At 40.7% G+C, this 57,671-nt stretch carries 56 protein-coding genes (2 of these 56 cut by a window edge); 26 read left to right on the top strand and 30 right to left on the bottom strand.

Features of this window, described 5'->3' with window-relative positions; all coding sequences use genetic code 11:
• Positions 1-361, top strand: the 3' portion of a protein-coding gene (dsbB, locus tag CWC16_RS04630; RefSeq protein WP_138540690.1) for a disulfide bond formation protein DsbB. 158 nt of this gene lie to the left of the window's left edge; the window shows 361 of its 519 coding nt (coding positions 159-519); the start codon falls outside the window, past its left edge; it ends in the stop codon at positions 359-361.
• Between the two features lies 1 nt (position 362).
• Positions 363-665, top strand: coding sequence for a DUF6170 family protein (locus tag CWC16_RS04625; RefSeq protein ID WP_138540689.1), 303 nt, complete (start codon positions 363-365; stop codon positions 663-665).
• 13 nt (positions 666-678) lie between these two features.
• Here CWC16_RS04625 and CWC16_RS04620 read toward each other — a convergent pair whose 3' ends face one another.
• Positions 679-975, bottom strand: a complete 297-nt coding sequence (locus CWC16_RS04620; protein WP_055014086.1) for a ComEA family DNA-binding protein — start codon at positions 973-975, stop codon at positions 679-681.
• 345 nt (positions 976-1,320) lie between these two features.
• Between CWC16_RS04620 and CWC16_RS04615 the strand changes: the two genes are divergently transcribed.
• The 3 genes from CWC16_RS04615 to CWC16_RS04605 all read left to right on the top strand — a co-directional run bounded on the left by CWC16_RS04615 (position 1,321) and on the right by CWC16_RS04605 (position 3,416).
• Positions 1,321-1,635 carry a YebG family protein gene (locus tag CWC16_RS04615; RefSeq protein ID WP_138540688.1) on the top strand — a complete coding sequence of 105 codons (315 nt, stop codon included), beginning with the start codon at positions 1,321-1,323 and terminating at the stop codon, positions 1,633-1,635.
• Positions 1,636-1,771: 136 nt separating this feature from the next.
• Positions 1,772-2,935 (top strand): M23 family metallopeptidase, encoded by a 1,164-nt coding sequence (locus tag CWC16_RS04610; RefSeq protein WP_138540687.1) that lies wholly within the window; start codon positions 1,772-1,774, stop codon positions 2,933-2,935.
• The gene (locus tag CWC16_RS04605) at positions 2,925-3,416 is read left to right on the top strand and encodes a bactofilin family protein (RefSeq protein WP_055014089.1); all 492 of its coding nucleotides are present in this window, start codon (positions 2,925-2,927) and stop codon (positions 3,414-3,416) included. Before CWC16_RS04610 ends, CWC16_RS04605 begins: the two co-directional genes overlap by 11 nt.
• Before the next feature lie 273 nt (positions 3,417-3,689).
• Here the strand turns inward: CWC16_RS04605 and CWC16_RS04600 are convergent, their stop codons facing one another.
• Positions 3,690-4,163, bottom strand: coding sequence for a hotdog fold domain-containing protein (locus CWC16_RS04600; protein WP_138540686.1), 474 nt, complete (start codon positions 4,161-4,163; stop codon positions 3,690-3,692).
• Between the two features lie 183 nt (positions 4,164-4,346).
• Here CWC16_RS04600 and CWC16_RS04595 point away from each other — a divergent pair, with 183 nt between their 5' ends.
• Genes CWC16_RS04595 through CWC16_RS04585 form a run of 3 tightly spaced genes read left to right on the top strand, consistent with a single transcriptional unit; the run spans position 4,347 to position 6,688 of the window.
• The gene (locus CWC16_RS04595; RefSeq protein ID WP_138540685.1) at positions 4,347-5,537 is read left to right on the top strand and encodes a multidrug effflux MFS transporter; all 1,191 of its coding nucleotides are present in this window, start codon (positions 4,347-4,349) and stop codon (positions 5,535-5,537) included.
• Complete coding sequence (locus CWC16_RS04590; RefSeq protein ID WP_138540684.1) at positions 5,537-6,181, top strand: LysE family translocator; 645 nt, start codon at positions 5,537-5,539, stop codon at positions 6,179-6,181. The genes CWC16_RS04595 and CWC16_RS04590 overlap by 1 nt, the downstream gene beginning before the upstream one ends.
• A gap of 42 nt (positions 6,182-6,223) precedes the next feature.
• Complete coding sequence (locus CWC16_RS04585) at positions 6,224-6,688, top strand: methylglyoxal synthase (RefSeq protein WP_055014093.1); 465 nt, start codon at positions 6,224-6,226, stop codon at positions 6,686-6,688.
• Positions 6,689-6,699: 11 nt separating this feature from the next.
• Here the strand turns inward: CWC16_RS04585 and yegD are convergent, their stop codons facing one another.
• The 6 genes from yegD to CWC16_RS04555 form a co-directional block, all read right to left on the bottom strand.
• On the bottom strand, positions 6,700-8,064 hold the full coding sequence (yegD, locus tag CWC16_RS04580; RefSeq protein WP_138540683.1) for a molecular chaperone: 1,365 nt from the start codon (positions 8,062-8,064) through the stop codon (positions 6,700-6,702).
• Between the two features lie 61 nt (positions 8,065-8,125).
• Positions 8,126-8,968 carry a DNA ligase gene (locus CWC16_RS04575; RefSeq protein WP_138540682.1) on the bottom strand — a complete coding sequence of 281 codons (843 nt, stop codon included), beginning with the start codon at positions 8,966-8,968 and terminating at the stop codon, positions 8,126-8,128.
• Between the two features lie 33 nt (positions 8,969-9,001).
• The gene (locus tag CWC16_RS04570) at positions 9,002-9,658 is read right to left on the bottom strand and encodes an HAD family hydrolase (protein WP_138540681.1); all 657 of its coding nucleotides are present in this window, start codon (positions 9,656-9,658) and stop codon (positions 9,002-9,004) included.
• A 53-nt stretch (positions 9,659-9,711) separates the two neighbouring features.
• Positions 9,712-10,011 carry a hypothetical protein gene (locus CWC16_RS04565; protein ID WP_004587389.1) on the bottom strand — a complete coding sequence of 100 codons (300 nt, stop codon included), beginning with the start codon at positions 10,009-10,011 and terminating at the stop codon, positions 9,712-9,714.
• Positions 10,012-10,115: 104 nt separating this feature from the next.
• Positions 10,116-12,380, bottom strand: coding sequence for a TonB-dependent receptor (locus CWC16_RS04560; protein ID WP_138540680.1), 2,265 nt, complete (start codon positions 12,378-12,380; stop codon positions 10,116-10,118).
• A gap of 409 nt (positions 12,381-12,789) precedes the next feature.
• Positions 12,790-13,653 carry a mechanosensitive ion channel family protein gene (locus tag CWC16_RS04555; protein ID WP_138540679.1) on the bottom strand — a complete coding sequence of 288 codons (864 nt, stop codon included), beginning with the start codon at positions 13,651-13,653 and terminating at the stop codon, positions 12,790-12,792.
• Positions 13,654-13,865: 212 nt separating this feature from the next.
• Here CWC16_RS04555 and CWC16_RS04550 point away from each other — a divergent pair, with 212 nt between their 5' ends.
• From CWC16_RS04550 to CWC16_RS04530, 5 genes are all read left to right on the top strand, one after another.
• Entirely contained in the window at positions 13,866-14,072 is a 207-nt protein-coding gene (locus CWC16_RS04550) for a hypothetical protein (RefSeq protein ID WP_004587392.1), read from the top strand.
• Positions 14,073-14,283: 211 nt separating this feature from the next.
• Positions 14,284-16,419, top strand: a complete 2,136-nt coding sequence (locus CWC16_RS04545) for a M3 family metallopeptidase (RefSeq protein ID WP_138540678.1) — start codon at positions 14,284-14,286, stop codon at positions 16,417-16,419.
• Between the two features lie 103 nt (positions 16,420-16,522).
• Positions 16,523-17,386: a carboxylate/amino acid/amine transporter gene (locus tag CWC16_RS04540; protein ID WP_138540677.1), complete on the top strand. Its 864-nt coding sequence runs from the start codon at positions 16,523-16,525 to the stop codon at positions 17,384-17,386.
• Positions 17,387-17,441: 55 nt separating this feature from the next.
• Positions 17,442-18,773, top strand: a complete 1,332-nt coding sequence (locus CWC16_RS04535; protein ID WP_138540676.1) for a glycerophosphodiester phosphodiesterase family protein — start codon at positions 17,442-17,444, stop codon at positions 18,771-18,773.
• A gap of 77 nt (positions 18,774-18,850) precedes the next feature.
• A complete protein-coding gene (locus CWC16_RS04530) occupies positions 18,851-19,585 on the top strand; it encodes a dienelactone hydrolase family protein (protein ID WP_138540675.1) in 735 nt (244 codons plus the stop codon).
• A gap of 11 nt (positions 19,586-19,596) precedes the next feature.
• Here CWC16_RS04530 and CWC16_RS04525 read toward each other — a convergent pair whose 3' ends face one another.
• A complete protein-coding gene (locus CWC16_RS04525) occupies positions 19,597-20,520 on the bottom strand; it encodes a LysR family transcriptional regulator (protein WP_138540695.1) in 924 nt (307 codons plus the stop codon).
• A 163-nt stretch (positions 20,521-20,683) separates the two neighbouring features.
• Between CWC16_RS04525 and CWC16_RS04520 the strand changes: the two genes are divergently transcribed.
• The 5 genes from CWC16_RS04520 to CWC16_RS04500 all read left to right on the top strand — a co-directional run bounded on the left by CWC16_RS04520 (position 20,684) and on the right by CWC16_RS04500 (position 26,361).
• Entirely contained in the window at positions 20,684-21,367 is a 684-nt protein-coding gene (locus CWC16_RS04520; RefSeq protein ID WP_138540674.1) for a type 1 glutamine amidotransferase domain-containing protein, read from the top strand.
• 103 nt (positions 21,368-21,470) lie between these two features.
• Positions 21,471-22,052: a rhomboid family intramembrane serine protease gene (locus CWC16_RS04515; RefSeq protein WP_138540673.1), complete on the top strand. Its 582-nt coding sequence runs from the start codon at positions 21,471-21,473 to the stop codon at positions 22,050-22,052.
• An 89-nt stretch (positions 22,053-22,141) separates the two neighbouring features.
• The gene (gene yghU, locus CWC16_RS04510) at positions 22,142-22,981 is read left to right on the top strand and encodes a glutathione-dependent disulfide-bond oxidoreductase (protein WP_138540672.1); all 840 of its coding nucleotides are present in this window, start codon (positions 22,142-22,144) and stop codon (positions 22,979-22,981) included.
• A gap of 133 nt (positions 22,982-23,114) precedes the next feature.
• Positions 23,115-25,055: a putative bifunctional diguanylate cyclase/phosphodiesterase gene (locus CWC16_RS04505; RefSeq protein WP_138540671.1), complete on the top strand. Its 1,941-nt coding sequence runs from the start codon at positions 23,115-23,117 to the stop codon at positions 25,053-25,055.
• A 4-nt stretch (positions 25,056-25,059) separates the two neighbouring features.
• Positions 25,060-26,361, top strand: coding sequence for an MFS transporter (locus CWC16_RS04500; protein ID WP_138540670.1), 1,302 nt, complete (start codon positions 25,060-25,062; stop codon positions 26,359-26,361).
• A gap of 128 nt (positions 26,362-26,489) precedes the next feature.
• On the opposite strand, the gene CWC16_RS04495 is transcribed toward CWC16_RS04500, so the two are convergent.
• Together CWC16_RS04495 and CWC16_RS04490 are read right to left on the bottom strand one after the other, a co-directional pair.
• A complete protein-coding gene (locus CWC16_RS04495; RefSeq protein WP_138540669.1) occupies positions 26,490-26,942 on the bottom strand; it encodes a hypothetical protein in 453 nt (150 codons plus the stop codon).
• Between the two features lie 11 nt (positions 26,943-26,953).
• Complete coding sequence (locus CWC16_RS04490; protein ID WP_138540668.1) at positions 26,954-27,229, bottom strand: EF-hand domain-containing protein; 276 nt, start codon at positions 27,227-27,229, stop codon at positions 26,954-26,956.
• A 253-nt stretch (positions 27,230-27,482) separates the two neighbouring features.
• Between CWC16_RS04490 and CWC16_RS04485 the strand changes: the two genes are divergently transcribed.
• A complete protein-coding gene (locus CWC16_RS04485; RefSeq protein ID WP_138540667.1) occupies positions 27,483-28,337 on the top strand; it encodes a PA4780 family RIO1-like protein kinase in 855 nt (284 codons plus the stop codon).
• Between the two features lie 18 nt (positions 28,338-28,355).
• On the opposite strand, the gene CWC16_RS04480 is transcribed toward CWC16_RS04485, so the two are convergent.
• From CWC16_RS04480 to CWC16_RS04460, 5 genes are all read right to left on the bottom strand, one after another.
• Positions 28,356-29,030 (bottom strand): response regulator, encoded by a 675-nt coding sequence (locus tag CWC16_RS04480; protein ID WP_138540666.1) that lies wholly within the window; start codon positions 29,028-29,030, stop codon positions 28,356-28,358.
• A gap of 9 nt (positions 29,031-29,039) precedes the next feature.
• Positions 29,040-30,494: an ATP-binding protein gene (locus CWC16_RS04475; protein ID WP_138540665.1), complete on the bottom strand. Its 1,455-nt coding sequence runs from the start codon at positions 30,492-30,494 to the stop codon at positions 29,040-29,042.
• Entirely contained in the window at positions 30,494-31,024 is a 531-nt protein-coding gene (locus CWC16_RS04470; RefSeq protein WP_138540664.1) for a hypothetical protein, read from the bottom strand. The genes CWC16_RS04475 and CWC16_RS04470 overlap by 1 nt, the downstream gene beginning before the upstream one ends.
• A gap of 9 nt (positions 31,025-31,033) precedes the next feature.
• On the bottom strand, positions 31,034-32,623 hold the full coding sequence (locus tag CWC16_RS04465) for a YHYH protein (protein ID WP_138540663.1): 1,590 nt from the start codon (positions 32,621-32,623) through the stop codon (positions 31,034-31,036).
• Between the two features lie 93 nt (positions 32,624-32,716).
• Positions 32,717-33,322, bottom strand: coding sequence for a flavin reductase family protein (locus CWC16_RS04460; protein WP_138540662.1), 606 nt, complete (start codon positions 33,320-33,322; stop codon positions 32,717-32,719).
• 189 nt (positions 33,323-33,511) lie between these two features.
• Between CWC16_RS04460 and CWC16_RS04455 the strand changes: the two genes are divergently transcribed.
• From CWC16_RS04455 to CWC16_RS04445, 3 genes are all read left to right on the top strand, one after another.
• Positions 33,512-35,026 carry a cryptochrome/deoxyribodipyrimidine photo-lyase family protein gene (locus tag CWC16_RS04455; protein ID WP_138540661.1) on the top strand — a complete coding sequence of 505 codons (1,515 nt, stop codon included), beginning with the start codon at positions 33,512-33,514 and terminating at the stop codon, positions 35,024-35,026.
• On the top strand, positions 35,016-35,153 hold the full coding sequence (locus tag CWC16_RS04450) for a DUF2256 domain-containing protein (RefSeq protein ID WP_138540660.1): 138 nt from the start codon (positions 35,016-35,018) through the stop codon (positions 35,151-35,153). Before CWC16_RS04455 ends, CWC16_RS04450 begins: the two co-directional genes overlap by 11 nt.
• A gap of 173 nt (positions 35,154-35,326) precedes the next feature.
• Positions 35,327-35,764 (top strand): OsmC family protein, encoded by a 438-nt coding sequence (locus tag CWC16_RS04445; protein WP_138540694.1) that lies wholly within the window; start codon positions 35,327-35,329, stop codon positions 35,762-35,764.
• A gap of 63 nt (positions 35,765-35,827) precedes the next feature.
• Here CWC16_RS04445 and CWC16_RS04440 read toward each other — a convergent pair whose 3' ends face one another.
• Entirely contained in the window at positions 35,828-36,007 is a 180-nt protein-coding gene (locus CWC16_RS04440) for a 2TM domain-containing protein (protein WP_138540659.1), read from the bottom strand.
• A gap of 237 nt (positions 36,008-36,244) precedes the next feature.
• Between CWC16_RS04440 and CWC16_RS04435 the strand changes: the two genes are divergently transcribed.
• Positions 36,245-37,030, top strand: coding sequence for a putative porin (locus CWC16_RS04435; RefSeq protein ID WP_138540658.1), 786 nt, complete (start codon positions 36,245-36,247; stop codon positions 37,028-37,030).
• Positions 37,031-37,104: 74 nt separating this feature from the next.
• On the opposite strand, the gene CWC16_RS04430 is transcribed toward CWC16_RS04435, so the two are convergent.
• Entirely contained in the window at positions 37,105-38,592 is a 1,488-nt protein-coding gene (locus CWC16_RS04430; RefSeq protein WP_138540657.1) for a dipeptidase, read from the bottom strand.
• Between the two features lie 169 nt (positions 38,593-38,761).
• Here CWC16_RS04430 and CWC16_RS04425 point away from each other — a divergent pair, with 169 nt between their 5' ends.
• Positions 38,762-38,938: a DUF2986 domain-containing protein gene (locus CWC16_RS04425; protein ID WP_138540656.1), complete on the top strand. Its 177-nt coding sequence runs from the start codon at positions 38,762-38,764 to the stop codon at positions 38,936-38,938.
• A 49-nt stretch (positions 38,939-38,987) separates the two neighbouring features.
• Here the strand turns inward: CWC16_RS04425 and CWC16_RS04420 are convergent, their stop codons facing one another.
• Positions 38,988-41,123 carry a TonB-dependent receptor gene (locus CWC16_RS04420; protein ID WP_138540655.1) on the bottom strand — a complete coding sequence of 712 codons (2,136 nt, stop codon included), beginning with the start codon at positions 41,121-41,123 and terminating at the stop codon, positions 38,988-38,990.
• Positions 41,124-41,221: 98 nt separating this feature from the next.
• Complete coding sequence (locus CWC16_RS20350) at positions 41,222-42,523, bottom strand: methyl-accepting chemotaxis protein (RefSeq protein ID WP_138540654.1); 1,302 nt, start codon at positions 42,521-42,523, stop codon at positions 41,222-41,224.
• A gap of 369 nt (positions 42,524-42,892) precedes the next feature.
• Here CWC16_RS20350 and CWC16_RS04410 point away from each other — a divergent pair, with 369 nt between their 5' ends.
• The gene (locus CWC16_RS04410; RefSeq protein ID WP_138540653.1) at positions 42,893-44,095 is read left to right on the top strand and encodes an MFS transporter; all 1,203 of its coding nucleotides are present in this window, start codon (positions 42,893-42,895) and stop codon (positions 44,093-44,095) included.
• Positions 44,096-44,164: 69 nt separating this feature from the next.
• On the opposite strand, the gene CWC16_RS04405 is transcribed toward CWC16_RS04410, so the two are convergent.
• The 8 genes from CWC16_RS04405 to CWC16_RS04370 form a co-directional block, all read right to left on the bottom strand.
• Positions 44,165-45,214: an NAD(P)-dependent alcohol dehydrogenase gene (locus CWC16_RS04405; protein WP_138540652.1), complete on the bottom strand. Its 1,050-nt coding sequence runs from the start codon at positions 45,212-45,214 to the stop codon at positions 44,165-44,167.
• 203 nt (positions 45,215-45,417) lie between these two features.
• Positions 45,418-46,131 carry a DUF1499 domain-containing protein gene (locus CWC16_RS04400; protein WP_138540651.1) on the bottom strand — a complete coding sequence of 238 codons (714 nt, stop codon included), beginning with the start codon at positions 46,129-46,131 and terminating at the stop codon, positions 45,418-45,420.
• A 158-nt stretch (positions 46,132-46,289) separates the two neighbouring features.
• Positions 46,290-47,630 (bottom strand): DUF1501 domain-containing protein, encoded by a 1,341-nt coding sequence (locus CWC16_RS04395; protein WP_138540650.1) that lies wholly within the window; start codon positions 47,628-47,630, stop codon positions 46,290-46,292.
• A 9-nt stretch (positions 47,631-47,639) separates the two neighbouring features.
• Positions 47,640-49,547 carry a DUF1800 domain-containing protein gene (locus CWC16_RS04390; protein WP_138540649.1) on the bottom strand — a complete coding sequence of 636 codons (1,908 nt, stop codon included), beginning with the start codon at positions 49,545-49,547 and terminating at the stop codon, positions 47,640-47,642.
• A 110-nt stretch (positions 49,548-49,657) separates the two neighbouring features.
• A complete protein-coding gene (locus tag CWC16_RS04385) occupies positions 49,658-50,698 on the bottom strand; it encodes a sterol desaturase family protein (protein WP_138540648.1) in 1,041 nt (346 codons plus the stop codon).
• A gap of 10 nt (positions 50,699-50,708) precedes the next feature.
• Complete coding sequence (locus CWC16_RS04380; protein WP_138540647.1) at positions 50,709-52,943, bottom strand: TonB-dependent receptor family protein; 2,235 nt, start codon at positions 52,941-52,943, stop codon at positions 50,709-50,711.
• An 8-nt stretch (positions 52,944-52,951) separates the two neighbouring features.
• Positions 52,952-54,226, bottom strand: a complete 1,275-nt coding sequence (locus CWC16_RS04375) for an imelysin family protein (protein ID WP_138540646.1) — start codon at positions 54,224-54,226, stop codon at positions 52,952-52,954.
• A gap of 85 nt (positions 54,227-54,311) precedes the next feature.
• Entirely contained in the window at positions 54,312-56,042 is a 1,731-nt protein-coding gene (locus CWC16_RS04370; protein WP_138540645.1) for a DUF4856 domain-containing protein, read from the bottom strand.
• Positions 56,043-56,602: 560 nt separating this feature from the next.
• Between CWC16_RS04370 and CWC16_RS04365 the strand changes: the two genes are divergently transcribed.
• Positions 56,603-56,818 (top strand): hypothetical protein, encoded by a 216-nt coding sequence (locus CWC16_RS04365; RefSeq protein WP_138540644.1) that lies wholly within the window; start codon positions 56,603-56,605, stop codon positions 56,816-56,818.
• Positions 56,819-56,827: 9 nt separating this feature from the next.
• Here CWC16_RS04365 and CWC16_RS04360 read toward each other — a convergent pair whose 3' ends face one another.
• Together CWC16_RS04360 and hrpB are read right to left on the bottom strand one after the other, a co-directional pair.
• A complete protein-coding gene (locus tag CWC16_RS04360) occupies positions 56,828-57,292 on the bottom strand; it encodes a nuclear transport factor 2-like protein (RefSeq protein ID WP_138540643.1) in 465 nt (154 codons plus the stop codon).
• Positions 57,293-57,380: 88 nt separating this feature from the next.
• Positions 57,381-57,671: the end of an ATP-dependent helicase HrpB gene (hrpB, locus tag CWC16_RS04355; protein WP_138540642.1), read on the bottom strand. Its footprint extends 2,136 nt past the window's final position; 291 of the gene's 2,427 nt are visible here — the last part of the coding sequence; its start codon lies beyond the right edge, outside the window; its stop codon occupies positions 57,381-57,383.

Here is a 57,671-nt window from a genome sequence, read left to right as displayed (position 1 = left end):
ATTAGGGGCGGGTATTATTGGCGCAACTAAACCGCAGAGTAAACTAGTACGTACTATTGCTTATTTAGTGTGGGGTATATCAAGCGTATGGGGCTACTTTATTGCGCGGGAACACATAGAAATGCAAACAACCACCGATCCCTTTGCATTTAGCTGTGAATTTGAGCCTAACTTCCCAGCTTTTATGCCACTGCATGAATGGATCCCTAGTTTTTTTCAAGCCACTGGGGATTGCGGAAATATTGATTGGCAATTTGCAGGATTAAGTATGCCAGCGTGGATGGAAATTCTTTTTGCGTTATTTACTATCACGCTTTTTGTACTTGTTATCACTCGCTTACTTACTAAAAAGTCTATTTAATATGTTTACATTTTTTACCAGTCAGCTGCCTGAATTAAAGCACCTTAAAGTGAGACAGCGGCAAGCCGTTGTTGCGATTGCGCTAAGTATGCTCCCCGCAACCGATAGAGTGTTATTGAGAATAGTAAAGCTGCTATTGCTCAGCCCATTATTTTTATTATTTACTGTTTTTAAAGGATGGGAACTCATCCCCTTCTTAATTTTAGGTGGACTGTGTTACCCACTTTTAACAACACCGATTGAAATAAACTTTGCTAAAAAGTATTTAACAAAAGCACTTGAGCAATATTCACAGGGCGCTTAGCGCCCTGCCTAATCTATAGAGATACTTTTCCTTCTAATTTAGCTACCAACTTTTTGCCTATTCCTTTTACGTTAGCTAAATCACTTAGCTCAGTAAACTCACCATTTTCGGCTCTGTAATCAACAATAGCCTGCGCTTTTTTCTTACCAATACCGGGAAGCGTTGATAGCATTTCTGAATCGGCACTATTAATGTTAATCACTGGGGGCTGTTGCATTTCAGCCATAGGCTTATCAACCACAGGGTTAGCGTAGGTGAGCGCGCTAAAACCTAAAAAGCTAATAATAAGTAGCGTTAAAAGATTTTTCATTTGTTATTCCTTATTTTTGTTTATGCCAAAGCGTTATGGTTAGACGGCTAATTTGGCTTTAAGCATGGGCTTAATTTTTATTAGAGGAAATAATCTAAAATAAGGATCGACTTGCATCACTTATATTATTTCCAGTGCATAATCACCCAAATCCGAAAACCTAAAATGCAGCTGGTACAACAAAGTGATTATCTAAATAAAGTAAAGTTACGCTTTTTTGTCAAATTTATGACAATCTAAAATGTCGTGAATACTTGCAATTTATTTCGCAAACATTTACTGTATATAAAAACAGTGACCTACAAGTCAGTAACCACATTACCACGCAATCAAGCAGGAGAGATCATGGCTGTTGTTGTTAAATATGTTGTAGAACGAAACGGAGTTGAGCGAATGACGTTTACTACTAAAAAAGAAGCGGATGCCTATGACAAAATGCTCGATATAGCAGAATCGCTTGAAGTAATGCTGGAAAAAGTAGATGTGCCTTTAAGCGAGCAACAAGTAGAATCGCTCGCGCTTGAAATTGCAAAGAGTAAAGATGACTTTATGGCAGTGCTAAAAGGTGCAAAAGAGCCCTCAACAAAAGGCTCAGCTAAAGCTAAAAAAGCCGACAACGTAGCATCAATAAAAAATGATGATGAGCAACAAGCTAGCTAATTTGCGACAAATTATAAAAAGGGCTGCTATTAATAGCAGCCCTTTTTTATTAATTTTTGAACAGTTACAAATTTTTTCTGGCTTTTTAAACTGAAATTGATACATTAATCCGGTTAATAGCGAGTATTTATGTGTCATGTCAGTATTTATTAAGTCTTTCTACCAAAAAATTTTTCCAGCCCGTCAGTTACTTATTCGTCAAAATGGCGAAGTTAAGCATGTTGTTTTGGCGCCTTGGTTTCAGCTTTTTACAGTACTACTTATTTTAGGCACTATTATTTGGGTGGGTATTTCTAGTTTTCGTGTTTATAGCCAAACAAATAAAATAACACACATTGAACAAAGCCAAATTGATAAGCAACAAGTTTGGCAAAAACAGGTTCGTGAACAAAAGGCGCTGCACGCTAAGCAGTTAGAGCAACTTGCCGTCCTTGAGCAAAAGCAAGCGCTTTTACAAGGTATGATTGAATCTCTCCCCGCATCTATAAGCAAAGATACTATAAAACTAGAAGAGCAACTTGAATCGCCTATAAATGAAGACAAAGGCGAGTTTCATGAGCCGCTTGTTGATGAAGAACAAAAAAACAAACACGCAAACCTATTAACGCCAATAACTTTTGCTGCACGATATGAGCGCTTAAATAAACACTATGAGCATAATTTTGCGCGTATCGATGCACAAATAAATAAGCGCCATGATGCGATTTTAGCGATGTTAAAAGGGGCTGGGTTAGAATCCGCTCTTGAACAACATTTAGCGCTGGCCTCCCAAAACAGCGCACAAGGTGGGCCGTTAGATGTATTTGATGAAACTAAAATACCAAAGCCGTTTTTAGCCATTGTTGATAAGCTATTATTACTCAACAACCTTGAAAACTTTTTAACCGAGCTGCCTAACTCTCTGCCCTTACCTGCGGCTAAATACTATATTTCGAGCAACTTTGGTCTTCGAAAAGATCCAATGAACAACCGCCGAGCTTTTCACAAAGGTGTTGATTTAGCCGGCTGGCACAAAACCGAAATTTTTGCCCCTGCCGATGCTGTTGTGCTTCGCGCTGGCAGAAACGGCGGCTATGGTAACTTTATCGAGCTAGAGCATAAAAATGGCTTGATAACCCGTTTTGGCCACTTAAATAAGATTAAAGTGAAAAAAGGCCAAACAATCGCTAAAAATGAGGTAATTGGATTAATGGGTAGCACTGGCAGAAGTACCAGCACCCACTTACACTATGAAGTGTTACTCGATGGCAAACATGTCAATCCTCTAAAAATAACAAAGGCGCTTTCTCGTGTTCGGTAAAAAAAAGCAATCAAGTAGCCAGGCTACTTTAAAAAGAGTAAATCACACCCCTTCTATTATTTCTGAAGATGTGCGCTTAACTGGCACACTTACCAGCCAAGGCGAAGTACAGTTAGATGGCCGCATTGATGGCGATATAAAAGCAGAGCACTTGGTAATTGGCTCTACCGGCATTGTTGAAGGTGTGGTTGAGGCTAAAAGCGTCGTTGTAAAGGGCAAAATTATTGGCTCTCTTAACGCCAGTGAAGTGAATATTCAAAGCAGTGCTCACGTGCATGGCGATGTTTTTCACGACACCCTCAGTATTGACGCAGGAGCCATTATTGAAGGTAGCTTAAAACAACGCTTTGAAAAAGAAGAACCGGAACTTATTAGCGAAGAGTTAAAGCCCGCAAAAGAAGTAAAAACTTTGCTTGATGGGGCTGACAGCGACTTATCGTTTGTAAATAAACAAGCCGCTGATAAAGCTAAATCTAATTAGGGCGTGTTGACCTTTGGCGTTTGAATTTGCAGCAGTATGTTTGGTTTTTAGGCAAGGCAGAGCCTATGAAGTGTGGTTATTCCCCTCAAATAGGCGATAACGCAGCATAAATGCCAAACATGCACTGCCCTTTGGGTTCTGCCTAGGGGCGATAAACTCTTTGTTGCTCGGTTTTTACTTAGCCCACTAGGTTACAAACCTCGCGCCGCGATTTGAACGCCCCTAGATTGAACAAATTTCAATCCGCAAAGAACAACACGCCCTAAGCACTCATTACTTTTTTTCGGTTATGTACATTGTAATATCGGCAGTGAACACCAGTTCATTGCGGGTATTAAAAAGCTTGACCGGCACCACTAAATCCTCTTTATCTACCCATTGGCGTGGCAAGTCAATTTCTGCAATAGCCGTTACATCGGTATCAACTTTAGCTAAATATTGCACCGTCATTCCTTTAGGGATCCAGCGATGCGTTTTATATGGCACGGTCGCATCTACCATTACACCAGCGCACAGCTCCGCTAAGTTACATTGTGCAATAGCATGAATAGTCCCAATATGGTTATGTACGCTTCGGCGATTTTTTACCACAGCACTGCAGTGCCCTTCTCTTAAATCGAGCACATACGGTTTCATTGAGCCAAAATAAGGGGCTTTAATACAAACTGCTTTACTAAACAACCAATTGCCAAAAGGTAAGCGTTTAAATTTATGCCACGTTTTTAAAAGGGCAGATTTATTACTCATTGTTATTTCCTATCTTGTGTTTATAAATTCAAACTAACACATCAGACCAGTTAAAAAAAGTGCAATTCATCGTGCTGTTAATCCTTATGTCATGAAATATTTATCACAATGAAGTGTGGCTCACTCATAAGTCCTTTCTTTTTTATAAGCGGACCCCTAAAATAGCCAGCAAAAGGAGACCTAATGCAAACACAGCCCGCTAAACCCAACTTAATTTTATTACTCATCTTAGCGTTACTCGTAATCTTTTGCCCTATGGCTATTGATATCTATCTGCCCGCTTTTCCAACTATTGCCAAGCAATTTAATGTGACTGAACAACAAGTTCAGCAAACGGTAGCTATTTTTATGCTTACTGTGGGTTTAGGGCAATTAATTGCGGGGCCACTTGCCGATAAGTTTGGCCGAAAACCAGTAGCGGTTGTTGGTGTTAGTTTATATGCAGGCTCAGCTTTACTCGCCTATATGGCGCCCTCTTTTGCTGTATTAATGTGTGCACGCGCTCTACAAGGCTTAGGTGCATGTGCTACGTTTGTTGTTGCCTTTGCTATCGTACGTGATAAATATGGCAGCGAACGTAGTGGGCAAATGATCACCTATTTAAATGGAATTGTGTGCTTTATTCCTGCGCTTGCACCTATTTTAGGTGCTTGGCTTACCGTGCAATTTGGCTGGCGTATGAACTTTATGTTTTTAACTTTATTTGCCTTAACGGGGTTGGTTATTACGCTCACTCTATTTCGAGAAACTCGCCCTGCAGATAGTCACTATCAAGGGCACATTTTAGACCTACGTCGCTTTGTACCAATAATAACCACACCCATATTTTTATTTAATAGCTTGCTGTGTATGGTTGCGATGTCCGCAATCCTTGTGTTTGTTACCTTAGCACCGGGGTGGATTATTACACACCTAGGTGGCACAGTGACCGACTTTACTTTTTGGTTTACGCTCAATGCAATTTTAAGCATCGTAGCCAGCTTTACTACCCCCATTTACATTAAGCGCAATAGTCAAAAAGCCCTGCGTGTAGGTGTTACTGTGTTAGTAGGCTCAGGTATATTAATGATTGCGCTTAGCCATATCGAGTCGGCCATTGCGCTTATGCTGCCTATTTTAATAGCCGCACTTGGTTTTGCTTTGAGCTTAGGCTCTGCAGCTGGTATGGCATTATCGCGCTTCCCCAAGCAAGCGGGTACTGCCTCAGCATTAATTGGAGCAATGCAAATGAGTGGCGCTAGCTTACTTGTATTTTTGACGCAATATTTAGGCCTTAGCACACCTTGGCTAATTGCATTTCACTTATTATTACTGACGCCACTTTGGCTAATTTTAATGAGTAAAAAAGCCCACTCACTGCACCCGGCTAATTAATGATAAACCCAGATTTTTTAGCATCATTTTTACTCGCAAGCTTTTTAATGGCGGTGGCCCCTGGGCCATCAAACGCATTTTTAATGGCACAAACCTTTGCCAATGGTAGAGCAGCCGGGATACAAAGTGCTTTTGGGTTTGCTTTAGGTGGTGTGGTACATACCTTTTTGGCCGTGATTGGTTTAAGCGCAGTGCTAAAAGCCTCGCCTACCGCTTATAGTGCAGTGCAATATGCAGGGGCCGCCTATTTATGTTACTTAGGGCTCATGATGATCAAGGGCACATTAAAGCGCCCCGACACTTCAGAGGACAGTATAAGCGAAGACAAACCGCACATTAGTACGAGTAAAAAATCAAATGTAATGTTTCAAGCCATGATGACCGAGGTGCTAAACCCTAAAGTGGCGTTGTTTTTTATTGCGTTTATTCCACAATTTGTAGATCCAACTTTATCATCAGCAACTTTTCAGCTGGCTTTTTTTGGTTTGCTCTACCCTATTTTTGCTTTTCCGATTGACTGCACGTATATTTATTTTGGCGATAAAATCGCCCAGTTTTTTAGAAGTAATCCACACAGTCAGCTGTGGATTGATAGAGTCACCGGTATAGTGTTCATTGCGCTTGCCATAAATTTATTATACTAGTTACAAATAAGTAGTATTTATTCACAAATAATAAGATGCAGCATGGAACAAAAAAAACAGTCGTTACCAGCCAATAAAAATATTGCCTTAGTTGCTCATGATGGAAAAAAAGCCGCGCTAAAACTATGGTGTGAAAAACACAAAAATACGCTTAGCAAACACACGCTTTATGGCACAGGCACTACAGGGCATTTGATTGAAAAAACAACAGGGCTTGAAGTGGTTCAATTATTAAGTGGCCCGATGGGAGGCGATCAGCAGTTAGGCGCAAAAATTGCCGAGCATGAAATTCATGTATTGGTGTTTTTCTGGGACCCGTTGGCCTCGCAGCCACATGATCCGGACGTGAAGGCACTTCTTCGTTTAGCCGCTGTTTGGAATATTCCCGTGGCCTGTAATGAAGTCAGTGCCGATATGCTTTTGAGCTCACCACTTATGGATACAGAGCTGGAACGTACTTTGCCGGATTACGAAAAGTATCTCGCAACCCGACAAATCAATCTTTAAAGTTTTTTAGGTTACTTATAAAGCATGCTGGCCCATTTTGTTAGGCCAGCTGTAACACTACCAAAGTGATCTCCGTTCACCATTTTTATATCACCTAAATGCTCACTTAACGCCGCTTTAATAAGCGGTGACTGCGCACTTCCGCCCGTTAAATAAATAACATCTGGGGTGGTGGCTGCATCGGTAATTGCTTGTTTGGCAAGCGTAACTATTTGACTAATACTGCTTTCTACTGCAACCGCTAAATCACTAACCGATAGGTTTTTATTAAGATCACTATCTAAAAAATGTAGGTTGCAATCAAATGTACTTACAGTTGAAAGTGCTATTTTAGCCGCCTCACCTTGTTGAACTAGTTGATGACCTTGCTTATTTTGCTGTAATTGTATTAAGCGTTTGTAAAGCGCAGGCGCACTTACATCGCGTAATTGTGCGGTGAGTTCTCTGTAGTGGCTTTCACTGTAAAACTGGCTTTGTAAATTTACATCGTTAATTTTACAGGCTTGCCAAAAGGGTTGGTTTGGTAAAGGTAAGCCCGATTTAAAGGTACTGCCCAAACCAAGCAAAGGCATTAAGCCATGAAAACTAAGGGCTATATCTAAGTCATTTCCGCCAACACGTTTACCGCTGTGCGCTAAAAAGTCATTATCGCGTTCACTTTTACCTTTAAAGCTTGGCCCCATTTGTACAAACGAGCAGTCGCTGGTACCACCGCCAATATCTATAACTAATACTTTTTGATCTTCAGTCAAACCACTTTCGTAATCAACTCCGGCTGCAAGCGGCTCATATAAAAACTCAACATCTTTAAAGCCTGCGCGTTTTGCAGCTCGCTCTAAAATACCAAGCGCTTGCTGGTTTGATTGCTCACCGCCAACGGCCTGAAAGTTAACAGGACGCCCAATAACTGTTTGGGTAAGTGCTTTATCAAGCGAAAGCTCGGCGCGTTGCTTTATTTTTAAAATCATTGCGGTTGCAATGTCTTCAAAAAAATTAATTTGCCCTTGCTTTAATCCTGTGGCACCAAAAAATGATTTAGGAGATTTAACAAAATAGCCTTCTTCAGGAAACTGCACATATTCACTAATAGCTTCACGGCCAATAAAAAGCGTTTCGTCTGTAGGTTGTAAATCAAGATCTGACTTTATACGCGGGAGTGTATTTAATAAAGCTTGGCGCTGCGTTAAAAAGTCATGCTCGTGTGCTGTGCCTTTTACATGCTTTGCCACAAAGTCGACAACTAATGCGCTATGGTGCGTATAAAGAGTAGAAGGTAAATAATGTTTTCCTTGCTCAAGTGGCACTAACTGTACTTCCTTTTGCTCCATAACTCCCATGGCACAATTAGAACTACCGTAATCAAAACCTACAAACATACTTCACCATACATTAGAAAAAGGCCGCGCAATTTAGCATACTTTACCAAAATTATAAACGCTAGTGACCCTCCCTCACCCTTAAAAAGCTCGCAAAACGTGGTAAGCCATGCTTTGTTAACCCATGGTACCTATACGTTACCGTGCTGCCTATAGCCGGCGGTGCTTGGCGCTGTTTGTTACTAAAGCCCGTGCCTATTTTAAATATTTGCCCGTGGGGCGTTTTTACTTTTAATGCACCTAACATACCGGTGTATTTTCCTTTACCGGGTAAATGTGCAATAACAACTGCTTCAGCATCTAGGTAGGGCTTTAATTTTAATAATGTATTACTGCGCCCGCTTTTATATTTAGCATTGGCTAAATGCAGCATCACCCCTTCAGCCCCTTGCTTAGTTAAATTTTCAAAGTACTCTGTTAGTTGGGCTGTGCTAGTAAAGCGGTGTTGCTTAACTGCAGTTATATGCTGCTTATTGATTTGTTTTACCAAGGCTTGGTAGTTTTTATAACGCGTACTAAAAGGAAGGGTTGCATCTGGCATATCAAATATTTGAAAGCGTATAGCCTGCCAATCTGAATTACTGGGGCGTTTAGTTCTTACAACCCCACTGACCAAAGAAAATTGAGCCCGTGCTATCCACAACTCTCCATCTAACCAAACATCGGGTAAAGGCGCCGTAAACCAACTCGGGGCATTAATCGCATTTCCTCTGCGGGTAATAAACTTATCACCCGTCCATATTGCTCTTACACCATCAAATTTTTCACTAACGAGATATTCGCTAATATCACCATGTTTAGATTCATCATATACTTTTGCCAATAACACCTGAGGCTGCGCCGCAAACGTAAGCGATGAACCTATTAAAATAACAATTAAAAGTAAGTACTTTAGCTGAGCCATTACTGCATCCCTGCAAATAAAATAAGGCTTTAACTATAGTTGAGATTCGACCCACTGCCAAAACTCACCTAGGTCAGCCATTTTGTACGTCGCCTTACTAAAGTCATGGTCAACTGTATGATGATTTGCAATGGCAACAACATTAACCTGTGCATTAGTTGCAGCGCAAACGCCCGTATAGGTGTCTTCTACTGCAATTGCATGCTCTGGGTCTACATGTATGTGCTCAAGCGCTAAAAGGTAAGGATCGCCTGCAGGCTTTGGATTTGTTACATCGTCTTTTGTTACTATAGTATCAAATAACTTATAAAAACCTAGCCCTTTTAAAATAGGCATTGCTTCGCTGCGAGCACTGCCGGTAACTAACGCCATTTTTAGCCCACTGTTTTTAACAGCGTGTAAGGTTTGCTCAGTAAAAGGCATAACGGGCGGTAAATTAGTTTTTACGTATTCACCAAATAATCGATATTTTTCATCTGCTAAAAACTGTGCGCTGACGTTTAAATTATGCTCATTTTTAATATCAATTGCTGCTTCTAACGTTGGACGCCCTGAAAAGCGCTGACAAAACTCCACTTCGTTATAACTTACATTGTAGGGTGCAAGCAGCTGGCTCCAACATTCAAAGTGCATACTTTCAGAATCAACTAGCGTGCCGTCCATATCAAACAATACTGCGTTTAAGCTCATCCTCATTCCTTAAATTTTAACGTTAAAAAAGGCGCCTAGGCGCCTTTATAATATTATGCTGTTAAGCCAGCAGGTGGCTCAGCAAATGCTTCCTCACCGGTTTCAACATCAACCAGTTCGTAGCCTCGGGCTTTGCGTACAACCTTAAGCACTGGTTTTTCTAGCGCCGTTTTTAAACGATCAGCATCAGCTGCTAGCTCATCTAATGTTGTACCAAAAGGCGCTGCGCCTGTTTCTGACCAATTAGTTACTTTACCATTTAAGTTATATTCTACTTCGTGTATTTGGTATTGCGCTGCTTCGTCTTTCGTTGCTTCACAAAAAATTACACGGTAGTTCCAAAATCCAGCCATTTGTTTATCTCATTCAATTTAATTAACGCTACTTTACCAGCTTTATAAAAACATAAAAGCCTGCACAAGGCAGGCTTTTAAAATTAGTCTAATTTAAGTTAGTTTTAGAAAAAGTTAACTTTAAATTCAGCACCAATGTAGCGCTCTTCATTAACAATGCCCGTATTGTTATTGAAGTCTACCGCACCAATTGCTTGCTGTTCATCAAATAAGTTACGAACAAAAGCAGACACTTGGTACTCATAGTCACCTTCAGCCCACTCGTAACCTGCACGTAAACCTACTTCTGTTAATGCTTTACCTTCAAATTCTACTGAATCGTATAGGAACATGTTAATTTCGCTGCGGTATGAAATATCACCTAGCGCAAAGAAGTTACCATCTTCAAGCTCTTTGTTATAACGAAGAGTAAAGTTAGAGATCCACTCTGGCGCATGCGGTAAGCTATTGCCATCAAGTACGGCTAAACCTGCATCGTTAATAGGGTCATTAACTGTACATTGAAAACAAGTAGCTACAGCTAGCTCATCATCTTTAATTTCAGTTTTGTTGTGGCTTAAGTTAAATGTTGCATTAAACTCATCGCTTAATACCCACTCTGTATCTAGCTCAAAACCATAACCTGTTGTTTTATCAGCGTTAACTAGGCGGTTAAAGTTAGCACCACCACCTACAGCAGTAAGCTGTTGGTCGTCCATTGTGTAGTAAAATACCGTTGCATTTACACGGCCTTGGCCGTCAAGAACGTCTGATTTAATACCAGTTTCGAATGAAGTGACGGTTTCTGATTCAGCTGTTGTTACGTCATCACCAAACAAAATACGACCTTGTAAGCTAGGCGCGCGGAACGTGTTTGCTACACGGCTGTACCAGTTCACATCGTCATTAACTTTGTAGTTTGCAGATAAATCCCAGCTTACGTGGCTGTCGCTTACACTACGTTCTACGTATAAAGCGCCACCGCCAATTGGGCTAATTGTACGGTCTGCAACAAAATCTTTTTCATCATCTGAGTAACGCAGACCCGCAGTTACTTTTAACTTATCTGAGAAGATATAATCTACAGAACCGAAAATAGCCCATGCTGTTGTGTCTTGTTGTTGCTGAACATAACCGTTTAAAGCGCCAGCAGGTGAAGAGAACGTATCGTAACTAAAGTTTTCGATTGTTAGTTCTTCATCAAAGTAAAAAAGACCAACTTGGTAGTTTAAGTCACCGCTAAAGTTACTTGCAATGCGTAGCTCTTGCGTTAACTGATCTTGCTCAGGAATACCGTCTGCACTTTCTGAAGAAAATGGAATTAAACCTGGGCCCATGTAATCAGGGATGTATTCAGCACCGTAGCCACCATCAATGTCGGCACGTGAGTATATTTCTGCACTTTCCCAACCTGAAATAGAAGTTAGCGTGTATTCATCGCTAATATCCCACTCAAGCTTTAAGCTTGCGCCTTCAGATTCAACTTGCTGGGTGTTGCGTACAGCAGCATCTTGATAAACAACATCATGCTCGTAGTTGTCTACTAAATCGTTTGAGCCAGCTTCAATAACGTTTGCACGAAACGCAATAGGTGAGCCGTCTAAGTCACGCGTGTGGTAGTTTAGTAAAGCAGTAAAATCATCGCCTTCGTATAAAAACTGAATACGCGCTGCTTTTTCTGTGTAGCCGCCCTGCTCGTCTTTCGCTTCAAAGCCAGGCGCTTGGTTATCAATGTAATCGTCTTTATCTTGCCATAGTAATGAAACACGTGCAGATAAACGATCTGTTAGTGCACCACCTACAGCGCCCTCAGTGTCTACAGCGCCACGGCTACCGTAAGAAACAGCACCGTAACCTTCAAATTCTTGGCTTGGTTTAACAGTATCAAATTTAACTAGGCCAGCCGGCGTATTACGGCCAAACAGTGTACCTTGCGGGCCACGTAGTACTTCTACACGCTCAACATCAAATACAGGAAAGCCTTTTAAAATAGCATTTTCTTGAACTACTTCATCAACAACTAATGAAACAGGTTGTGAAGCATTAAGATCGAAATCGGTATTACCCAGACCACGAACATAAAAACGAGGGAAAGAACGTCCAAACGATGATTCGATTGAAAGGCTTGGGATTTTCGCACTCATAAAGCGAATATCCATACCAGCAGAACTATAAGCATCAAGGTTATCACCTTGTAATGCAGATACAGCAACAGGCACTTCTTGTGCATTTTCTACACGTTTACGAGCAGTAACTTGAATAACTTCTAATTGGTTATTTTTTTTTGCAGTTTCTTCTTCAGCAGCAAGAGTAGAAACAGAGGTACCAGCTGCAGATAATAAAGCAGCATTGATTATGGTCGCTATTGCAGTTTTTTTGATTGCTTTCATGTCGGGTATAAACCTTTTGTATGCACTCTTGTTCAACGGTTTTTTGTGTTGCGCAATGTATTCATTGCGGGCTCGTACAATTTTTCGCGTCTAGCTTTATGGCGCGCGGACCTCATCACCGAGAGTACAAAAACGGAGTAATGAGGCTGAACGAACGATGAAGATTATACCATTGTATTACAAATTTACTGCATAAATATGTACAAAAAAGTAAACTTTTTTGCAACATTTAACCACATTTCCTTGCTTTTTTACCCTTTTTTAGATGCAAAAGGCTAACAATACGGACATATGTCCTTACCATCAAAACCCACTTTAAAGTAGCGAAAATATGTAACCTGACAAATAAACCCAATACAGAAACACGCAATTAAAACCTACCAATGCTACTAAATTTTAAAAGCTAAATTTATTGAGTACGCTTTAGCGCTATTTCTCCATCAATGTGAATATCGCGCTGTGGGAATGCAATCACCACATCGTGTTTTTCAAAAACGGCATAAATACTAAAGCGAATATCACTGCGTACTTTCCTAAGCATGGTTTCCGACTCGGCGCACACCCAAAAAATCGCATTGAATACAAGAGAGCTATCAGCAAAGTCATCAAATAAAACAGAAGCTGTTGGATTTGCTAATATAGCATCATGCTCATCAAGCACTTGTTGAATTAACTTTTTAACAAGCACAACATCTGAACCATAGGCTACGCCCACGCTTACCGACGAACGTGCATTACCATCTATTAGCGTCCAGTTCGTCACGGTGTTTTCTAAAAGCTGGGAATTAGGTATCAGCATATGTACACCATCGTTTCGGCGGATACGGGTAGAGCGTGTATTAATAGTTTCAACAACGCCTTTTGCGTTACCCACCTCTAAAAAATCCCCAATGCGGATTGGGCGCTCCCACATTAATATCCAACCGCTGATAAAGTTATTAATAATATTTTGCGCGCCAAAACCTACCCCTATGGCTATGGCTCCTGATACAAAAGCAAAGGCAGTAAGTGGAATATTTAAGACCTCTAACGAGGTGAAAATAAGTATCGCAATACTCAAAATAAAGTAAATGCGCGTAAACAGATGGACCGCATCTTGGCTTATTTTTTTAGCCAGCAGTGTTTTTTTAATAAGTTTGCCAATCCGCGTTACTACAAACCACATAGCAAATAAAATTAAAGGGACCTGTATAACCTTAGCTACGGTGATGTGTACGTCGTTATAGGTAAAAATGACAAAGCTAAGATAATGTTGAATGTGTTCGAGCGTCATGTATTTTCCAAAGTCTTATTTGTTGTTTGTTGTTTGTTGTTTGTTGTTTGTTCAATAAAAATTTAGTGTGGTTCAGTCTTCGCTAAGCTTAGCACGGCATAATAGGGTTAAGTCGCTAAGTTAATAGGTTTAACGTTTTTGTTTAAACAATTTATTAACTCTTTATTGCACCGAGTGCTATATAAATAGTGTACACGCACTGGAGATTACATATGTCACAACTTACTTTAAATCAAAGACTCGCCACTTTGCAGCCGCAGGTAGACTTAAATTTGTTTGAAAGCAGCCTAGATTATCGCAATAAAATCTTGTGTCTTCTTGCTGAACAAGAACAAACACTGGCGACTATTAATAAAGAATTTGGCCAGCAATCAAATAGCTTTGGATCTGAAAAACGCTTTGTGCTTGGCTATAACTAACCTTTTAAAACACACACAATACAATATTTAAGTAGCTTTACGCTTATTTTTAAGGCTACTTTTACCTCCAAAACGCATTTTTAGTAGCTAATTTGCGTTTAAATCCCGCTTAATACCGATAAACTTTATTGTATAAACGCCAAAATTTGATAAGTTAACTGGGTTTTCGACTCGAAAAGCCTATTTCGGCTCATCTTTTTATGGAGTTATTATGCGTAAAACACTGATCGCCACTACTATTGCTAGTGCCCTAATCCTATCTGCTTGTTCATCTAACGAAACTCAGAACACAGCTAAAGAGAGCGCAGCACAAGTGCAAGATATGAACGCAAACAATGTATTATTCAAACCAAGCCCATTACAATACATGGCGCCGGAGTTTGATAAGTTTGGCACAAAAGACTACGAAGCAGGCTTTGATGCAGGTATTGCTCAGCACACTGCACAAGTTCAAGCAATTGCAAACAACCCAGAACCAGCAACATTTGAAAATACACTTGTAGAGATGGAAAAGTCTGGCGAGTTGTTAAACCGCGTATCTGCTGCTTTTTATAATCTATCGGGTTTAATTTCAGATGACGAATACCAACGTATAAGTAAAAAAATGGCGCCGGTATTATCTGCTCACTCTGATGACATTTACCTAAATGGTGCGTTATTTAAGCGTGTACAAACTATTTACGACAATAAAGATGCACTTAACGCTGAAGATCAACGCTTAGTTGATTACTACTACAAGCAGTTTGTAAAAGCCGGTGCTAAGTTAAGCGATGCTGAAAAAGCTAAAATGCGTGAAATAAACGCTCAGCTTGCAGAGCTATCTACTGCGTTCTCTCAAAACATTTTAAAATCGTTTAAAGAAGACGTAATTGTAGTTACTGACAAATCTAAACTTGCCGGCCTATCTGAAGGTGAAATTGCAGGCCTTGCAGCCGCTGCTAAAAAAGCAGGTAAAGAGGGCTACATGATAACCTTGGTTAATACTACTCAGCAGCCAATTTTATCAAGCCTTGAAAACCGTGAGCTACGCGAGCAAATTTTTAAAGCCTCTACAAACCGTGCTGCTAAAACTAACGGTCCTATCATCATTGAAGAAACAAACCTGCGTGCACAAAAAGCAGAGCTGTTAGGCTTTAAAAATTGGGCATCGTATGTAATGACATCGCGCATGGCACAAACAACCGATAACGTGTACGGCATTTTAGATGACCTAGCACCAAAAGCAGTTGAAAAAGCCAAAGCAGAAGCGGCCGCTATCCAAAAAGTAATTAACGATTCAGGCGAGAGCTTTGAGCTTAAGCCATGGGACTGGGCGTTTTACGCAGAAAAAGTACGTGCCGAAAAGTACGACCTAGATCCTGCGCTAGTTAAGCCATACTTTGAAATGAACTCTGTGATCCATGATGGTTTATTCTTCGCAATGAACAAGTTGTACGGAATCACTTTTAAAGAGCGTAAAGACCTACCTGTTTACCATGAAGATGTAACTGCATACGAAGTATTTAACGCCGATGGCAGCGCTATTGGTTTATTTTACATGGACCCATACGCACGTGAAGGTAAGCGTGGCGGTGCATGGATGAGTGCATACGTAAGCCAAAGCGGCTTAAAAGGCACTAAACCGGTTATTTATAACGCACAAAACATTCCAAAACCAGCTGAGGGCGAGCCTACGTTAATGACCTTCGACGAAGTATCGACTATGTTCCATGAATTTGGTCATGCTGCGCACGGTTTATTCTCAAATGTTAAATACCCAAGCCTAGCAGGTACTGCTACAGCACGTGACTTTGTTGAGTTTCCATCACAAGCACACGAAGACTGGATGATTGAACCTACGGTACTTGCTAACTACGCTAAGCATTACAAAACGGGTGAGCCAATTCCACAAGCATTACTTGATAAAGTACTAGCATCGCAAAAATTCAACCAAGGCTTTGGTACCACTGAATACTTAGCAGCTGCTTTACTTGATATGGAATGGCACTCATTTGGTTCTGATAAAAAAATCAGTGATGTTCAAAAGTTTGAAAGCGATGCGCTAAAAGCACACGGTATTGATTACTACCCAGTGCCACCGCGTTATAAATCAAACTACTTTAGCCATACGTTTGCCGGTGGTTACTCAGCAGGTTACTACGCCTACCTATGGACAGAAGTATTTGCTGCAGATGCCTTTGCACATATGGAAAATAACGGTGGCCTAACCCGCGAAAACGGTGACAAGTTCCGTGAAGAAATCCTATCTAAAGGTAACAGCCGCGACTTAATGCAAAGCTACATTGAGTTTAGAGGCCAAAAACCAACAACAGATGCACTTCTTAAGCGTCGTGGTTTAGTTGATTAATAACCTCGTTTATTAATTTTTGCTTTATAAAAGCCCGCTTGCGGGCTTTTATTGTTTATAACAGATAAACTAGCCACATTATAAATTATAAAAAACGACAATTATGGGCTATTTATTTGCTGTTACCTTACTGTGGGCTTTTTCATTTAGTTTAATTGGTGTGTACCTAGCAGGCCAAGTAGACGCATGGTTTAGCGTATTAATACGCGTTGCATTAGCCACATTGGTTTTTTTACCCTTTTTAAAACCTAAACTTACCTCAAAACCACTCGCACTAAAGCTTATGCTGATAGGCGCTGTGCAGCTGGGTGTTATGTACAGCTTTTACTATCATTCCTTTTTATTTTTAAGCGTGCCCGAAGTGTTGCTTTTTACTGTTATGACGCCGCTTTATATAACGCTTTTAAACGATGCGCTTAACAAACATTTTAACCCGCGCTTTTTTGTAGTGGCGCTTATCGCTGTGTTGGGCGCGGTGGCTATCCGCTGGGAAAACCTCAATAATCACTATATGTTAGGTTTATTACTGGTTCAGGGTGCCAATATTAGTTTTGCAACAGGACAAGTAACTTATAAACGTTTAATGGCCACTAATCAGCTAGATGACAAAACCGTATTTGGCTGGTTTTTTATTGGCGCCTTGGTGGTGGCAAGCGCTTGCTACGTATTATTTGGCGATACAAGCAAGTTACCGAGTACACCTACCCAGTGGGGTATTTTAATATATTTAGGTATTGTTGCCTCGGGCCTTGGTTACTTTTTATGGAATAAAGGCGCAACCAAAGTAAATGTAGGCGTGTTAGCCGTTATGAACAACGTACTTATTCCTGCCGGTATTATTGTTAACGTGCTTATATGGAATAAAGATGCAGATATTATGCGCTTAAGTATCGGTGGGGTAATTATGTTAGCAGCACTGGCAGTCAATAAAGTAGGAACAAATAAACAGAACGTCACACCCTTGTAGTTAATTTGTCATTAAATACGATTAGGGTTAAGGAAAATAATATGAAGGATTAAACATGAAACACCTTACCCTAATAACAAGCTCTGTAATGCTGGCACTACTTAGCGGCTGCGATGACAATGTCGAAGTGGTAGAAAAAGAGGTAGTGGTTACCAATACCACTGTTGAAGTTGTTGAAGTACCTACGCCAGTGATTGTTGAAGTGGCAAAAGGCGATGCGCCAGATATTCAATTAGGTACTCGTGCTGATTACCTAATTAACGATATGACTCAGAGCGATTTAAAAACAAAATTAGAGTCGTGTAAGGATGGGCCATTTTATCGTACAGATTTTTCTATTGGGCATCGTGGTGCGCCTATGCAATACCCTGAGCATACGAAAGAGTCTTATATAGCTGCGGCGCGAATGGGAGCAGGTATTGTAGAATGCGATGTTACTTTTACAAGCGACAAAGAGTTAGTGTGTCGCCACTCTCAGTGCGATTTGCACACCACCACCAATATATTAGCCATTGATGAACTTGCCGCTAAATGCAGTGTGCCTTTTACTCCAGCTAACGCGGCAAGTGGCACGCCTGCCACCGCTAAATGCTGCACAAGCGATATAACCTTAAGCGAATTTTTAACGCTTGAAGGTAAAATGGATGGCGCCAATACCCAAGCCACCACCGTTGATGAATACATCAAAGGTACGCCTAGCTGGCGTACAGACCTATACGCTACTAGTGGCACGTTATTAACGCATAAGCAAAGTATTGAGTTATTTAAAAGCCTTGGGGTAAAAATGACCCCAGAGCTAAAGTCGCCGCAAGTTAGCATGCCTTTTGAGGGGATGACACAACAGCAATACGCACAAAAAATGCTTGATGAGTACACGCTGTTAGACGTACCAAGCAGTGATGTGTACCCGCAATCGTTTAATCTTGATGATGTAAAGTATTGGATAAATAACAATCCTGACTTTGCAAATCAAAGCGTATATTTAGATGGCCGCGACAGCGAAGCGGGCTTTGACCCAAGTAACCCTGATACGTGGCAACCAAGTATGGAAGCGCTGGTAGCCGATGGTGTTAAAATCTTAGCGCCTCCTATTTGGATGATGCTTACCATCGATAACGAAAGTAATATAGTCCCCTCACAATACGCTATTGATGCAAAAGCAGCGGAGCTTGAACTAATTGCATGGAGCCTTGAGCGCTCGGGGCCTCTTAACGAGGGCGGTGGCTATTACTATCAATCGATCGCTGATGTTATTGATAACGATGGCGACATGATGAAGGTCGTTGATGTACTCGCGCGGGATGTAGGCGTTATAGGAATATTTTCGGATTGGCCTGCGACCGTAAGCTACTACGCAAGTTGCAATAAAATGCCTGCAAGTATTTAAAAAACACATTTCAGCGGTCGTTTATTTTTTTGCGCTCAGTTACCATAACCTTATTAATTATTTAACTGAGCGCTTTTATGATAATCCAACACCATAATACCGACCTACCCACCCCAACAGGCTTGATGCGAACTACCGTTTACCGTCCTCAAGCTCCTGGCCAATACCCAAGTATTATTTTTTACTCTGAAATTTTTCAGCAAACAGCCCCGATTGCGCGCAGCGCCGCAATTTTAGCAAGCCATGGTTTTGTTGTGTTAGTGCCTGAGGTATTTCATGAGCTAAACCCGATTGGTACTGTACTTGCCTACGATGAGGCAGGTAAAGATAAAGGGAATGCCGATAAATGGCAAAAGCCACTTGAGCAACACGACAGTGATACCCAGGCACTCATCGACTTTATACAAAACCAAGATTACTGCACTGGTACCGTAGGTGCTATGGGTGTGTGCATCGGTGGGCATTTAGCTTACAGAGCCGCATTAAATCCACATGTAAAAGCGGCATTTTGTTTATACGCCACCGATATTCATAGTGATACCTTACCCGCTAATGCAGGTAACAATTCGTTTGAACGCATGGCTGATATTCAAGGCGAAGTACACTTTATTTGGGGTAAACAAGACCCACATGTACCGCAGCAAGGCCGAAGTAAAATTTACCAGCAATGTGTCGCTACGGGTATTAACTATCAATGGCAAGAAGTAAACGCACAGCATGCATTTATGCGTGATGAGGGCGAGCGCTACGATGCAGCGCTTGCAATCACTATGTATCAGCAAGCTGTTGCATTATTTAGCCGCACGCTTTAACACAAGGCTTTTTAAACGTTTTTCAGCATGCCCAACGCGGTGTGCTGTTTTACAAAATACGCTTTTAAGTAATCAATAAATAACCTAAGCTTTTTAGAGCCAGCGGCCCCAGGCGGAAACACACCATAAAGCTCTATATCTTTTGTTTTATAGTCATCAAGTATTATTTCTAGCAGCCCAGCTTGTACTTTAGGCCACGCGTCATACAAAGGAATACGACCAAGCCCATGCCCAGCTTCCACAAACGCGGTACGCGCGGCGGCATTGTTGGTACTTATGCCACCTTGTAGTATTACATCGTATTTTTTGCCCTCTTTGGTAAGAGTTAATGTTTTACTGCTAAGTTGGTACACCACCCATTTATGTGAGGCTAATTCAGCTGGCGTGTGCGGTTTGCCAAAGTGCTCAAAGTACGTTGCAGAACCACAAATACAGGTACTCATGGTTGTTAATTTAGTAGCCTGTAAATTAGAGTCTCTTAAAGCGACGCCACGGATAGCTATATCAAAGCCATTTTTTATTATATCAACCACATCATCGGTGAGCTGTAAGTCTATTTCAATTTTAGGGTATTGACGTTTAAACGTATTAATTGCGGGCACAATTAATTGCATGCCAACATTAACAGGGCAACTTATTTTTAATATTCCTTGTGGCTCACTTTTAATGTTTTCTATTTGCTGATTAGCCGCGTTTGCTTGCTCGGTGATCACTCTACAGCGCTCATAGTACGCAATACCTGCCTCGGTTAAAGCCATTGTGCGGGTAGAGCGGTTAAGCAATGTTACTTCTAATTGCGTTTCTAGTTTTTTAAGGTGATAACTTACCACCGCTCGCGTTAACCCTAATTGCTTTGCAGCCGCGGTTAAACTGCCCTGCTCGACAATTTGCGCAAATACCACCATGCTTTTAAGTTGCTCAAACGACACTTTCATCACACACCCACCTTTGGTTATTAACTCAATCATTGTATCAATAATTAAACCAATAAAGTTAACTTTATCATCGTTGTTTAAATCCTTGTGAGTGCATATAGTTATTACAACACCTTGGTTAACACCAAGCTTTAATTTACTCACTAATCGAAGGAATATTGTTATGGCTAAAAAAATACTTATGGTACTTACCTCCCATTCAGAGCTTGGTAACACAGGCGAAAAAACAGGTTTTTGGGTAGAAGAATTCGCAGCCCCCTACTACGCGTTTGTAGATGCCGGTGCAGAGGTAACACTTGCTTCCCCTGCAGGTGGCCAACCACCGATTGACCCAACGAGTACACTTTCTGATTTTGAAACTGCTGCAACAAAGCGCTATGACAATGACAGCGCAGCACAAACACTTATGGCAAACACAAAAAAATTAAGCGAAGTAAACGCCAGCGACTTTGACGCTGTATTTTACCCAGGCGGCCACGGCCCACTATGGGATTTAGTAGATAACAGCGATTCAATCTCACTTATCGAAAAGTTTGTAAAAGAACAAAAACCTGTGGCGGCTGTTTGTCACGCTAGTGCTGCTTTTTTAAATGTTAAAGACGAGCAAGGTAATACGCTTGTAGCCAGTAAAAAAGTGACAGGCTTTAGCAACTCAGAAGAAGCCGCCGTGCAATTAACAGATGTGGTGCCATTTTTAGTTGAAGATGAACTTATTAAAAAAGGCGGTGATTATCAAAAAACCGACGACTGGGGCGTATTAGCTGTAAAAGATGGTTTAGTGATTACAGGCCAAAACCCCGCAAGTTCAGAGCTTGCGGCGAAAAAGCTATTAACCAAACTTGGTTAAACAACCATTAAGCGCGGTGTATATCGCCGCGCTTTTTAAATTGCTTTTAATAGCGAAAACATACTCCTATACTGGTACAAAATAATCCTACAAAGGCGTTTATATGCCAACTAACTCATCATCTTCTTCAGTTATAACCAGTACTCGATTTGCAATATTTAGCGTTGTTTTTTTGTGCTTAGTACTGCAAATTATCAATAGCTTACCAGGCATTACCCTTAATGGTTTAGGAATTTATCCGCGAAGTGTACAAGGGTTAATTGGCATTTTATGCGCTCCATTTTTGCACGGAAGCTGGTGGCACTTTGCTAGCAACATGCTGCCTTTTACTGTACTTAGCTGGCTTATTTGCCAATACAGTGTAAAACGCTTTTATACTGTGTTCATTTTTACTGCATTAATGGGCGGGCTATTAGTGTGGGCCTTTGGTCGTAGCAGTTTTCATGTAGGCTTAAGCGGTGTTATTTATGGTTTGTGGGGGTTTATACTGTGCTATGGAGTGGTTAGGCGCTCATTCAAATCGATTGTTATTGCCGTAGTAGTTGCGGTGCTTTACAGCGGATTTATTTGGGGCGTTTTGCCACAGCGCTTTCATGTCTCATTTGAAAGTCATCTATTTGGTGCGTTAAGTGGGTTCTTTTTAGGGTATAAACTTGCCAAGTCAGATAAATTAAAAGCACGATAATTTTTTGCATTGTCTTTAAATAATTATTTACACCCCCAGCTTTTTATTTGTCAGTATAGAAATTAATACATTTTAAATTGAGGTTATTTATGAGTAATGAAAACGAATACACTGCGCCTAGAGTGTGGACGTGGGACAGTGAAAGTGGTGGTAAATTTGCTAACATCAACCGCCCTATTGCAGGCCCCACACATGATAAAAACTTGACCATTGGCGAACATCCATTTCAACTTTATTCCTTAGCCACGCCTAATGGCCAAAAAGCGACCATTATGTTTGAAGAGTTATTAGAGCTTGGCCTAACCGACGCCGACTACGATGCCTACTTAATTGACATTGGCGAAGGCGACCAATTTGGCTCGGACTTTGTTGATATTAATCCAAACTCTAAAATTCCCGCGCTCATGGATCACTCAACCACGCCACCAACACGCATTTTTGAGTCGGGTTCAATTTTACAATACTTGGCAGAAAAATTTGATGTACTAATACCAAAAGATTTTAAAGCCAAGACAGAATGCCGTAATTGGCTGTTTTGGCAAATGGGATCTGCACCTTATTTAGGGGGTGGATTTGGCCATTTTTATAGCTACGCACCAACAAAAATGAAATATCCAATAGACCGCTTTACTATGGAAACTAAGCGACAACTCGATGTATTAAATCGTCACTTGAGTGAAAACGAATACATGGCGGGTAGTGAATACTCTATTGCCGACATTGCTATTTGGCCTTGGTATGGCTCATTGGTGCTTGGAAAACTATACGACGCTGCCGAATTTTTAGATGTAGCCTCTTACACTCATGTAATGCGCTGGGCAGAACAAATAGCGAAGCGCCCCGCTGTTAAACGTGGTCAACGGGTTAATCGTACTTGGGGCCCAGAAGAAGAGCAACTCAGCGAACGTCATAGCGCTAACGATTTTTAACTTAAAGCCCATAACAAGACATTGTGTTATGGGCATTTTTTTATTTAAAGTCTGCATTTTTCTATCATTAAACTATATTTATTATTGTATTTTTATAAATGTAACCCGCATTACTTTAATAAGGCTTTGATGAGTGCAATATAAAAACCTAAATAGTAATGAACGCATAGAAGCCGTAAAACTTTTATATTCTAATGCTTTATCTGGCATTGGCGTTTCTGCATTGGTAAGCTTTGTGCTTGTATTTGCTTTTGACTTAACAAATAAGACAACCAAACAAGAAAAAATAATTTGGCTTTTTTTCATGCTGGTCATTTTAGCAATTAGGCTAATTGATGTTATTTACTTCAACTACACTAAAGGCGTTAACCACCAATTTAATGCAAATAACTTTTTAAAACGCTTTTCAGTGGGCTGCATTGCAACTGCTATTTCATGGTCATGTTACGCACTGTGGTTTCATAAAAGCTCATCCATCGTTGAAATTACCACCACAATAGCTATTTTGTCTGCCTTTGCTGGAGGCTCTGCCAATTTGCTCTCTGGCAGTCGTTTTACCTCAGTGTGCTACAGCATTATTTTATTAATGCCTTACTCTTTAGTGCTTAGCTTATCTGATAACTATTACCAGTATATACTTGGGTTCTTAGGCATTACTTTTTCAGCCATTATGGTTGCCTCTTCCTATAAATCTGCCACTTTTACCCAAACAGCAATAAAATTACGAAATCAAAACCGCAAACTACTTAACGAGATGGAAAGCAAAGTAGAAAAACGCACTGAAGAAATTTACCGCTTATCTAATACTGACCCACTAACAAATTTATTAAACCGCACCGCTTTTTTAAAAGTGGCAAATAAACAACTGGCAGATCACCCCGAGGAAAAACTCGCTTTACTTTTTGTAGACCTAGATGGCTTTAAGCAAATTAATGACTCTATGGGTCATAAAGTTGGCGACCAAGTACTTAAAGAAATAGCCGAGCGGCTCACTAACGTTTGCACCCGCCACTTATACAAATGCCGCTGGGGCGGAGATGAATTTTTAATTTTAACAACCTACGAAGATCAACAAGATTTATTTAATTTTGCCAAAAAGGTGATTAAAAGCATTAGTGCCGAGCATGAACGATATAAATATCAAAGTTGGGTATCAGCCACTATTGGCATCGCTTTATTTCCTGAACATGAGGCTGATATGGGCGCATTAATCCGCTCAGCAGATTTAGCCATGTACCATCAAAAGCGAACTGCAAAAGGCTGCGTTAATATTTACAACAACGACTTAAAGCGTCAGCAAGAGCGCGAACAGTTACTCAGCCAACAATTAGCAATGGCAATAAAAAATAACGGCTTGCGATTAGTGTTTCAGCCTATAGTTGATAGTAAAACAACAAAGGTAACCTCGTTTGAATCGCTTTTAAGGTGGCAGTTAAATGGCGAAGCGATATTTCCCGATGAGTTTATTGCCATTGCCGAGCAATACAACCTCATAACCGAACTTGGCTTATGGGTGATTGAACAAGCGTGTGCGCAAGCTTGCACGTTTAAAAACGTACAACCCCCTATTGCTGTGAGCGTTAATGTATCTGTAATACAACTTCAAGACCCTGATTTTGTCACTAAGGTTGTAAATATAGTGAATCAATACCATGTAAAGCCCGAAAACCTGCACCTTGAAATCACTGAATCTGTGTTTGCAGAGGATAAGCTCACCTTTTTAGCCGCAGTAAAAGAGCTGCAAAAACAAGGGTTTTGTATTTCTATAGATGACTTTGGTACGGGGTATTCATCCTTATCGAGCATGTTAGATATTGGTGTAGATATAGTAAAAATAGATAAAAGTTTCATTCAAAATATGGATAAGCGAGGCTTAAGTATTATTCATGCAATTGTGCAAATGGCCTCAACACTTGATTTTATAGTAGTTGCCGAAGGCGTCGAAACCCTAGAGCAAGCCAATGTGCTAAAAGAAATTGGCGTGTCTCACCTGCAAGGTTATTATTTTTCTAAACCTATGGAACAACACTTTGTAGAATCATACCTCAACGAGCAAAACAAATTGTGTAGCTAGCAATATGAAAAAACTCACTAAAGAGCAAGTCTATAAACGCCTTAATAACGATGAAGACGCACGTGCCTGTAAAGACATAAACGATAAAGACTGCAAAGAAGTGGCTGGTAACTTTATTCTTTTATTAGCAAGCCAGCTTTTTAGTAAATTTGCCGATGCCCTCCTCAATCCTAAAGTAACCCTACCTTGGTTAATGCAAAGCTTAAACGTACCAAGCGCATTTATAGCCTGGCTTGTGCCTATTAGAGAATCGGGCTCTTTATTACCCCAATTAGCGATAGCCAATATTATCCGCCAACTCCCTGTGAGAAAGTGGGTATGGGTTTGCGGTGCATTTGCTCAAGCTTTATGTATTGGCGCTATGGTGGGTGTTTCATTTGTGCTAGAAGGCGCTCAAGCTGGCTATGCAATTTTAGCTCTGCTGGTGCTCTTTAGTCTCGCGCGAGGGTTTAATTCTATTGCCGCTAAAGATGTATTAGGTAAAGTTATTCCCAAAAAAAAGCGGGGTAATATTAGTGGCCTGGCAGCAAGTATTGCCGGCTTTGCAACACTCACCTTTGGTTTAATGATGTGGTTTTTTTCGGGGCAAAAAGAGCAAAATACGGTATTAATTGCGCTGTGTTTAGGCGCCGTTTTGTGGGTTGCTGCTGCACTTTTTTATAGCCGCATAAACGAATACAAAGGCGCGACACAAGGCGGTAAAAATGGCTTTTTAAATGCGCTAGGTAAATTAAAGCTGCTTTATCAAGATAAACAATTTGCACGCTTTGTCATTACCCGCGCCTTTTTACTTTGCTCAGCCCTGAGCGCGCCTTTTTATATTATTTTAGCAAGCTCTCAGCAGTTTGAATTTTCATTGTTGGCAATATTTTTAGCCGTGTCTGGCTTAGCAAGTTTAATTTCTGGGCCAATATGGGGAAGACTAAGCGATTTTTCTAGCCAAAAGGTGCTTGTGATCAGTGCGTTACTTGTCACCATAAATGGCGTAAGCGTGTTTGTAATAGCCTCATGGTATAGCCAACTGTTTGAATATGCTTGGGTAATACCTGGTTTTTATTTTTTGCTTTGTATTGCTCATCAAGGGGTGCGGCTGGGGCGTAAAACCTATTTAGTGGATATGGCACAAGGCAATAAACGCACCGATTACGTGTCGGTTAGCAATACTGTAATTGGTATTTTGCTTCTAATGTTAGGCAGTATAGGGCTTTTAGATGCATTTTTATCAACCGCACAGCTTATTTTGTTGTATAGCCTGCTCGGTTTATTGGGTGCTATTAGCGCGATTTTTTTGCCTCAAGCAGAGTAAACCCAATCCGCACTAATACGTAATCAATTAAGCGAATGGGTATAATAAAAAAGCCCAACAAAATAATTGCCGGGCTTTGGACTTAAGACCTAAGGATAAACGCTCAGCTTTACCTCAAGTTATAACACCTAAGCTGTTACATTTAGCAGTGAATCGCCTTCACTTAAGCCAAATTTTTCTTGTACCGATGAAAGAATTGATTCTTTATCTTCATCTGATAGCTGGCTTGAATACTCAGTTAATAACTCATCTAAGTAGCTAACCACTTCGTCAGTATTAACAGATTCTAGCGCGTTTTGTGGCGGCGGTGGCGGGTGCTGCCCTTCAGGGCGTCCTGCATCGCCAATACTTTTAGCGTCAAAATCAAGTTCGCTCATTAAATCCGCTAACTCTTTTGTAGGCGAGATCCCCTGCTCTTCAAATGCGGCTTGAATACTTTGCGCATCTTCTGTGCTTAGGTTTTGTGCATCAAATTCTGCCAGCGTTTCTTTAACAAACTCAGTTTGCTCTGTGGTTAAAGCACTTACTTGACTCGATTGTTGAGCCATAAAACTCGCTGAGCTACCAATACTGTTGATCATTTTTTTCTTCCTTAACGTGCGCGGCGTGGTGGCTTGTGTTCACTTAATTCTTGTTCGCTAATTTCGCCATTCCCATCGGCATCTATTGCATCAAAAATAGTTTGCGTATCGCCTTGCGGTGGCGCACTTTCACTAAATTCTGCAAGGCTAATCACACCGTCACCATCTGCATCTATGCTCGAAAAGTCAGGTTTAGGTGGTGGGTTATCACCGCCTCGGGCTGCAACATTGGCTGAAAAAGCCATAGATAATAATGCAGCAACGGCAAAAGTAGAGAAATGCTTCATCGTGGTCACCTTGGGTTAGCTATTAATAAAGGGTATGAATATAAAGTACGCCTAAAAAGCGCAAACATTGTGCAAAAAATAAGGAAATAAAAATAAAGCTGATTTTTATCATGTTATTTTTACCTTATTCGGTATTTCGGTTATTGTGATAACTAATTACCTAAAACCACTTTCAACACGTTTTTGAGAGCTAACATACTAAGGGCCTATAAACATACATGTTTAATCTTCCAATTTTTCTAGTTGTATCGCAGTGAAAATACCTAAACGCCTCCAGCCACTCGTTGATGATGGCCTAATTGATGAAGTGATAAGCCGCTTAATGAGCGGCAAAGAAGCGGATGTATTTGTGGTACGCAGCGGTGGCGAAATTCGCTGTGCTAAAGTCTACAAAGAAGCCGTTAAACGCAGCTTTAAAAAAGCCGCACAGTATCAAGAAGGTCGAAAAGTGCGAGGCGGACGCCAAGCCCGTGCCATGGGTAAACGCTCTAGTTATGGGCGGCAACTAGAAGAGGAGATTTGGCAAAATGCAGAGGTAGACGCGCTTAGCCGTTTATCACGCGTTGGCGTTAGAGTTCCCGACACTTATTTCTGTATTGATGGCGTGTTGTTAATGGAGCTTGTGTGCGATGAAGACGGTGATGTTGCTCCACAGTTAGGGCATGTGACCCTTACGCAGCAACACGCTATTGAGCAGTACAGTATGATGATTCATTATATTAAATTAATGCTGTGCGCGGGTATTATCCACGGTGACTTATCGGAATTTAACGTGCTTGTTGATAATAAAGGGCCTGTCATTATTGACCTTCCGCAAGCTGTAAACGCCGCGGCTAATAACAGTGCGCAAGCAATGTTTACGCGCGATGTAAACAACATACGCCGTTATTATGCGCAGTTTGCACCTAGCCTTTTAAAAACCCAATACGCAAAAGAAATGTGGGCACTGTTTGAAGAGGCCAGCTTAACGCCAAACACGGTGCTCAGCGGAGAATTTGAAGACAGTAGCGAGGTTGCAGATGTAGATGCTGTACTAGATGAAATACAAGCGGCCGAATACGAAGAGTTCGACCGTTTAGAACGTATTAAAAATGCAGATGATGAGTAAAGCTGCGCTCACTGTTAGCTATTGAGGGTGAACAAACCGATAGCCCACCCCGTAAACCGACTGAATAACGCTTTCGGTTTGCGTTACTTCGTCCAGCTTTTTACGTAATTTTTTTATGTGGCTGTCTATAGTGCGGTGGCTAACTATACGTTGGTCTGCGTACATAGTATCCATTAAGCTATCGCGTGAGTAAATTCGGTTAGGGTTTGAATACAAAGGCTTAAATAGCTGAAATTCAAAATTAGTCAGTTCTATACTGCTATTTTTATAGTTAACACTGTAAGTACTTTCATCCAGTGTCATGGCATTATTTACAGGCTCTTTTGTGCTATTCACACGCCTTAAAATTGCTTTTACACGCGCCACCAGCTCAGCATAGCTAAACGGTTTACAAATATAATCATCGGCGCCCAATTCTAGCCCAAGCAATCGGTCAATTTCCTCTACCTTTGCCGAAACCATAATAATGGGCACATTAGAGAACTTTCTTATCGCTTTGCACAGCTCTATACCACTTTGCCCTGGCAGCATAATATCCAATAAAATAACACTTGGCTTATTACTTTCAAGCCAGCTAAGTACTTCATCACCATGATGAATAAGGTGCGTTTGATAATGATGAGTTGTTAAAAAGTCGCTCATTAAATTGGCAAGTTTTATTTCATCTTCAACAATGAGTATTTGCTCACTCATATTTATCCTCTACTGAACTAATAAGGGTAATTTAATAACAATGCCAAGCCCACCAATACTGGCTTTTTCAGCTGAGATTTCGCCATTATGACCTTTAACGATATGCTGACAAATGGACAAACCTAAACCAGAGCCTCCCTCTTGGCGGTTGCGAGAGCTGTCTACACGGTATAAATATTCAAACAAATGCGATAAATGCGTTTGCTCAACACCTATCCCATTGTCCTCTATTATAAGCTCTAAATAGGCTTGGCCTTTTATATTTACGTTATTGGCACTTAAAGAAATAGTTGAACACTGCGCGTAATGCACCGCATTCATTAATATATTATCTAACAATTGCAGTATACGTGTTTTATCTGCGTTTACTGTGGTGTTGTTAGCACTATTAAGAAGGTAAAAATTAATAGCGTGCTGCTTAAAAATAACATGGTATTTTTGCTCTATGGAGTTAAGTAAGTAGCCTACATCGGTTGGTTCCATGGTGTAATGCATGCCGCCTAACTCGGCACTATTGAGCATGTGTAAGTCGTCAATCAAGCGCTTTAAATGCAGCGCTTCATCGTTAGCAGAACTAATATTTTTATTATTTGGTTCACGTATCCCAAGCAACATAGCTTCAAGCTCACCAAGTAAAATGCTCATGGGGGTTCTTAGCTCATGTGAAATATTAGCAAGCCAACGTTTACGTACTTGCTCATCTTTAGCAAGCGTAAAGGCCAAGGTGTTAAAATCTTCACTAAGCTGGCCCAGCTCGTCTTTTCTATCTAATAAAAGTTTTGTACTGTACTGCCCTTTAGTAAGCTTGTGCATACCGCTTGCTATTTGTTTAACCGGATCAACCAAGTGGCGTGAAAGTAAAAAGGATAATAAAAGTGTGAGTAATACCGCAGTTAACGCTATCAGCCAAACATAATTAGTTTGTTGCTCTAAAAAGTCGAGTTCATAACCATCAGCTAAACTATCTCTTTTAGATACTGCAAGATATGCAATAACATTATCATCTACAACAATGGGGGTTTTTATATAGGTTAAATCGTTAAAATATTTACCGAAAATACGCTGCCCCTTTTCATCAAGCAAAGCATAATGTGCTGTATGTTCAGGTGGTGGTCGGCGCTCTCGTTGTTCAAAACGTTCGTGATTTCTAGGCCTTCTATCTTCTCGCATCAAAGGTCTTTGTGGTATATCGGGTAAATCAGATAAAAACTGGCTCGAGCGCAACTGAGATTCAACCAACCTCAAAAATTGCATATCACTGCCAATAATGTAATCCCACGATGGGTTTTTTTCGTATTTTTGAGCCAGTGTCACAGTTAAAGGCTCAAGCGCTTTTACTTCTTTTGCGTTTACAAAATCAATAACGCCTTGGCCTATACTGTACTGTATAAGCCCAACCAACCCAGCAATAATACTGAATGTGAAACTAAATAAAATTAAAAAAAGTTTGTTGTGAATTTTCATTAATCTTCGTCTTCAACCTTACTTGGGGAGCTTTCAAATCTGTACGTTATTAACTTTTCACTTTCGTCGTTAATATACAATGTAGCGACTATTTTTTTACCTTGTGCTGTCCAATACATATGCCCATGATTATTAAGGGTCACTGATATAGTATTTATACCACGTTTAAATAAAGACGAGGGTAAATGTAGTGCATGTCCGTATATTCGTTGTATTTTAACGCCATTAATATACAAATGTGCATGCCCTTGTAAAAACCCGTTATTAGGATTTATCGTAGCAGTCATCATTTGCTGCATATTCATCTTTCCCGCCGGCGGTACCGATAGGTCGTAACGTTGAGTGTCTAGTATTAAGTTATAGCCCGACATACTATCTTTTAATAACGCAAGACTCAGCGCCGGTGTAGGTGCATCATTTGGCACTGCGATAGGCATGTGGCTATGATCCATCATTTCCTGCTGCGCAAAGAGCTTAAAACTCAATAGCGCAGTAGTAACAAGGATCAGCGCGTATTTAATATAACGCATAGAAACTCCTTAAACGCCCGGCGGCGGGCCCATCGCTTCGCCAGTGTCACAGCTACCAATAGAGTTATCGGCAAGCTCACCTTTAAAGCGTGGGCCTATTTGATAAGGAAATGAAGGTTGTAATTTACCGTCGCTATCAAGCTTTAGTGTTATATGGTAGTGATAACCCTTGCCATCATTAGTATCATGGCCATTATGCTCATCGAGTTGAGCACCTGTTACCGCTTTATGGGCGTAATAATAGTCTTCAAAATAGTAACCATCGTCAGCATTAAGTGTATTTCCAGAAAGTGTCGTTACTTCTTCACCTATATCCGGACCTGCTTCACTTTCTTGCGTACCTTGGCTAATATCGTACTGATCAACTAACGTACAGCTTCGCTCTCCTTCGCTATCACAGCCCCCTTCACTTGTTGGAGCACCATAATCACGCATTTCCCATCCACTTAAAGCAAGCTCTCCATTACTTTCGTATGGGCCATAAAGAGGATAACCATCGGCTGCAAAACCATAAATAGGAGAATGTGCATCGCCATCATCTTCTAATAAACCAGCTAAACAACTTGTGTAAAAATGATGATGGTATTCCCCATTTGCAGCATGTCCACCACATATATCAACATCATATTGCTCTGCAATTGGGGCTAGCGTGTACCACACATTATTGCCATAACTCATACCATCACCCCAGTTAAATATACTGGTACCATTTACCATTAAGCCAACAGTGCCTAAACCTGTTTCACATGTATCGGTGTCTGATAAATCAGTAGGCGTAACGGGAAAGTAAGCCTCTACACTTTGCTCTGTAGGGCAACTGGGTCCTGGCGGCCAATAACCTGCGCCACCAGTGTCATTACAGTTTTGGGGACTGCTTTTATAACCAATGTCTTCGCCAAATAAAACGGTTTGCCCTGCAACAGCAGAGGTAACCCCATTATAAAAGTCGCTTGCTGCGCGCGGGCGATTATTTAACGCATCAACTTGATCTTGCGTAAGGGTAATATCATATTTTGGAATATCCGTTGCTTGCACATACATGTATTCAACATCAGTGCTTTGATCAGATACAGTTACCAGTTCGACCGACTGCACATCTTCAACAACACCACCGTTATTTTGTATATAAGTAGATGTGGTATCGTTGTTAATTATCCAGCTTGCAAGCTTTGCATCTGTATTTGATACAGCCACAGAGGCAACAACATTAATAGTAACGGTGTCAATAACAGCACTATTTACGCCATCATCTGCGCTTAACTCAAATACTAGCGATTCATCAGCGAGTACTTCTGGCGCGGTAAATTCGCTCGTTAATGTTGTACTTGATGTGAGAGTAACAGCAGTCCCTGATGACTGTGACCACGTAACAGATACGTCATCATCATCTTCAACGCTTGCATTTAAATAAACGGTATCGCCTGCGTTAACTGTTTGATCAATACCCGCATCAACGCTAGGTACACTATTACTAACAGTATCGCTGTCTGACGTTGTGTCTGCTGAGTCGCTGTTACATGCCGTTAAAGCTATACATAGTGTACTTAACGCAAATAATTTGGTGATGTTTGAGGTATTATTTTTAAATTGTACTTTCACTATTTAACCTTTTACATTAACGTTTAATAAAATAAAGTTAACAAGTAAAAGTGCAAACAATGTGCACGAATTATGAAAGATTAAACGCCCACGCTATGATGGACGTTTAACAGCAAATTTATCCCTTGTGGTTGCGTAGTAATCTCCGCCCATGCGCCCTACTGAATCTAAATTAGTAGGATCTATATAACCATCAACAAATGTTTCATCTTCAACGCAAATACCAACAATATCTAACAGTATCATTTGCCCACCACCGGGTTCGTTTGAAAAAGTAATCACTTCTCTAAGCTTACATTCGTAGCGTACTTTTGAATCTGCAACACCAGGGGCGGCAACCATTTCACTCGCTACTTTAGTAATATTAGCCGCATCAAATTCACTCACATCACTGGCGTAGTTTGCGCAGCTTTGATTCATTTTTTCAACCTGAGAATGGCTTACAATATTAACTACACACTCTTTAGTAGCTAATACATTCGCTAAAGTATCTTTGATTGCTTTATCTCGAGGGTTTACCTGCGTAACACTCAGTACTGGTGGGTTACAGCTCGCTACAGTAAAAAAAGAATATGGCGCAACATTCGCCACTCCATCTTTATTTAATGTACTTACCCATGCAATAGGACGAGGGCTGATCCCTCCCACTAGGTATGAGTACACATTCAAATCTTTATTTTTAGTTAAATCTAAAAACATATTTTTCCTTTTTAATATTTAAAGCTAAATCGTAATTTTAATATCTTACGTATAGGTACTTACAAACTCGCGCTGGTTTAATTATTAATATTAAAACTTAGACTGATTTAACCACAGCATAAGTTATAAACCTAGCAAACCTAAATTAGTAATGAGTTAATTTTATTATTTAAAGTTATAAACAAAGACATGCCTAAAAAAATAAACATAGTGTGGTTTAAACGCGATTTACGCCTTAGCGATCATCAGCCACTTAAAAATGCATTTAGTAATGGTTTACCCACATTACTGCTCTATAATTTTGAGCCTCTCATGCTTGCAGACCCGCATTATAACGAGCGACATTGGCGATTTGTTTATCAATCTATAATGGAAATAAATACGCAGCTTAAGCGCTTTAATGCCACCCTTTATGTTTACAACCAAGACATGCTTGAGCTATTGAGCACCTTAAGCTCACAATACCGTATAGAAAATATATTTAGCCATCAAGAAATTGGCCTAAATAACACCTTTGATCGAGATAAGTCAGTTAGCCATTGGTGTCAAACACAGAATATTAACTGGTATGAGTCACAAACGGGCGCTGTTATTCGTGGCAAAAAAAATCGCAGTCATTGGAACGAACGTTGGCAACAAACAATGCAAGCCGACATCGCAATCCCTAATTGGAAAAACATAAATACCGTTTCGCTTAATAACTATGTCACTCCAGAGCTGCCAAAAAGCTACACGCAAGAAAATGACAACTTTCAAATAGGCGGGCCATTACAAGCAAACAGTGTATTACACAGTTTTTTTGCAGAGCGCGGCAAGGGGTATCAAAAAGGAATATCTAGCCCAAGTTTAAGCCGTACTCATTGCTCTAGGCTTTCGCCTTATTTAGCATGGGGGAATATAAGCCTTAAACAGGTGTACCAAAAGGCTATTGATGAATACCATTCTAAACACCCCAATAAAAAAGGCTGGAAGCGTCCACTTGCTGCTTTTGTATCGCGCTTGCATTGGCATTGCCATTTTATGCAAAAGTTTGAAAGCGAATGCACGATGGAATTTAAAGCATTAAACCCGGGTTATCATGTATTTCCGTATCGTGCCGATGAGCATGTAGAACGCGATATTGAGCGCTGGGCACAAGGCCAAACGGGTATCCCGATTATTGATGCCTGTATGCGCTGCTTAAAAGCCACCGGTTATATCAACTTTAGAATGCGCGCTATGCTTGTAAGCTTTGTAACACATCATTTAAATATCAGTTGGCAGCAGGCAAGTTTACCGCTGGCAAATTACTTTTTAGACTTTGAACCTGGTATTCATTACCCGCAAATACAAATGCAGGCCTCTGTTACAGGTATTAATACTATTAGGCATTACAACCCGATTAAGCAATCTGAAGATCAAGATCCAACCGGTGTCTTTATTAAAAAGTGGTGCCCCGAACTTGAAAAACTGCCAATAGAATATTTACACGAGCCTTGGCAACAAACACCCATGGAAGCATTATTTAACGACTTTAAACTAGGAGAAGATTACCCAGAACCCATGCTTGATTTAACCGATGCTTCAAAGCAAGCACGCGAACGCTTATGGCAATACCGCGAGCGAGCAGACGTTAGGCGTGCTATTCCTAATATATTAAAAAGACACGTGGGGCTTACTCGCACAGTAAAACAAAAAACTAAGAGTCATCAACATGGCGCATAAAAAATTACATCTGCCACAAAAAATATGCCCTGTTTGTAATAAGCCATTTGCATGGCGTAAAAAATGGCAACGCGATTGGGATAACGTTATTTACTGCTCAGAGCGCTGTAAACGTAATAAAAATTAGGACCTATTTATCTTTAAAATTAGATTTCATCACTTCTCCAAATCAGTGTTTATTAACTGGCGCTTATTTTGCACTGTTAACTGTAACTGTGCTTTACAGGGCCTTACTCAAGCTTTTATGTAAATAACGCTTATTAGGTCTGAAAAGCTTACATTCATAGCAAGGAGAAGATGATGACGATTAAAAAAACGGCAAACTCAACGTGGTCTGGTGATATTAAAACAGGTAAAGGCAGTATTTCTACGCAAAGCGGCGCACTTGATAAACAACCTTTTGGCTTTAATACTCGCTTTGAAGACGAGCCCGGTTCAAACCCAGAAGAATTGGTAGGTGCGGCGCACAGTGCATGTTTTAGTATGGCGTTGTCACTTGCATTAGGTGATGCAGGCTTTACAGCCGATAAAATTGATACCAAAGCAACGGTAAGTCTCGATGAAGTTGACGATGGTTTTGCAGTCACCCATATAGCACTTGAAGTAAACGCACGGATTAAAGATATTGCTAACGAGCAATTTCAAGCTCTGTGTGAGCAAACGAAAAAAGGGTGCCCAATTTCAAAGCTGCTCAATACCGAAATATCTCTTAATGCAACACTCGAGAGCGCCTCATAAACGGCTATCCCTTTTACGTTAAGTAATTTAAGCCAAGTAAATATTCACTTGGCTTCACTTTCACTACCCTACCCTTTTTGAACGATTTAAATCTAATAAGTCGTTAAGAAGCGCAATACCCATCCCTAGCGCAGGCCACACAACCCACAAATAATTGGGTGATGTAATTAGGTTAACTACAGTAAAAAAAGTTAAAACCACTAAGTAACGTTTAAAATTATCAAAAAATGCTGGTGTATTCATGTTTGCTCTCCTCTTAAAATGTAAGGTTATTATTGCCTTAATTTTTAAACCTTAAAGGTGCCATTTGTCATCAGTTAATATGACATTAGTCATAAATTTATAGCAGCCCCTTCAAGCGCATTCCTACAAATACTTATACAAACATACAGTTACTTACAATTTTTTAAATGTATTTTAACGAGCATTAAATATAATACCTTTTTTAGATACACCTATTAATTATAAGAAAGGATACTTATGCGCTACTTAATGCCACTCTCTTTGCTTGCACTTAGCTGTGCAGCGTCAGTAAACGCTGAACAATCAGCATCAAAGCAATGGTTTAATACAGTTAACTACGCAAAAATAGATTCACGCTATTACAGCGATAATGTGTACGGATTATCTACGCATTATTACTTTGAAGAGCAACAAAGCTCGGGAGTGTGGGATGATTATGGCTACCTAGATACAGATAGTAATATAGGCTTAAATTACTTTAATTCAGATGGTTATAGCAAAAAAGGGATTTTTGGAGAAGGCTTTTACGGTAATGCTTTTGCAACCTTTGAATTACCCAACATTGGCGATACAGATACCTATTCGCTTGGCATAGGTTACTTATTTGCTGATTCGTTAAAAGTATCTGCACGCATGGTAGATTATGAATATGGTGATACGGTTTATCTATTTAAAGCGCAATATAACCATCAAATTAATGACACCGATTACATTGGCTTTACGGTTGAAACTGATGATGAAATAGACTCGTGGGACTTATCATCACGTTACTTTGCTCACCTTTACGATGAAAGCTACGTTTCTATAAATGTTGACTATCTCGATGCTGGTGATGACCCTTTTTTTGATGTACTGGCAAATTACTACTTCAATAAGCACGTTGCAGTGGGTATTGGCGTAAGCGACTCAGATTTAGTTGTTGAGGGTAAATACTTTATTAACGATAGCTACTATTTCAGCGCCAATTACACTGATAAAAATAACTATGATATATACAATCTGAGTTTTGTAGCTCAGTTTTAATAAATACAAAAAAGCCGCCTTAATGGAGTCACTTTAGTTAAACAAGGCGGCTTTTAAATTAAAACAGCTATAGCTTACATATTTCCTAGCTCTATCATCATTGCCGTATACATACGTAAATTTAGTTCCAATTGCTCAAGCGTAATGAATTCATGCTCTGAGTGGCCTGTATAACGTTTACCCGGCATTGAAGGGCCAAACGAAACTGCATTATCAAATAGTTTTGCGTTAGTACCGCCGCCAATTGATACAAAGTCAGCTTTTTTGTCGCCGGTAAAATGCTTAAATATATCGAGCAACTTTTGTGCGTGCGGTGCGTTATCTATCAGCATGGGTGTACCAATAACCGTATCTATTTTACTAAGCATTACGTTATTTACTGTTTCCCATTCCTTTATCGCACTGATAATTTGCGCTTTAAGTAGGTTTTCCTCTTTGCCTACTGGGCGGCGCGCGTTAATGGCTAACGTTAGTGCATTACCATCGCGCTCGATAAGGGTAGGCGCCACTGTCATTGGGCCCATAAAATTATGCTTATAAGCAATATTACCAAATTGCTTACCATGAATATCTAAGCCAATTAATTGGTTTACAAATTTAATAAGCTGGCCATCGCTATTATTTTCAAGCGCTACATCTATGAATAACTCACCCAGGTGTGCAATAGCATTAACGCCCGACTCAGGCTCTGATGAGTGCGCAGATACCCCTTTTACAGTTATTTTTAAGCCTTTACCTTGCTCTTCAAAATTAAACTCAACGTCACTAAGCATTTTAGCTTTTGCTTTTAATGAGTTAATAATTGCAGCGCTTGCGTTATGCAGCACCAAGCTTGCATCTTCCGGTATTTGGCTTTTAAACGCGCCACCAGCAACATCACTTACATAAACCCCAGTTTGCTTTGAGGTAGCATTAAACGTAGGGGCAATTAAGCTCCAGCCTTTTTCGGCAACAACCACTGGGTATGATGCATCAATGGTTACTGCATATTTTGGTTGCTCATAGGTTTTCATAAATTCAGTAAGTGGGCCCCAGTCTGACTCTTCGGCAAGGTAAATCATCAACTCTATACGGGTATCAAGCTTTATGCCTTTATCTTTAATCGCTTTCATAGCGTAAAGCGCAGTAGCTATAGCGCCTTTGTCATCTTCTGTGCCGCGCCCTACTAATTTGCCAGGCTCAGAGGTATCAATGATAAATGGGCTTTGTTTCCACTTACTTGCATTGGCAGGTTGTACATCTCCGTGAGTAACAACGGTAACCTTTTCGTTTTGATCGCCCATACCTATAAGCACGGTATAGCCTAAGTCTTGGTAATCAAACCCAAGCTCTGCGGCTTTCATTTTTAATACCGACTTAAAATTAATAAAGTCAGGATTTTGTGGCGCGGGTATTGAATCTTTATTTACTGTAGGAAAAGCCACTAAATTAGTTAGTGTGTGAATTTGTGATTGTTGATAAGTATTTACAGCGTAATCAGCTACACTATCAATGTTTTCATGTAATTGCGCATGAGTATTAAAAGCAAATAAAGCACTGCAGAGCAAAACTAACTTTTTCAAAACGTATCCCGTTGTATGACTAAATAAAGGCCAAATTATAGCGCTGCAGCATAATATTAAATAGCGCTTTGCGACAGGATTACAATGATCGTGTTTTAAATTTATATGGCGGCTTTAATCGCATTGGTTGTATAATGCGCGACCTAAATTTATCAGAGTATTAGTACTAATGAATCGCCGTAAAAAAATCGTCACTAAATTTCAGAAAAAAGATAAACGTGCTAATGCTAAATTACACAAAAGTAATAAACCAGCGTATGTATCTAAAGCCGAGCGCGAAAAACGAGCTTTAGAAGCAGATCAATCTCTTTGTGCCGACGATGAGCAAAGTACGACTACTGATTAATAATTAGCGCTAAGCCACAACACAATGGTGGCTTAACTATTAATAACGTCTAAAAAGCATAACTTGCGCTTATATTAAATGAGCGCCCCGGCCCCGCTAATTGGGTAAAGCCCGCGCTATTATTTTGTTTTAGTGCAGCAATGCTTACTCCCCCTAATGGCAACTCGTAAAACTCATCAAATAAGTTAGTTACCTCAGCACTTAGCGTTAATGCATTAAAGGTGGCTTTAGAGGACAAATTCACTAAATTATAGCTGCTTGTTTGGTTTTCAAGGCGGTTAACATCAACGCGTGATTTTGAATCAACCCACTCCCACGACAGCGTATTTTCAAATCCCCCTATTTGCTGGCTTAATGTTAACTCTGTATGTAATGGCTTAATTTGATATAGCGGTTGGTTTGTGTCGTCGCGCTTGCCACGGGTACTTGTAACGTTTGCTTTTAACAGCCATTCGCCAAACTGCTTTGATTGATAAATCGACTTACTTATATCAAGCTTTGCACCATACAATGTGGCGTCAACATTAGTGAACTGTAAAATATTACGCGTTGTGTTTGCTAAGCCATAACTATTAAAATTACGAACAATATTTGCATCAATGTAGTCGTTTATATCGGTGTACCACACATTAGCACTTACACGCCACGCATCATCTTTAGCTGTTTTTGAATACGTTGCACTAATGGTATGGGCGGTTTCGGCGTTAAGGTTTGGGTTACCTATATAACCATTAGCATCGCCGTACCAGCCAATCATAGTACTTGCCATATTACTTACACCCCAGCTGTAGCGCTCATATAAATTGGGTGCGCGATTTTTGCGAGCAAGGCCTAATTGGAGCTCGTCATAAAGTGTAATTTGGTAATTAGTGAGTACATTTACATCAACTAAAGTGTCGGTTTTGTCTCTATCGGCATTATTAAAGTCATTTGCAGCTAGCGCATTATTAGCAGTGCTCATTGTACTCATGCTACCCATATCCATCATACTCATGCCATCGTTATAGGCCTGCACTTCATCAACTTGCGTATTAACACGCTCAACCCTCACTCCCGTATTTAACCAAAGCTTATTATTAATTTGGCTTTCATACTCTGCAAATAAGGCAATACGCTCTCGCTTCCCATTATTAATATTTATATAATCATTTGGCCCCATCATGGTTGAGCCTTCAATCGCCGGCCACCAATCATCAATGCGGTAGTTATAATATTCCTGCCCGAGCAGTAATGAGCTATTTTTATCAAGTGTAAGACGCCATTTAAGCTGCGTACTTATATCTTTTGCATCTGTTTTCATGGGCATCATGCCGGTTTTTTCTTTACTAAAAAAGCCCATTTCGTGCTTTACACTATGCCAATTGACCTGCCCTTGCAGCTCACTGTTTTCAAAGCTGCGCTTATATTGGGCAATAGCGCCATAGCTGGTATTGTCAGTCATATCCATGTACTGATTAGCAAAACCTTGGAACGGTATTTTTTGATGCGTAAGCTTTACAACCAGTTGTTGATTTTCATCGCGTATCGCGCCCGTTAAACTGTGATTTTGAGCGCGGTATAATGTATCAAGTACTTTGTTACCCTTGCCATCTTCGTAGCTGTTGGCATCACTAAACGCGCCTTGGTAATCAAAGCTTAATGTATCACTGGCTATACGAGCGCCAACACCTAACTTTCGGCCATTATCAACACTACTGTATTTAGCCGACACATAACCGGAGTGCCATGCTAACTCGCTCGTTTCGCTGTATTGTGGTGAAATAGAATTCACACTTATTACACCTGCAATGTTATCGCCACCTGCACTTACTGGCGAGACACCAGCAACAACCTTATAGGCCGCAACTTGATTGGCAGAAATATAAGAAAGCGGCGGATTCATTTGATTAGCACAGGCAGCTGTTAAATCCGCTCCATCTACAAGTACTTTTACCCTATCGCCCATTAAACCATTTAAAATAGGTAAGTTAGACACTCCGCCCGCAGCCGAAAAATCAACACCTAAGTGACTAAGCATTGCCTCTGATGAGCCAAGTGATAAATGTTTATTTTGTGTATGTCCGTGAACTTCAATAACTTCTAAGTCATTATCATCAGCGAGCACCACTGGCGATAAAAAGCCGCTAATTAATAGTGCTAAAGGAGAGAGTAAATAAGTGTGTTGTATACGTTTGATATAAGCCATTTATAATTTATGCCACTGTTATGTATGGCATAAATTATATAATGTACTTATAGGATTATAGCGCGACAAAATGTCGCAGTTTAACAAATTACTGCAACTTAACTCACGTTAAGTCTAGACACTGTGGCAGAGACAGCATCAGCGCCTCGTTCTATTTCTTGTATTACTTCAGAGACTTTTGCTATAAGCTCACGACCCTGCTCTGAGGAATCAGACACCGAGGTAATTTGCTTTGAAATATCGTTAGTCAATTCTTGGTTATTTTTAACCACAGTAGCAATTTCGTTGGTAGAACTACTGGTGCTTGCAGCAAGCTGCCTAACCTCGTCGGCCACAACGGCAAAGCCGCGGCCGTACTCACCCGCCCGTGCAGCCTCAATAGCGGCATTGAGCGCCAATAGATTAGTTTGATCGGCAATACTGCTTATGGTCGAAACAATAGACCCGATAACCGCCGATTGTTCATTCAGATTTTTAATTAAATCAACCGATTTAAGCACTTGGCTTACAATTGCATCGGAGTTTGCAATCGCATCGTGTAATATCTCAGACCCTCTTTTGGCCGTTTGCGCACTCGACACGGCTGACTCGTGTGCAATTTTTGCAGCGTCACTTACAGCTTCGTTTTCTTTTATCCGTTCAGTTATATTAGAGGCAAACTTCACGACTTTTATTACGTTGCCTTTGTTATCTAAAATAGGATTGTAGGTTGCCTCTAACCAAATTTCATCCCCGTTAGAGGTTATGCGCTTAAACTTACCCGATTTAAACTGTCCCTCGCTTAGCTCCTCCCAAAACCGAGGATTATTTTGATAAAAAGAGTCAGTACAAAACATTTTGTGATGCTTACCAACTATTTCTGCAAGTGAATAGCCCACTGTAGATAAAAAGTTTTGATTTGCTTTAATAATGGTGCCATCGGGGTTAAATTCAATTGTGGCCAGTGCCTTATCAAGTGCTTCGGTGAGCGCTTCTTGAGATTTTCGCTGTACATAATTTTTTGTAATATCCGACGCTATTTTAATAACCTTAGTAACCACCCCGTTTACTTCAACAGGAAAATACGTAGCCTCTAGCCATAGTTTTTCACCATTAGCGTTAAAGCGCATAAAAGCACCACTCGCTGAGTTTGCACCTTGCAGCGATTGCCAAAATTGGCTGTACTCATTTGAATTAGCATAGTCAGAGTCACAAAACATACGGTGATGCTTGCCAATTATTTCCTCTCTTTTGTAACCTATGGTGTCTAAAAAAAGTTCGTTAGCATCTAAAATTTTTCCCTCAGGTGTAAATTCAATATACGCTACATGCTTATAAATAGCGGATAGTACTGATTTACTTTCATTGAGTTGACGTTCCAATTCATCAACTTTAGCGTTATCTTTTCGTAGACCAAACATGTGTTAAAACCTTTAGAGACTAATATTAGAGCGACAATAACAAGCAAATATAAAAATAATATGTTAGCTGGCAATAAATGTAACAACTTTGTAAATATAAGTGTTATTTAGCTATTCTGCGAGCAAATAATCGCTTACTAATTTGCTGCTCTGCATTATCTTTTTATAAATTAACACTATAGCTATCATTTTTTAGTAGTTAACAAAAGTAAAACAAGCCAAAAATACTATTTTTATACATGACGCAGTACACTTTTTAACTTAAAATAGCCATCTCACTGACACACTCCACACCTAATATATGTTTACTCCCCACACAGTTAACGTGTGGCTATTCGTTATTTTAAAATCAAAGTTAAAGGATCTTCTATGAGTTCAGATGTTGCGTCGGCATCTAATCAGTTAAACAAATCGGCTATTTTATTAGTGTTAGCACTAGGTACATTTATTTTAGGATTATCAGAGTTTTCAATGATGCCTATGCTGCCGCTGATCAGTGAAACGTTTGGCTCAACCCCTTCGCAAAGTGGCTATGCCATTAGCGCCTATGCGATTGGCGTTGTAGTTGGCGCCCCCGTATTAATGCTTACAACGGCCAACATGCGAAAACGCAAAGCTTTGCTGATTTTTTTAAGCTTAATGTGTATTGCTAATGGTTTGAGTGCATTAGCAACCTCACTAGAGCAGCTTGTTGTTTTTCGTTTTTTAAGTGGCTTACCTCACGGCGCCTATTTTGGCGCTGCTATTTTGCTTGCCTCCGATATTGCCCCTTCGGGTAAACGCGCAAGCTTTATGTCAAAAGTATTTATGGGCTTGACCATTGCAACCATTGTTGGCGTGCCTATTGTTACCTTGGTGGGGCAAAACCTAAGCTGGCGGTATTGCTTAGGGGGCGCTGCCGTTTTAGCGTTTATTGCATTTATATTTGTATACAAAGTAGTGCCAAATATTGATAACGCTAAGCCATCTAACTTACTTAACGAGTTTGGCGTACTTAAAAATAAACTGGTGTGGTCTATTTTAGGTATTGTAATTGTTGGCTTTGGCGGCGTGTTTTGTATTTATACATACATTGCCGACACAATTTTAGATGTAACTAAAACAGCCCCTTACACTATTTCTATCGCCATGGTGATGTTTGGTATTGGTTGTACGTTAGGTAATTACCTATTAGGCAAAGCGGCCGATAAATCGGCCATTAAAACCACAGGCCTTGCACTGGTGTGCACTATCGTATTTGCTATTGCCTACGTTAGCGCAAGTTACAATATATGGATGCTTTATGTGGTTATATTTTTTATTGGTTGCAGTGTGGGTTTGGCAACGCTTATTCAATCATTATTAATGGATGTCGCCCCTGAGGGCCATGCAATGATTGGCGCATTAGTACAATGCGCATTTAACACCGCAAATGCTATTGGCCCTTGGGTCGGCGGGGCTGTTATTGCACAAGGTGTAGCACCTAATCAAACGGGTTATGTTGCAGCTGCGTTGTTTCTAGGCGGCTTGGTAATGTGGTTTTTAAGCTACTTGCAACTTAATAAACAACAACCCGCAGCACAAACGTGTTAAGCATATAAAAAGAGCGGCTAATACAATTAGCCGCTCTTTTACTTTAATAAGGGTATTTAATCACCCACCTTACTGGGCCTCTAACGACGCCATATCAATAACAAAACGATAGCGTACGTCTGATTTTTCCATTCGCTCATACGCGGTGTTTATTTGGTCAATATTAATCATTTCGCACTCTGGCAATACGTTATTTTTGCCGCAGAAATCTAGCATCTGCTGGGTTTCTTCTATCCCACCAATTAGTGAGCCTGCGATGCGGCGGCGACCCATTAAAAGAGGCACAGTGTTTAGCTCTTCTACGGGGCCAACTTGCCCAACAATAACTAGCGTCCCATCTATGTCTAATAAGGGTGTGTAAATAGACAAATCGTGCTTAACAGGTACGGTGTCAATAATAATATCAAAAGCCGACTGCGACGCTTTCATTGCATCTTCGTCAGTCGACACTAAATAATACTGCGCGCCAAGTTTTACTGCGTCATCTTTTTTAGACTCACTTCGCCCAACCACAGTTACACTCGCGCCCATGGCTACGGCATTTTTAACAGCCATGTGACCTAAGCCACCAAGCCCTACAACGGCAACATGGCTGCCTTTTGTAACGCCCCACTTATGTAATGGAGAGTAAGTAGTGATACCTGCACATAATAAAGGGGCAACGCGCGAAAGCTCTAGGTTTTCAGGGACTGATAGTACAAATTCTTCACGAACAACAATATGTTTAGAATAGCCACCTTGGGTCATCTCGCCGGTTACTCTATCTTTACCTGCGTATGTGCCTACCATGCCTTCTTGGCAAAATTGCTCTTCGCCGTTATCACACTGTTTGCAGCTTTGGCATGAATCAACCATGCAGCCTACCGCTACCGTGTCACCTTTTTCATATTTTTTAACAGCGCTGCCAATGGCTTTTACTTTACCTACAATTTCGTGCCCAGGGACTAACGGGTAACGGCTTCCGCCCCAGTCATTGCGCACAGCATGTAAATCAGAGTGGCATACGCCACAATATAAAATTTCAATTTCTACATCGTTATCGCGTAAATCGCGGCGCTCAAAAGTATATTCACCTAGTTGCGCACCTTCGCTTTTTGCTGCATATCCTACTGTTTTCATAACAACTCCATAGTCTGTAAAAATTTAAGTCGTCTACCTTCTCGCTTATTTAAGTGCTTTCTTTTAAAACTAATCCCATGAGGGCTGGCTCTAAAAATAAAACCGGTATGCACTTTGATGTGGTTTACACTAACGCCGGCGCTGTGAATGCACCCTGACCAAAAAAGCCCAACAAGGTTGGGCTTTTTTAACTTAAATGTTGGTTACTTATCCAGTAACGTATTTATCTCATCAATGAGTGAATGTATACGCTCAGCATTTTTCCCTAAATCGCTTCGCCCCACGCGTGACTTACTGCGTATATCGACAAAGCGCTGGCTGCCTTCGTCATTGATACGCACAACTACATCATCTTTAAAACCAAACCATGTGGTGGTATCCGTTGCCTCTACAATACCCGTAGCCGCATTAACATTAACAAGCTCAAACCCTAAATTTTTAACCGCTTGTTCTGTAGCAGCTAATAAGTCTGTTTTTGATTGTGCATAATTTAGTGTTTTTAGCTCAGGGTAAGCCTTGCGTTGCTGCCTGGCTGTTTCTTCTCCTGCGTATTCAGCTGGGTTTTTAGCATCCGCTCGCAACGGTACAATTGCCACAAATTTTGGTGGGTTAATTAAATCGGTCGAAATATCATGGATCGCGGGTACGCTTTTAGCTTTACTCATCATGCTCAGTGGCATTGCAATCGCGATGGCTGCAAACACCACTGCCATTAAAGTGCTGCCCATACTAAGCGTTTTACGCATAAAAATAACTTGTATAACAAGCAGCACTAATGCAGCGCCACCTACATACACACCAAATCTAAAACCTGCAAACGCAGTACTGAGCTCAACAACCCCATACTTATACAAAGGCCCAGGCAGTAAAACGAGTAAAAAAGCGATTAAACTTACTAAGCTCACTAAAATTTTCATTATTATGATTCCTTTATCATGTGTGATCTTTAATTTTAAGTATTTGAAACCAGTACGTCATACTGCCTAACACGGGGTTTAGATTACAATCAACAGCCAACGTCACTGATTATAGATACCAACTCGCTGTAAGCTCTGCAGTTAACATATCAGTATCTTTACACAAAAAAGTCCAAGGTTTCGCTATTAAAGTGACTTAAATTAGGAAAAATATCAACCAGCTCTGAAACAGGCACACCAAACCATTGCGCGAGCGTTGCAAAGTACTGCTCGTTAGCCACTTGCGGAATTAACCGCCCACCGCCGGTATCGTATTCGCCCTCTAATTGCTGAGTAAGTAGCTCACCATAAATATTACGTCCTTTTACCGCACCACCCATTACTATTTGATTACCCGCCCAGCCATGATCAGTGCCATCTCCATTTGAGGTGAGCGTACGGCCAAAGTCCGACATAGTAAATGTGGTAACTTTATCATTCATGTTTAGCTCTTTCATGGCACTATTAAACTCGCTGAGCCCTTGAGCGAGCGTATTTAATAACGCAGGGTGTGCCGTAAGCTGATCATCATGGGTATCAAATCCCCCCATAGAGACAAAAAACACTTGGCGCTGAGTACTTAACGACGACTGCACACTAATCGTTTTAGCCACCGCAGCTAATTGCTCACTCAAGCTAGTATCACTAAAAGAAGTAATTAGATCAGGTGCTTGTTCTAGCGCACTGTTCATAGTTTGCGTATTGGTAATTGCACTATTTAAGCCAGTAGCATATTCACGCCCAAGCACATGGCTTGCATTGCCTAACACACGATTCATTATATTAGTAACGTGCTCAGTACGCGGCTGATAACCACCAAAGGCGTTAATCGTACTTATACCACTTTTGTTAAGCGCAAAAGCACTGCTATTTGTGCCTGTTTGCCATAAGTTTGTGCCATCGAGAGAGATATTTGCCGCAAACTCGTCATGCACAACTAACCGTTCGAGCATACGTGCGCCCCACCCACTGTTTAAAGAGGCTTTTTCTCGGCCGTACATCCATGAGGCTTGCTGATCGTTATGTGAAAACAAATGCTTAGGTAAAGGTACTGCGTTATTTTTATAGTCAGCTAATGTAGTGGGAGTAAGCAAAGTGCCTACGCCGCCAATAAAGGCTAAATCATCCGACTCAAACACACTCTGTAAAGGCGCAAGTGAAGGGTGGATGCCCACACCACCTGCAAATTGCGAACTAACACTTAGCGACAAAGGATTTTCTACTGCGAGGTTTTGCCGACTTTGCTCATATAAACTGCGCTGCTCTCCCTCTAGGGGGAGCAGCATATTAAGTGAGTCGTTTCCGCCGTATAAAAACACACACACTAGGGCTTTATAATCACCAAGTTCTATTGCATTAGTTGCGCCCGTTAGCGCCTGTAGCTGTAAACTGGTTAAAGCGGCTGCCGATACCCCGCCTTTTAAACATAATGATAAAAATTGCCTTCTATTAATGCTCATTATGCGCTCCTAATACTGCACGTTAAATTCTGGTGAAATAGCAATCATGTATAACAAGTACGAAACCCTTACACGGTACTGCTCCTCATTAAAGTAGGCATCTAAATCAAGCAAGGCTTGCTTAGTATCAGCGCTCATATTGCCGGCAAAATACAAGGTATTATATTGTTCTATCAGTGCATTAATGCCATTTTGCGCCAAGTAATCCATATCGCTTTGTACATAGACATAAATACCGGCTGGGTTTAAATCGGTATGCGCTTCAGCGGTACTCCAAACTAAACTTGCAAATAGAGCGTTCATTGTACCTATTAAAGTCGCATCGTTAGCTATTTGTAGTTCGGGGGCAACAAGCCCTTGGGAGCGCAAAGTCGCACTTTGGTAATCTGGTCTGAAAAAATTAAATACAGACGCTGACTGCATTGGGCCTTGTCCGTAGCTGTCGACCAGGTTCCACGTTTTGTAATACCCTTGTAGTGACTTAGCATTAAGGTTTCGCCAAAACTGTACGGTTTTTAAAAGCGGTTCTTTAATTTTACCTTGATAGCTAAGTACGCTGCCAAAATGGCGCGCTTCATCATCTAAATAAATCGCTTTAACAACTGCGGCTAAATCGCCTCGTACACCGCTTCCATTGTCATTAAATACACGAGCAACGCGCTCTACATATTGCGTAGTCGGGTTTGAGGTAATTAACCGCTGAATAAGCTGTTTAGAAATAAATGGCGCTACATTATCGTGATTAAACAAATTATCGAGGGCTATTTTTAGCGACTCCTCCGGCCCATAGTCTTGAGGTATAACCTCACCATTTAACAGAACTTTTTCTTTGCTCGAATGGTACTCACTATAGGCTTGCATAGGGTTAATATAATCACGACTTACGCGTTTAAAAGTTTCACTGTCTGCAAATGTCCAGCCTGTAAATACACGCGCAAACCCTTGTATTTGCGCCTGCCCGTAAGTTGCTATGCTATTGCCGTTTGCATCTAGCTTAACGCTGCCATCAAGGTTTAACTCATCAAGCCCTATAGTAAATAATTGCATAACCTCGCGGGCGTAGTTTTCGTCAGGGCGAATATTGAGTGCATCGTCTTCTTTTTCGTTACCTAAATGGCTTAAATAAGTGCCCATAATGGGCGAAAGCGTTACCTCTTCGAGTAACTCTCTAAAGTTGCCAAATGCATGTTTGAGTAATAAATCATAGTAACTAACCATGCCCTGTGGTTGCGCACGTAAATCGCTATTTTCATCCGATACAACCAATATTTCACTCAGTGCAAATGCAACGCGCTGACGCAGCTGATCGTCACTTTGTAGCACCGCTTTCCACCATGCATCTATACGGCTTATGTATTTAAAGTCTTCATCATCTTCAAGTGTGACAAGGTAGTCGCCGTGGTAGCCAATTGGCAGTGCTATTTGGTTATCGAGCCATTGTTGCTCACTTAAACCCTGAGCATTATTTATTTCAGCAAGCGTTGGGCCCATACTGGCTTGGTGTAATAACCTGGCAGCACTGTGCATATCCATGCTGTTTTTAGCTACAAATGTAATAGTTTGAGTGCGTGTAGCCCCTTCGTTATCAGTGGCTGTTACACTAAATGAATATGTTATGGGTGCATAACTTTGTGCAGCAGGTATTGTAAGGCGGGTACTTAACGCTTCTAGTGGCTCACTCAATAACGTTATGCCTGCAGTTTGTTGCCAAATCACACTGCTTATAGTGCCATCCTCATCGCTTGCTGTTGCAGTTAGCTCAATGGTTTGTCCTTTTTTTAATTCGCCAGGAATGTTGGATACGGACAAGGTAGGTATTTTATTTGAATTAACGGTGGGCGTATCATCGCCGCCAGAACCACCACAGGCGCTGAGTAATAAGGCACTACTTGCCAATAAAACTGATTTGTAATACATGTTAAATCGTCATCGTAATTTTAAGAAGGTACGTTAGTATGTACCGAGTTTGATGCGATTATTGAAACACAAAATTTACAACTTAACCCTTTATTTTTTGTAACCGAGCGCTATTTAACTGTTTTATCGTTAATATTAACCTCAATGATGGGCTTTTTTTTGTTATAAACATTCACCTTATTAGCGGCTTTAGCCACACGCTGCCAAGGCGTTTGTAGGTTCTCGTAAATTGGCCGCCAATACGCATCTATTACACTGTTGTGGCCACGGTCTTTATTGCCTACGCCTACAGTAATTTTACTTACTTGATGCGCTTTTATTAGCGTGCCACAAGCTCTATCCCAAATGGCTAAAGCAGAGCCTAAGTTACGGTCAAAGTGCTTTGGGTTATCGCTGTGATGAATTTGATGCTGAGCTGGGCTAATAAACCAATTTTCTATTTTTTTACCAAAGCTCCACCATACATGAGAGTGGCGTAAATTAGCGCCTAACGCATTAAAGGCAAATACAAATACATTAGCACCAAAAATATCTAGCATAGTTAAGTTTCGGCCAAAGCAATACACACAAACGCCCACCACAAAACCTTGCGCGAACGCCATTCGACACGCATATAAATAGCTTTCAAACGGGTGGCTGCGATAAATAGTCATTGGGGTGAGCACTAACGCACTATGATGCACTTTATGAAAACGCCACAAAAACGGCACCTTATGCAGTGCTAAATGTAATAAAAAGCGGGTTAAATCATCAAATATAAAAAGCAGTACAGTAAATATTACTAGCACCACAGTACTTGGCAGCTGCCATACCGCACGCTCCCCAAAAAGCCATTGCAAGGCATCGCTTACGCTAATCGCCACAGGTACCATAGTTAGCACTATAGGCACCCATAGCGCGGCTTTGAGTAAACGATTTATAATTAGCAATTGATAGTCAAGCTTGGCGCTTTTACTAAGCCAAATACGCTTACTAAATAAATAACGCCCCAGCCCACGCCAAGTGCGCTTTTTTTGTTGTGTGCGGCCCGAGAAATACAGCAACATAGCAATAACTAACGCCGCAATGCTATAGCCAATAAATAGGCGTTTATTGGCATCAAACAAATAATTAGGCGTTTGCAACAGTGTTTGCCATAAAGTCTCGAACATTACTTACCTCTTAAAATTGGTATTTATAACCTACAGCAACACTGCGAGGCTTACCAGGACGTGCACCATATGGGCGACGACTAACAATATTATCTTGGTCAAACAGGTTATCTACCTTTGCGTAAATATGCCCATATTGATCAAGCTCGTAGCGTGCTGCAATATCAACAACCGTAGTTGATGGCACATCAACACCGGCTAATGGCATAGCAAAGTCGTTGCCTGTTGTATTGCCAATTTCGCCCGCTGTATAAGCAACACCCGCAGCCTCTGGCATATCTGAAGTGTATTTTATTAATACATCTACAGACCAATCGTTATGTGCAAGCCCTAAACTAAGTGCAGCCTGGTGATTGGGCAAATATGGTAAGTGATCGCCAGGGCGAATGTGCCCCCACTGCGTAAACTCACTAAATAGCTCTTCTTTAAATTCGCTTTGCGTATAGGTATACGTTAAACGCACAGGAATATCGATACTTTCGTTTAGTGAGAAGGTTTGTGCAAATTGAGACTCAACGCCCCACACATCCACCTCACCACCGCTAAATTCACGATCAAATTCGTTTGCAATTCCACAATTTGATTGTCCGCAGCTTTCAACTAAATTTGTGTAATCGTTAAAAAAGCTAACCACCTCAATTTGGCGATTACCATCGTTATAACGGCCACCAAATTCATAGTTTACGCTTTTTTCAAATTCATCATCTCCTTCACGCACTGGGCTCGATGGACTTGATGGCACAAACCCTTGGTGTACACCAAATAATAACCCTGCGTTTTCAGATAACTGATAAAAACCACTTAAGCCAGGTAGCCAAATTCGGCTCGATTTATTTTGCCAATCGTTTTCTTGCCCCGGCGAGTCATTCTGATACGACATATCCATTAACTCACCGCGCACACCTAGACCGAGTGTTAACTTATCGAACGTCACTTTGTCTTCAATATAAACAGACCATGCATCGGTAGACTCCGTATTTTGCGTTGTAAATACACTTGCAGTATCTGTGCGGGTGTTAACCGAGTTAGCCATAGCGTAGGTGTCTTCGAAGTGGTCACGCTCTATTTCATCTTGATGAAAACGAACCCCAAACGAGAGAGAATGATCAAGCCCAAATGCCGCCACTTGCCAATCGCCATCAAACTGAATCCCTTGTGAGAAAAAGGCTCTGTCGTTAGTGCCCATGGTCAAAAACACATTGCTTTCGCCATTTTGAACCGAATCAGCTTGACCACTAATAACGCTATATTCACGTTCAAAACGCGTTGGGTCGGCCAAAATATCCGACAAACTGCCACTGCTGTTAGTGACTGAGTTAAGCTTTAACCAAGCACGCTCAAAGTCATTACGATACGCTCGGGTAGTCAGTGCAAAATTGTCAGTGCTCAACTGGTGAGTAAACATAACTTGCGTGTGCTTCGTGTCCATATTAGCAGGGCCACTAGCTGCATAACGACGATATGGGTTTTCGCTATAATCATCCTCTGTTAAACCAAGATAAGTCTCATTTGAAAGCTCATCTGAGTACGCTAATTTTAACTCAAAACGTTGCTTAAACTGCTCACCATCGAGTTTGTAATCTAATTTAACTAATAGGTCATCTTTTTCAAAGCCGGTGTCTTGCCCGCCATCAAGCTCTTTAAATCCGTCGCTTTCTAGGTGTACTCCTTCAACTAAAAAGCCAAACTGCCCTTCGCGGTTGCCATAATACGCGTGCGCTTTTTTATAACCATCAGACCCTGCTGATACATCAAGCATACCACTGGCATCATCTGGCACTTGGCGCGACACTAAATTAAGCGTACCTGCCACCGTTTGTGGGCCATAATGTATGGCTGCTGGGCCTTTAAATACCTCAACCGCAGTCATGCGTGTAGTTAGCGGAAAATAATAAGCCGCGGGAGCAGAATACGGCGCAGGGCCAATTAAAACACCATCTTCTAATATCGTGATTTTTTTACTACGCTCGGGGGTTACGCCCCTAAAACCAATATTAGGCCTTAGCCCAAAGCCATCTTCTTCACGTATATTTACGCCAGGAACCTGCGATAAAATACGGTGAATATCATCAAATTCAAATTGTTCAAGCTGCGCTTCACCAATTAAAGTGGCAGATCCCGCCTCGGTACGTAGCTTGTCATTGTGGCTAATAATTTGAATATGCTCTATGTCGCTTTGTTGCTCTGCAACTGCTTGGCAACTTACGGCCATAAGCAATGCAATTGTAAGTTTATTGTATTTCATTGTTGCCCTTAGTCGTTATCGCCTGCAGAAGTAGTAGGTAGCTCAAGTGCTAATTCATTGATAAAGTCATTTTTAAGTTCATCAGTAAGTACTTTCACCTCGCCATGCACATCACGTACTTGTTGCTCATTACTTATGAGTAAATCTGCTAACGAGCTATCAATTTGGCTAAGTGTAGTCTTTAGAGCTGCAATGCCTTCTATTAAGCGCGTTTTTGTTGCCTGTGCTTGCTCTGCATCTAAAAAGTCGTCAAAACCAGTGCCCGCCTCTGCGCCTTCTAAATTACCTATTATTAACGCTTCAAACGCGGTTAGATTGTTACGAATATTATCTAAAGAACTTTTTGCATCTAGGCTTTCTACATCTTCAGGGCATGCTGATGTACCACACGAATTTGAAAAAATTCCAATTGGCTCTGCTAATTTTTTATCTTTTACGAGTGTATCGATGTAAAACAGCGCATCGCTAATATGGTTAAGTGCTTCATGAGTAGTGCTAAAGCGCCCACCACTGTCTCCAGTATTTTTTAACTCATTCGCAAAACCGTTATCACCTTGCCAAGCTTGTAATAATTGTGCTGAGGAGTTTAAAACATCTTCACTTGCCACCACCGCAAACTCACATCGAGCCTGGCGACGCGCCAGATCAGTACGGTTATTCCAATCAGCCAACGCCTCGTTAGCAACACTACAGTGATGATCTAATTGCTCGTTGAACAACACGTGCTGAAGTGCAAATAAGCCCCTACGTGTTGCTGTTCTTTCGTTAATATCATACGGGCGATTTTGATCTTGGTTTATTACCCCGTCTTGGTTATACACCACATCTTGGTCTATCCCACATCGGCTAAACGTAGGCCAAGAGTATATTTGATTGCGCAATTGGCCTGAGTTATCAAGTAATGGCCCCATTTGCATCATTTCGGCTTGCTGCCAGCCCGCCATGGTATCAAGCCATGCTTGCTGTGCCTGAGTACGCAGTGCTATGGCCTCTTCAGAGCTTTCTTGAACGCTTTGCAATTCGGCTTGACAGTAATTGGCTACTGCTTGCGTTTGTAGTTGTGCTTGTTGATTAAACAAAACAAACGTAGGTGTTATTACATTGTCGACTAAGTTAGCAACCAGTTGTGCTTCATCAAACTCTGTCACCACTGGCGTAGTAGTTTGCCCGCTATCACTACCTTGAAAATCACTGCCCGTGCTACTTGAGCTACTTTCACCACAGCCACTAAGTGTTAAAACAGCTGCTGCAACTACGACCCCTTTTTTTGCATAATTGATCATTATTTCAACCCTAAAAACTTCGAAAATTAAACGGCAAAAGGCCAGCCCGTGGGCTGACCTTCCTTGGTGCTAAAACAGGTGGTAATTACCAGTTTTCAACGTTTTGTGCATCAAAGCCGTATACTTGCTGCATCAAATCACGCGCTTCAACTAACTGTGCTTTGTAGGCATCTGTTAACTGTGGCGCCTCACCTAGTAACGTATGTAGCTCGGCAAATTTACCTGCGTTATCATCGCTGTAAAAAGGTGAAAATGGGTTAAATTGAAAATTCAGTGCAAAACCTTTCATTTCACTAAAGTGCTTAGCTAGGTTAGTAAAATCTTCAGCGCTTGCCTCTGTACCTTGCACTGTATCAATGTCAGCTAATGTATCGTTAATGTAATGAACAACAGTCGCTGCAATTGCATTTTCCCAATTAGCAACAGCAATATCGCGCTGTGCTAATAACTGCGTTTTTTGCTCATCAGTTAATGCGCTTGGCGCTGCATCGTTAATAATTTTACGACCCGCTATAAATGCCGTCATTGCTGCGCTGCTAAAGTCAGTCGCAACTGTTGCACCGTTATCACGTTTAGCGGCATTGACTGAATTACCCCAGTTATACTCACTGGCTAAATCTATTTTTCCATCGCCATCAACATCTGCGTTTGCACTACCATCAGCAATAGCGTCGTCGCTAAACTCTAAGTAATGACGAGCAGCGCCAAAGTAACCAAAACCTTCATCATATTGATGCTCTAAAGTGCTGTAATTAGTGCCAGCGGCTGCTGCATCGGTGTTATCCTCTTCAAGCCCTTCATCTAGGTAGTCATCTGTACCTTGCGAGAACATTAACGCACCTAATGTATGTTTTTGAATAAGCTGATTTAAATCAAGGCCACTTGTTGTAATATAAGCGGCTGTAATGTCGTTACCGTTTATATCTTCAGATTGTGTGCCGCTTGCTATTACATCTACATTAGCCGCTAATAAATCAAAGTAATGAAAAATAAGGCCTTCAGGTGTTTTAGCTTGAGTACCAAAGTCACTCCACCCTTCAAATGTGCCTTCTGTTAGCCACTCTTCTTCCATTTTTGATGCATCGTTACCGGCAACTTTACCCGTTAACGATTTACCTGAACTTGAAATTTCAGCAAATGATTGCTGTAGCGTTGTGCTGCCATCAACAAACAAAAAGCTATTATCTTTTACGGCTTCGTAATCACTCCAATACGCCATTAGCTGCGCTTTTACTGCATCGCCTGTCAAGCCATTACTTTCGATGTAATCTACATCTAATAAACCTATGTAGGCTTTAATTTGCGCCGAAAGCGCATGGCGAGCCACTTGCCCTGTGTAACTTACAGCCGAATTGCTTGTATCGACTGTTGAAGCAAATTCGTAAACATTTACGCCATCTTGCGCTTCAATATCTGTTACAGATACGCTCAATGTTTGCGTAAAGCTTAACTCACCGGCATCGGTTGCGGTAACTGTTACATCTAAGGTTTCTACTTGCTCAGCATTAAGCGCTAATGCGCTTTTAAGCGTTAATTCATTGCTGTCGTTAATTTCAAAATACTGCTCATCATCAGCTAGCGTAAATACCATACCTGTTGCATCGTCATCGGTGGCACTTAAAGTACCGACAACTGCACCAACTACATCTTCTGTTACAGCTGATGTTGATAAGCTAATTGCAGTAGGTGCCGAATTAGTCACTGTTGGTGTGGTCGGTGTTTCATCGCTATCGTTCGAGCTTGAGCCACCACACGCAGTTAAACCCAAAGTTGCAGTAATTACTGCACTAGCAAGGAGAGATTTACGCAAATTCATGTTGAATCCTAATATTGTATGTGAATCATTCTTATTTGTAATAGCGACTATTCTAATTACAAATAACTAACAATCAACCTAAATGTTTAGTTTTTGTTTAAATTTTTAAATAGTTTTATTTTTTAGAACAAAAGCCTTATTTTAAAGTCACTATTTAATAAGGTGATTCAATACGTTAAATATTAAGTAATGGGTCAATCATCCACATCTATCAAGTGTATTAAAAACTTTACTTACAATAGCTTAATATTTCAACTTGGCGCTTTAGGTAGGTAATTTAGTGAAAAAGTTATTAATGTGTAAATTCAATACTAGGATTATGCAGAAATAAAGATGTTTTAACTTTTTAGATAAAAAGCTGGGTCAACAATTATTATTTACTTCAATAGCGAGCCACTTATAGCGGTTTTGGATAAATTTTTGCTTTACATACTGCGTTACGGGCTTATATCAGCCTATTGATTAAAGGTATACTAAAGACCATGAGAGGTGGTAATGCATTAAATGTGTAACTTTACTACTCACTTTTAGCTAAGCCATATAATGACAGAGCCTTTTTTATGAAAACAGAAATTCGCTACCGTTTTGAATCCTCGCAAGTTGCCAACCGTTTTGTGCATGTACTAAAAGATTGGCCCGTAAACCAAGTTAAAACACGCTTATTTAATGGTGGCGACAGTGTAAAAGTTACTTACGAGTATGATGAAAGCGGGTTTGATTACACCTCTGCAGAGCTTGATGACTTAGCAGAGCAACACGGCGGCAAAGAGGTTTAACCAATAAAGTTATTCGTGGTATTTGCGGATCATCGCCACTTTACCATTCTCAACCTCTATTACTTCCATCATTACTGATGTGTACTCTATGGGCTGTTTGCTTTGTGGGTGAATACCTTTAGCGTGGTTTTTATAACGAATCGCAAAGCCGCTATTGTTAAATATAAAAGTATTGAGTAACTCACTTTTATAGTGGGTATGCGCGCCTAAATAAAAACTCATCCCTTTGCGCATTTGTTTTTTACCATCAGCAGTGCGAGAGTCATCTATTTGATAAGGTATATGCTGGCTGCCTACATCGTCTGTTAATAAAGCAAGGTAGGTTTCAAGCTCTTTAGCTCCTGCATTAGGGGCTTGCGTGGCGGTCATGGTTTTGTAGTAATGCTGTGCAAATGTTTTTAAATCAAATGACTCTTCAGCTCGGGCTGTAAAGCTAGCAACCAATACCAAACCTAATGTTAAAAGTAACCTCATTGACTATTCCCTGTAGCTAAATATATTTTATAGGTACATTACCTTAGAACGTTCAATAATCAAACAAATAACATTATGTAACTAACAGCTACATTTTGCTTTTCACTCTACTAGTTGCCACGCTGTTGGCTGGGTCGTCTGGCCAAAAATGCTTGGGATAACGTCCTTTCATTTCTTTTTGTACATCGCGGTAACTGGTAGCCCAAAAGTGCGCAAGGTCTTGTGTAAGTTGTAAAGAGCGCTTACCCGGCGATAGTAACTCCATAAGCAGTGGCAACTTGCCATTGGCAAGCATAGGCGTACTGGTTAAACCATACACTTCTTGCATGCGCACGCTAAGTTTTGCGGGGCCATCAAGTTGGTAATTAATTTTTATATT

Source organism: Pseudoalteromonas sp. S3776, assembly GCF_005886915.1.
In the GTDB taxonomy this organism is placed as follows: domain Bacteria; phylum Pseudomonadota; class Gammaproteobacteria; order Enterobacterales; family Alteromonadaceae; genus Pseudoalteromonas.
This window is presented reverse-complemented; position numbering and strand designations above follow the sequence as displayed.

Coding starts and splice junctions, on each gene's coding strand:
- CWC16_RS04585 (WP_055014093.1), top strand. CDS start 6,224: ATGGAACAAAAAAAACAGTCGTTACCAGCCAATAAAAATATTGCCTTA.
- CWC16_RS04440 (WP_138540659.1), bottom strand. CDS start 36,007: ATGAATACACCAGCATTTTTTGATAATTTTAAACGTTACTTAGTGGTT.
- CWC16_RS04545 (WP_138540678.1), top strand. CDS start 14,284: ATGCGTAAAACACTGATCGCCACTACTATTGCTAGTGCCCTAATCCTA.
- CWC16_RS04615 (WP_138540688.1), top strand. CDS start 1,321: ATGGCTGTTGTTGTTAAATATGTTGTAGAACGAAACGGAGTTGAGCGA.
- CWC16_RS04575 (WP_138540682.1), bottom strand. CDS start 8,968: ATGGCTCAGCTAAAGTACTTACTTTTAATTGTTATTTTAATAGGTTCA.
- CWC16_RS04390 (WP_138540649.1), bottom strand. CDS start 49,547: ATGTATTACAAATCAGTTTTATTGGCAAGTAGTGCCTTATTACTCAGC.
- CWC16_RS04360 (WP_138540643.1), bottom strand. CDS start 57,292: ATGAGGTTACTTTTAACATTAGGTTTGGTATTGGTTGCTAGCTTTACA.
- CWC16_RS04420 (WP_138540655.1), bottom strand. CDS start 41,123: ATGGCTTATATCAAACGTATACAACACACTTATTTACTCTCTCCTTTA.
- CWC16_RS04370 (WP_138540645.1), bottom strand. CDS start 56,042: ATGAATTTGCGTAAATCTCTCCTTGCTAGTGCAGTAATTACTGCAACT.
- CWC16_RS04400 (WP_138540651.1), bottom strand. CDS start 46,131: ATGAAAATTTTAGTGAGCTTAGTAAGTTTAATCGCTTTTTTACTCGTT.
- CWC16_RS20350 (WP_138540654.1), bottom strand. CDS start 42,523: ATGTTTGGTCTACGAAAAGATAACGCTAAAGTTGATGAATTGGAACGT.
- CWC16_RS04455 (WP_138540661.1), top strand. CDS start 33,512: ATGCCTAAAAAAATAAACATAGTGTGGTTTAAACGCGATTTACGCCTT.
- yegD (WP_138540683.1), bottom strand. CDS start 8,064: ATGTTTGTAGGTTTTGATTACGGTAGTTCTAATTGTGCCATGGGAGTT.
- CWC16_RS04380 (WP_138540647.1), bottom strand. CDS start 52,943: ATGAAATACAATAAACTTACAATTGCATTGCTTATGGCCGTAAGTTGC.
- CWC16_RS04410 (WP_138540653.1), top strand. CDS start 42,893: ATGAGTTCAGATGTTGCGTCGGCATCTAATCAGTTAAACAAATCGGCT.
- CWC16_RS04405 (WP_138540652.1), bottom strand. CDS start 45,214: ATGAAAACAGTAGGATATGCAGCAAAAAGCGAAGGTGCGCAACTAGGT.
- CWC16_RS04470 (WP_138540664.1), bottom strand. CDS start 31,024: ATGCGTTATATTAAATACGCGCTGATCCTTGTTACTACTGCGCTATTG.
- CWC16_RS04590 (WP_138540684.1), top strand. CDS start 5,537: ATGATAAACCCAGATTTTTTAGCATCATTTTTACTCGCAAGCTTTTTA.
- CWC16_RS04445 (WP_138540694.1), top strand. CDS start 35,327: ATGACGATTAAAAAAACGGCAAACTCAACGTGGTCTGGTGATATTAAA.
- CWC16_RS04490 (WP_138540668.1), bottom strand. CDS start 27,229: ATGAAGCATTTCTCTACTTTTGCCGTTGCTGCATTATTATCTATGGCT.
- CWC16_RS04520 (WP_138540674.1), top strand. CDS start 20,684: ATGGCTAAAAAAATACTTATGGTACTTACCTCCCATTCAGAGCTTGGT.
- CWC16_RS04375 (WP_138540646.1), bottom strand. CDS start 54,226: ATGATCAATTATGCAAAAAAAGGGGTCGTAGTTGCAGCAGCTGTTTTA.
- CWC16_RS04480 (WP_138540666.1), bottom strand. CDS start 29,030: ATGAGTGAGCAAATACTCATTGTTGAAGATGAAATAAAACTTGCCAAT.
- CWC16_RS04620 (WP_055014086.1), bottom strand. CDS start 975: ATGAAAAATCTTTTAACGCTACTTATTATTAGCTTTTTAGGTTTTAGC.
- CWC16_RS04495 (WP_138540669.1), bottom strand. CDS start 26,942: ATGATCAACAGTATTGGTAGCTCAGCGAGTTTTATGGCTCAACAATCG.
- CWC16_RS04625 (WP_138540689.1), top strand. CDS start 363: ATGTTTACATTTTTTACCAGTCAGCTGCCTGAATTAAAGCACCTTAAA.
- yghU (WP_138540672.1), top strand. CDS start 22,142: ATGAGTAATGAAAACGAATACACTGCGCCTAGAGTGTGGACGTGGGAC.
- CWC16_RS04525 (WP_138540695.1), bottom strand. CDS start 20,520: ATGAAAGTGTCGTTTGAGCAACTTAAAAGCATGGTGGTATTTGCGCAA.
- CWC16_RS04565 (WP_004587389.1), bottom strand. CDS start 10,011: ATGGCTGGATTTTGGAACTACCGTGTAATTTTTTGTGAAGCAACGAAA.
- CWC16_RS04555 (WP_138540679.1), bottom strand. CDS start 13,653: ATGACGCTCGAACACATTCAACATTATCTTAGCTTTGTCATTTTTACC.
- CWC16_RS04460 (WP_138540662.1), bottom strand. CDS start 33,322: ATGTTTTTAGATTTAACTAAAAATAAAGATTTGAATGTGTACTCATAC.
- CWC16_RS04450 (WP_138540660.1), top strand. CDS start 35,016: ATGGCGCATAAAAAATTACATCTGCCACAAAAAATATGCCCTGTTTGT.
- CWC16_RS04535 (WP_138540676.1), top strand. CDS start 17,442: ATGAAACACCTTACCCTAATAACAAGCTCTGTAATGCTGGCACTACTT.
- CWC16_RS04365 (WP_138540644.1), top strand. CDS start 56,603: ATGAAAACAGAAATTCGCTACCGTTTTGAATCCTCGCAAGTTGCCAAC.
- CWC16_RS04550 (WP_004587392.1), top strand. CDS start 13,866: ATGTCACAACTTACTTTAAATCAAAGACTCGCCACTTTGCAGCCGCAG.
- CWC16_RS04500 (WP_138540670.1), top strand. CDS start 25,060: ATGAAAAAACTCACTAAAGAGCAAGTCTATAAACGCCTTAATAACGAT.
- CWC16_RS04515 (WP_138540673.1), top strand. CDS start 21,471: ATGCCAACTAACTCATCATCTTCTTCAGTTATAACCAGTACTCGATTT.
- CWC16_RS04560 (WP_138540680.1), bottom strand. CDS start 12,380: ATGAAAGCAATCAAAAAAACTGCAATAGCGACCATAATCAATGCTGCT.
- CWC16_RS04570 (WP_138540681.1), bottom strand. CDS start 9,658: ATGAGCTTAAACGCAGTATTGTTTGATATGGACGGCACGCTAGTTGAT.
- CWC16_RS04425 (WP_138540656.1), top strand. CDS start 38,762: ATGAATCGCCGTAAAAAAATCGTCACTAAATTTCAGAAAAAAGATAAA.
- CWC16_RS04530 (WP_138540675.1), top strand. CDS start 18,851: ATGATAATCCAACACCATAATACCGACCTACCCACCCCAACAGGCTTG.
- CWC16_RS04610 (WP_138540687.1), top strand. CDS start 1,772: ATGTCAGTATTTATTAAGTCTTTCTACCAAAAAATTTTTCCAGCCCGT.
- CWC16_RS04595 (WP_138540685.1), top strand. CDS start 4,347: ATGCAAACACAGCCCGCTAAACCCAACTTAATTTTATTACTCATCTTA.
- CWC16_RS04395 (WP_138540650.1), bottom strand. CDS start 47,630: ATGAGCATTAATAGAAGGCAATTTTTATCATTATGTTTAAAAGGCGGG.
- CWC16_RS04475 (WP_138540665.1), bottom strand. CDS start 30,494: ATGAAAATTCACAACAAACTTTTTTTAATTTTATTTAGTTTCACATTC.
- CWC16_RS04385 (WP_138540648.1), bottom strand. CDS start 50,698: ATGTTCGAGACTTTATGGCAAACACTGTTGCAAACGCCTAATTATTTG.
- CWC16_RS04435 (WP_138540658.1), top strand. CDS start 36,245: ATGCGCTACTTAATGCCACTCTCTTTGCTTGCACTTAGCTGTGCAGCG.
- CWC16_RS04540 (WP_138540677.1), top strand. CDS start 16,523: ATGGGCTATTTATTTGCTGTTACCTTACTGTGGGCTTTTTCATTTAGT.
- CWC16_RS04600 (WP_138540686.1), bottom strand. CDS start 4,163: ATGAGTAATAAATCTGCCCTTTTAAAAACGTGGCATAAATTTAAACGC.